Genomic DNA, 56,229 nt, shown 5'->3' with positions numbered 1-56,229 from the left:
CGTGAGCCGTTGACGCAGCGTCGTGACGGCGAGCTCGAGGACGAGCAGGGTCAGCGGCGCGACGCCGCGGTTGAGGGCTTGCTTGCTGAGGACGGTGCCGACACCCCAGCAGGCCGGTGGCGGCAACGAGCAGAAGGACATGGCGGTACGGCGCATAAGTGGGCATGACTGTGACTCCGGACGATGCGGAAAGGAATGAGGACGGCTAGAACCTGGCGCGTATTGGGTAGCGTCAGGTGTCAGCTGGCGTGGTCCTCGTCGTCACAGCGGGCGTAGCTGGGCAGCCGTACAGACCGGACGCTGCGTCCGATCGTGCGGGTGCTCCTGCACGGGCTGGCCATGTCAGCGATGGTATCTCGAAGCGGACTTGGTGGTCCCGGTCCAGTTCCAGGTAGCTGGAGGTGCTGCTTGTCTGTCGGCGGGGTGGCCACTGGCCGGGTGGTTTCGACCCTGGGTAGTAAGAGCGCGGCATGCTGCGCTGACTACATCAGGGGGTGCAGGGCCATGACCGCGGCGTCCGGGCGGGAAGCGATGCCACGCGCGTCGACACCCCCTGCGCGATCGAGTTCTCTCACGGTGGCTTCGCATGGACGAGTACGCGGAGACGGGCTCTGCGACGGCGGGCAGGCCAGGGTCCTCACGCCGGAGCAGGACGCACGGGCGGTGCGGGCGCTGGCCGTGTTCAAGGCGAAGCGCGATGCGTTCTTGGCAGGGATGTCGTTAGAGCAGCTCGACGCGGATGTCTGGGTTGTCGACGTAGATGCGATCCACGCCGAAGTCGCGTAGCAGTCTCTGCCGTAGAGCGACGGGTACTGATTCGTCTTCCAATCCTCGGGCCAGCTCGGCGAACCGCTCGGTTATCTCTCCAGCGAAGGGGAGAATCTCTATCTGCGCACTGTCGCCGAGATCTGCCAGCTCGGTCCGTGCTGCGCTGACGGCGTCGTTTGTCCGGCGCTTCGTTGACGCAAGGTCGTCGTCGTCGAGAAGGCCCTTGATGGCCAGTCGTTTGGCGTTCTTCCACTCAGCTTCAGACTCCGCGATGCGGGCTTCTAAGACGGCCCTCCGGCGGGCATGTTCGTCTTTGGAGACGCCGCGGCTGACTGTGACCTGGACCGTGGCGCCACCACGTATCGGCTGCGATCCGACACCCTTGACGATGCGGTCGGCCAACATGCTGTTCACGCGCATACAGGTGCCCGGATACCCCTCCTTGGCGACCATTCCAGGTCGGGTGCCTGGGCAGTAGAACCTGATGCGTATCTTCATGTTCGGATTGCCCGGATTGTCGACTCGGGCGTACATGCGGTGTCCGCAGCGGGCGCAGTAGACGAAGCGATCCAGAACGTGCTCGGGAACGGCGCGCTTCTTCATTCGGCGTTCGCCGCGTCGAGCCATGCGCTGGGTGTGCACGCGGTCCCAAAGGTCGGGATCCACGAGCGGACCGAGCGGGGACGCCCTCACGACACGTCCAGGGTCGTCCTCGTCGCGGGCTTCCAGGTAGGACTTGCCGTTCTCGTCTCGAAGGACCTGCCGTCGGCCCCACACCAGTTCACCCTTGTACAGCGGATTGTCGAGGATTCCGTTGATGGTGTTTCCGCCCCACCCGGACCTTCGTGTCTTGGTTGGCACCGCTTTCAAGTTCAGCCGTCGGGCGATTTCGTCGGACGGCACGCCCTCGTCGGCCCATGCGAAGATCTGCTTGAGCCAGGGGTACTCGTCCGGGTGCAATTCGAGTTCGCCTGAACGCACCTTGCGGCCTCCAACGAAGGCCGGCATCCCACTGGGAAGCTCGACGCCATCGACCACGAGCGGCTTCATACGTACGCCGTAAGCGGGGCGCATGGCGATCGTGGAGCCGGCCGCAACCTTGGCGCGAAGATTGCGACGAGTGCGGCGCCTGACCTTGAGTACCTCGCCCTTCGCGTTCACGGCGCGTACGTCGGCGTCGTACATCGCGTCCTCGTCGTGCGGATCGATCAGGCCGATGTCCTCAGTCACGAGCGTGATGCCAAGTCGCTTGCACAGGGTCGTGATCTGCTGGCGCTGCCCGATACCTGCGGTGAGCCGCTCGAGCTCGTTGACAACCAGGTAGTGCACGTCGCGGTTGGCTTCCAGGTAGTCGAAGAGTTCCTGGAGGCCGGGGCGGTCGGCGAGACTGCGAGATACACCTTCGTCGGCGAACGAGTGCATCAAGACGATGTCGTGTTCGGAGGCGACCGCGTCGTTGATCGCGCGCTGCTCGGCCGTCGAACCCTGCTCGTCGGTCGAGTAGCGCGTGTAGCCAACTCCGCGCCGCGTCTGCGGCCCGGCGTCGCGGCGCCGTGCCTTCACGGTTGCATGCTAGCGCGATTACGTACAACTAGAACCGATGTCGTCCCACTTCGGCTCGAACGCGTACCCGCCGTCGGTCGGCACGCCCTTCGCGGGCTTCGCGAGCATCGGCAGGATCGGCGGCATCACAGGAAGGTCCACATGCTCACCGTAGGCGATGGACGAGCCAGGCGCTGGTGGTCAGGCGCTGCGGGTCCGGAGCCAGGTGCGGTAGCGGCGCAGGGCGCGGCGCTGGAGGAAGGTCTCCTTGGCGAGAGCCAGCTTGGGGTCCAGGGCGGGGCGGGTGCGGCGGCCGGCGCCGAGGCGGCGCAGCTGCTGGCGTACGCGGGCCATGCTCGCGGCGGAGGCGACGGCCTTGTCCTCGATCCGGACCGGCGCCAGGTCGACCCGGGCATCCGCGTCGTGGCGCCACCGGTTCGGCAGGTCGGGGTCGACGGCGAGGGCGCTTCCCATCCCGACCAGGTCGACGCCGCCGGCCAGGACCTCCTCGGCGACGGGCCGCCGGACGATGCCGCCGGTGAGCATCAGGGGCAGCGGGCTGGTCCGAGCCAGGTCCTCGGCGAGCGTCAGGAAGTAGGCCTCGCGGGCCTGGGTGCGCTCGTCGGTGGCCTGCCCGGTCATGGCCGGGGCCTCGTAGCTGCCGCCGGAGAGCTCCACGACGTCGACACCCAGCGGCGCCAGCATCTCGATGACCGCCTTGGCGTCCGCGGCGTCGAAGCCGCCGCGCTGAAAGTCGGCGGAGTTGAGCTTGACGGCGACGGCGAAGCCGGGGGAGACCACGGCGCGTACGGCCCGGACGATGTCGAGCAGGAGCCGGGCACGGCCGGCCAGGTCGCCGCCCCACTCGTCGGTGCGCTGGTTGGCCAGGGGTGAGAGGAACTGGGAGAGCAGGTAGCCGTGGGCGGCGTGGATCTCGACGCCGTCGAAGCCGGCCTCCTCGGCCCGTCGGGCGGTCTCGGCGAACCGCGCGACGGTCTCCTCGATCTGGGTCGCGGTCATCTCGACCGGTTGGGCGAACCGCTTGGTGTTCTTGCCGACGTCGACCCGGATCGCCGAGGGTCCCCAGGCGACGCCGGGCATGTCGGCGCGGACCTGGCGGCCGGGGTGGTTGATCTGCATCCACACCTGTGAGCCGCCGCTCTTCGCGGCGCTCGCCCACTCACGGAACGGGGCGAGCGGCGACTCCGCGTCGAGAACGACACCACCCGGTCCGGTGAGCGCCTCCGCGTGGACCATGACGTTTCCGGTGATGATCAGACCGACCCCACCCTGGCTCCAGCGGCGGTAGAGCCGGACGAGGGAGGCGGCTGGGAGCTGGCCGGCCGCGGCCATGTTCTCCTCCATGGCCGCCTTGACCAGCCGGTTCGGGAGCACACTGCCGCTGGGGAGGGTGAACTGCTCGAATACGGATGACATGGACTGCTCCTGAGTACGGTATGTTTACGGTGCTCACATGAGCGTAGAAAGGGATGTAAGCAGTGTCAACTTCCGAGAAGAGTGGCTATCATCACGGCGACCTCCGGGCCTCGCTCCTGACTTCGGCGATGCGCATGCTCGAGGACGGCGAGCCGTTCTCCCTGCGCGCGCTGGCGCGCGAGGCCGGGGTCTCGCCGACGGCGCCCTATCGCCACTTCAAGGACCGTGACGCCCTGGAGTCCGCGCTGGCTGCCCAGGGTCTGCGCGACCTGAAGGCCGATCTGAGCGAGGGGCGTGATCTGCCGGAGTCTCCGGCCGATCTCGCCGAGTTCGCCGTTGCGTACGTCGAGTTCGCGCTGCGCCGCCCGGCGCTGTTCCGGGTGATGTTCGGCAATGCCTGCGACACCGGTAGCGAGGAGCGCGTCGAGGCTGCTGCGGAGATCCACGGCCTGCTGGCGCTGTCGATGACGAGGGTCTTCCCTGATGCTGACGCGGATGCCCTCGCCTCGGCCGGGTGGGCGTTCGCGCACGGGATGGCCTACCTCCATATGGATGGCAAGCTCCAGGTCGAGTCGATCGACGAGGTGGCCGACCGCGTGCGCACCGCGTTCGCCGCGATCCTTGCCGTGCGTGCCGGCTAGTCCGGAGCTCGCCGCCCGACTCAGTGTTGACACTGCTTACATTGCTCCGTAGGCTCTAGATGTAAGCATCGTTAACATTGAGGAGTCCTTCGATGGCTGCCACCGGACAACAGCCCCGACAAATGGTCACCGCCGAGCTGGGCGAGCGCACCGTGCAGGTCCCGCAGGGTGGGTTCTACGACCGCTTCCGAATGAACCCCGATCTCGACGAGGTCGCCGGCGACCCGCGGGTGAGCGGGGTCGACTTCTTCCGTCCCCTCGCCAAGACCCGCGTGGACTCGCCGATCGGCCCGACGTACACGCCCAACTTCTACTACCGGATGTCCTCGGCGCGGCTGACCATGCTGGCCCGGTCCTCGGCGATCCGGGCTCGCTTGCCGGAGGAGCTCGAGCCGCTCGAGCTCGTGCCTGGGGTCGGGCTCGCCTCGGTGATCTTCTTCCGCTACGACGTGTGCGACATCGACTTCTACACCGAGGCTGCGGTCGGCGTCGCGGTCCGGCCGGCGCGCCACGGCCGCCTCGGTCTCGTCGACCTGATCGCAGATCTGAAGAACGACCACCTGTATTCGTACGTCTTCTCGCTGCCGGTCAGCACCGAGATCGCGCAGGTCCGTGGCCACGACGGCTACGGCTTCCCGAAATGGGTAACCGAGCTCGACGTGGAGATCAACGCCTCGACCAGCACCGCACGGGTCGCCAACGACGCCGGCGGCGTCGACGTCGCCTTCTCCGCGCCGACCCCGGCGCAGACCGCGTTCCGGTCGGGCGAGCGGGTCTCGTCGCTGACCTCCTACACCAAGGTCGGCGAGCGGTGGCAGTCGACGCTCAACCAGACCAACGTCCTCGCCGCGGGCAGCTCGAGCCTGCCCCGAGGTGTCGAGCTCGAGCTCGGCGAAGGCCGCATGTCGGACGACATCCGGTCCCTCGAAACCATTCGTACGCTCCGCCTCGACGTCGCCACCGAGGCGCAGGCTGCGCTCCACATGCCGGTGCCGACCTCGGTCCGGCCCGCTGCCTAGCGCACTGATCACACGGAGATCCGACATGTCCATCGACCACACCGTCGCCCCGGGCCGCACCCGCGATTCCGGTCTTCCCGCCACGATCACGCCCGCGCTGCTGAGCCGGCTCGCCGGCCTCGTCACCGCCGCTCCCGGAGCGGCCATGGTCACCACCACCGCGCCCTACACGGGGAAGCCGCTCGCCGAGCTCCCTTCGTCTGCTGCACAGGACGTCGAGACCGCCTTCGAGCGGGCGCGATCCGCCCAGGGCGGTTGGGCTGCGACACCGATCGGCGACCGCAAGGCCATCCTGCTCCGGTTCCACGACCTCGTCCTCGAGCGTCAGGAGGAGGCACTCGACCTGATGCAGGCAGAGAACGGCAAGACTCGCCGGGATGCCTTCCTCGAGGTCACCGACATCGCGATCACGGCCCGCTACTACGCCCGCAGCGCCGGGCGTCTCCTCGCGCCGAAGCGCCGTCGTGGGGCGTTCCCGCTGCTCACCCACACCACCGAGCTGCACCATCCCAAGGGTGTGGTCGCCGTGATCTCGCCCTGGAACTACCCGCTCAGCATGGCCGCCGGCGACACCATCCCGGCGCTGCTGGCCGGCAACGCCGTCGTCCAGAAGCCCGACACCCAGACCGCGCTGACCGCGCTGTGGGCGCTCGACCTGATGAAGGAGGCGGGGCTCCCCGCGGACGTGTGGCAGATCGTCGTCGGGCGCGGCCGCGACATCGGTGACCCGCTGCTCGCCGGCGCCGACTACCTGATGTTCACCGGGTCCACCGCCAGCGGGCGGCAGCTGGCCCGTACGGCGGGCGAGCGGCTGATCGGCGCCTCGCTCGAGCTCGGCGGCAAGAACCCGATGATCGTCCTCCCCGATGCCGCCATCGATCGCACCGTGACGGGCGCGATCGCGGCGTCCTTCCCCTCTGCCGGCCAGCTGTGCGTGTCGGTCGAGCGGATGTACGTCGCCGACGAGATCTACGACGAGTTTGTCTCCACGTTCGCGGCGAGGACGAAGGAGCTCCGGATCGGTGCGGCGTACGACTACAGCATCGACGTGGGCAGCCTGACGACTGCCTCGCAGCTCGCGACCGTCACCGACCACGTCGAGGACGCCGTCGCCAAGGGCGCGACGCTGCTGGCGGGCGGCACGGCCCGTCCCGACCTCGGCCCGCTGTTCTACGAGCCGACGATCCTCGCCGACGTCACCCCCGAGATGACACTCTTCGAGCACGAGACCTTCGGCCCGGTCGTCTCCGTCTACCGCTACTCCGAGATCGACGACGCGGTCAGGATGGCCAACTCCACGGCGTACGGGCTCAATGCCAGTGTCTGGAGCCGCGACGGCGCCCACGGTCGAGCCGTCGCCGCGCGCATCCACGCCGGCACGGTCAACGTCAACGAGGCCTTCGCTGCGGCATGGGGCAGCATCGACGCACCGATGGGCGGGATGGGCGATTCCGGCCTCGGGCGCAGGCACGGCGCCGACGGGCTGCTTAAGTACACCGAGGCCCAGACCGTCGCCCACCAGCGCCTGCAGGGATTCACGCCGCCCAGCGCGATCAACCACGAACAGTGGTCCCGGATGCTTACGCTCGCGTTGAAGACCCTGCGAAGGGCCGGCGTCCGGTGATCCCGGGCCGCACGAAGGAGATCCAGGCATGACCAAGCGCATCCTGAACGTCGTCACCAACGTCGGTCACTACGACGACCCGTCCCACCCGACCGGCCTGTGGCTCTCCGAGCTGACCCACGCCTGGCACGTCTTCGAGGAGCACGGCTTCGAGCAGACCCTGGTCAGCCCGGCCGGGGGAGCGGTACCGCTCGAGCCGCGGGCGCTCAAGTTCCCGAGCTACGACAAGACCGCCAAGGCCTGGCGTGCCTCCGCGGAGCGGATGGCATTGCTGGAGAGCACGCTCAGTCCCGACGAGGTCGACTCCGCCGACTACGACGCCATCTACTTCACCGGTGGCCACGCGGTCATGTACGACTTCCCCGACAGCGAGGGCCTCCAGCGCATCACCCGCGAGATCTTCGAGCGTGGCGGCATCGTCTCCTCGGTCTGCCACGGCTACTGCGGTCTCCTCAACACCCGTCTGTCCGACGGCTCCTACCTCATCGCCGGCCGGAAGATGACCGGCTTCGCCTGGCAGGAGGAGGTCCTCGCCCGGGTCGACAAGCTCGTCCCGTACAACGCCGAGGAGGAGGCCAAGGCTCGCGGCGCTCTCTACGAGAAGGCCAAGCTGCCGTTCGTCTCGTACGCCGTGGTCGACGGCAACCTCGTCACCGGTCAGAATCCGGGGTCGGCCAAGGAGACGGCCGAGAAGGTCGCCGAGCTTCTCTGATCCCGATCTAGTTGTTCTGACCACGGACGTTAGGTACGGCGGGCCGACTGGACGATGACGAAGACCTCCGGGTGAGGTGTGGAGCTACCACGCACCCACATCCACCACGGAGGTCTTCGTGTCCCACGCTAACGCCACCCTCACACCAGCGGGACGTCTGCGCCTAGCCAAACTCGTCGTCGACAAGGGCTGGTCCTACGCCAGGGCCGCTGAGCGGTTCTCCGTCGGTGTCACGACCGCGCGGCGCTGGGCCCAGCGCTATCGCGAGCTCGGCAAGGCCGGGATGGTCGACCGATCCTCGCGTCCGCACCGCTGCCCGAACCGGCTGCCGCAGCGGACCGAGCGACGGATCGTGAAGCTGCGGGTGACGCGGCGCTGGGGACCAGCCCGGATCGCCTACCACCTCGGCCAGAACCCCTCCACCGTTCACCAGGTCCTTCGACGCAACGGCTGCCCGCGACTGAAGTGGACCGACCCGGCCACCGGCGCCCGGATCAAGACCTCCTCACGAGACAAGCACCGCTACGAACACCCAGCACCCGGCGACCTGATCCACGTCGACGTCAAGAAGCTCGGCAAGATCCCCGACGGCGGTGGGTGGAGGGTCTTCGGTCGGGACTCGGCACAGGCGCGAGCAACTCACGCGGCCCGCGACCGGGCAGGCCGAGCCGGTGCCGCGTCCTCGCGCGGCTACGTCTATCTGCACCACGCCGTCGACGACCATTCCCGGCTGGCCTACTCCGAGATCCTCAGTGACGAGCGTAAGGAGACCGCAGCAGCGTTCTGGAAGCGCGCCAAGAGGTTCTTCGCCGCCCACGGCATCACCGTCAAGGCCGTGCTCACCGACAACGGTTCCTGCTACCGCAGCCGGCTCTGGGCCAAAACGCTCGGCCGGCGGGTCAAGCACCGACGCACGCGGCCGTATCGACCACAGACCAACGGCAAGGTCGAACGGTTCAACCGGACACTGCTCGAAGAGTGGGCCTACGCCACGACCTACACCTCAGAAGCCGACCGAGCAGCCACATACCCCGCATGGCTGCATCACTACAATCACCACCGCGGCCACACCAGCCTCAAAGGCAAGTCACCAATCGACCGCGTACCCAACCTCCCCGGCCAGAACATCTAGTCAGCGTTCGAGTGGACTCGGGTTGAGCAGGGACACGTCCAGGTCGCTGTTGCGGAGGCGATAGACCTGAAGTCTCAGGTCGTAGTACTTCTCCGTCTCCCCGACCCAGTCCATGCCGATGCGGCGCGCGGCGCGGATTCCGTGCTCGTTCCGGGGTCGTACGACGGCGAAGACCTCCTCCTCGCCGTTGGCGAACGCGTAGTGGGCGAGGGCGTGTCCCGCCTCTGAGCCCAGTCCCCGCCCCCATGCCCAGGGGGCGAGTTGGTAGCCCACCTCCAGGTCCTCGCCTTCCGGAGGGAGGGGGAGGATCTGGGCCGATCCCGCGACACGGCCGCTCTCGATCTCTTCGACCGCCCATCGGCCGCTCGCTCGGCCTGCGGGTCCGGGAGGTGCCGCGAGCCAGCTGCTGATCGTCGCCCGCATGGAGTCGAGGTCGGTGACCTGCTCCATGGCCGGCGCCAGCCAGCGGGAGACCTCGGCGCTCCCGTAGATCTCGAGTGCCCCAGGAGCGTCGTCCTCGCGCCATGGTCGAAGCCGCACCCGCGCCGTACGAATGATCGAACCGTCGATCGTGACTTCATCAGCCAACGTGAGCTCCTCGAAGGGGTGCGCCGCGTCCGCCGATCGCGTCGAGGAGGCGGTGCGACACAGGAAGTGACTCGACGATAGCGCGCCCCGCCCAGTCCGGCGATGGATCGTGCTGAGTCAGTGCGGTGAGCGCAGCCTCGGCCGTCTACAGTTGTCCCGTGCGTTTCGGCGTACGTTCCCCGGTTGGTCTGCCGGCAGGGCCCGCCTGACTTTGAATCAGGACTAGCGACGTAGGTTCGACTCCTACCCGGGGAGCCATTCTTGAGCGTGAATCCGCCCATCTGGCGGGGGAGCGAGGAGCCCGAACCGGCCCGCTTGCTAACGCCGTTGCTAACACCCATCACTGATTCCCGTCCTCGCTGTCGTCCTCGTCGTCCTCGATGAAGATGTCTGCAAACGTCTGAGCAGCGCTCGCGCCCTGGTCGCTCAGAACGTGCGCGTAGACGCGAAGGGTCATCGAGGGGTCACGGTGGCCGAGGCGAGCAGCGACGACGTGAACCGGCACACCGGCTTTCAGTAGCAACGTCGCGTGGACGTGGCGGAGGTCGTGGAGGCGGATCGACGGCAGAGGGTTCTTCGAGGTGTGAAGGTCCTTGATGACCCGGCGCATGATCTCGCCGGGGAGGTCAGTCCTCAGGGGTGTACCCATCTCCATACGAAACACCCGATCGTTGTCTGGCCAGGACGCGCCGACCAGTTCGCGCTCCTTCTCCTGGCGCTCCTTGTGGGACCGGAGAATTGCCACGGTTCCGGCATCGATGCTGACCCGACGAGCCCGGCCGGTCTTGGTTCCTCCGTCGACCCGGTGGCCACGAACGATCGCCGTTGAGCCCCGGATCCAGATGTGCGGGTCCGGGCCGTCGAGGACGACGTTCGACCACTGGAGGTAGAAGAGCTCACCTCGTCGAGCGCCGGTGTAGGCAGCGACCCGGAAGAACGGCCCGAGCCGATCGGCCGCCACCGCGTCGAGGAACCGGGCTAGTTGCTTGGCGTCCCAGATGTCATGCACTGCGGTCACCCCTTGTGACTTGGGGCGCTTGGCTTTGAGCGCCGGATTGCTGGCCAGGATCTGGTCTGTGTTGACGGCATCGTTGAGTGCTTTCCGGAGGACCGAATGCACGTAGTTGACTGTCCGAGGAGACAGCGGGCCGCCGTCCTTTCCGCCCTCCCGCAGGAGGTAGGCGTAGAAGGTGCTCAAGGTCGCGGGCTTCACCGACTGGAGACGCATCTTGCCGAGGCGGGGAACGATGTAGCGCGCGATCATCAGCCGGTAGTCCTCAGCCGTCTTCGGTCGGATCTCCATCCGGTGAGCTTCGAGCCACTGAGCCAGGTACTCCGCAACGGTCGTCGACTTCCGGTGTACGAACTCACCACGACGAGCAGCAACGCGGGCCTCATCGCGAGCGTCCTTGGCCTCCTCGGCAGTGGCAAAGCCGCCCTTCCACTTGGGCTTGCTGACGCCGTTGGCATCCGTCACCCGGATGACGTACGACCACGTGTTTCCACGCTTGACGATGCCGTCCTTCACCTTGCCCATCAGGCGGCCCTCAGTCCCTCGACGTACTGCACCACGTCGGAGCCACGAACGCGCCGGATGCCGTCGATCTTCACCGAGGGCAGATGTCCGACCCGCACCAGCTCGTACGTCTTCGACCGGCTGAGGCTGAGGTAGAAAGCAACCTCGCTGATCCGGTAGAGCAACTTCTCATCCATCTCACTTCCCCTTCTCGTTGGTGGTGTTCTTGGTCTGGGCGCGCCACTGGTCGTACTCACGGGCACGGGCGGCAGCGGCGAGGGCGAGGGGTTCGTCGCCGGGGGAGGTCCAGCCGGTGCCTTCGAACTTCCAGGAGCCGACGACGAGGGTCGTTTCCTCATCAGCGAGGACCCAGGCCTCTAGTTCGTCGAGGTCGAGCAACACCGCGCGGGCTTCTTCGTTGTGCTCGGCAGCGGCGCGGAGTTCGGCGTAGCGAGCACGACCACGCCGAAGTCGACCGAGGGTGATCGAGTAGCGCCGAGACTTGGTGGAGAAGTGACCCCGGAACCCGAGCATGTGCGCCCACTTGCCCAGCAGGTCATACGGATTGACGGCCGACTTCTGGGGCTTCTGACCGGGGAGCCGGTTGGAGGCTTCGTTGATCCCGTAGTGCGCGATTGCGCGCATCGCGAGGCGGTGGCAGCGGCTGCCCATCGCTGCCAGGTGGGGACGCTGGGTCTCGGCCGAGCGGATCGAGTTGGCGTCCTTGGTGGCGTACTTGGCCAGGTATCCGGCGACCCGGCCAGGGGTCAGCACCCCATCGGGGTCGTCGGTGCGGTGACCGTCACGGACAACCCGCACATCGAGTTGCTTGCCCCAGCGCAGAATCCGTTCGGTGTTGTCGTCGGCATCGATCGGGGGAGCGGTGTAGGTGACGGTGCCGGCGGAGACTTCGATGAGCTGCGCCAGGTCGTGGCCGTCGATCGGTGCCGGCGAACCAGGACCGTCCGAGCCGTCGAGGCGGATGAGGGCGTGGAAGTGGACCAGACCCCGGGCTTGGTACTCGGCGACCTTGGCGAACTGGACCGTGGCGCAGTGGCGGAGATCCTTCTCCTTGACGCCGAGGTGGTCGGCCAGGGCGCGGCGAAGCGCGATGGTCGTACGCCGCCACAACTCGGGGGCGAACCACTGCCAGATGATCGCGGAGTCGATGTCATGGCACTCAGAGCACAGAGGAGCGCCCACGATCGCGTCATCCTCAGCGTGCCGGGCCATGCACGAGATCGGCCGTCCGTGGGGGCAGCGAGCGCCCTTGTCGCGGGAGCGGGGCCGACAGCGTGAGTCGTCCTTGTGGTGCCGGTGGGAGGGGCTGCCGAAGCCGGGGGCGGTGAAGGTGGCGAAGAGCAGCGGGTTGTCTGCCACCGTGGCGGGGATGGTCTTGCCGCCGACGAGACCGGCGTTGATCATGGCGAAGGTGTCGCGGGCGTACGTCCTCGAGCAGGACGGGCAGACGTCGGCGCGGCGGTTGCCGCAGGGGCGGTAGAGCACTCCGAGCGGGGCATTCGCGGACGTGAACGTGCCGACGAGCTCTCCGGTCTCGGCGTCGAAGGTCTCCGAATGGCCGGTCAGCCGGATGGGGTGGGCGCAGTTGCCCACGGACGCGAGGGTGTCGGCGAACTTGTCGAAGGTGCCGTCACGCCACCGGCTGACCAGGCTTGCCACCTGGTCGGAGCTGAGCCCGGACAGATCCAGCGGCGCATCCTCCCCGTACGGGTAGGCAACCGCCCCGCCCGTCGAGGACGATGCGTCACTGTGGATGCCCGGCGCATCCAGGGTCGGAGCAGTCACCACAACAGCCCCTGACCGTCAGCAGTCATGATGTGGCGGGTGGTGTGGTGCACGTTCTGGACCTGGAGCCACCACACATCGCAGTCGGGGCAGTGATGCCCGTGACGCGTCTCGTGGATCTCCGGCAGGTCGCAGGTGTGGTCGTGGTCGTCGGCGTGCTTGATCTCCTCGCAGCGGGTTGTCGTGCTCATGCCGCACCGTCCAGGAGCGAAGCCGCGGGGAGGGCGTCGAGCAGGTCGAGCAGGTCCTCAGGCGCGGGGGCCTGGTCGACGCCGCACCACCAGCCGCCCGTGACGCGGTTGCGGCTTGCGTAGGCCTGGCAGGCGAGCCGGACCGGGCAGCCGTCGCAGGTCTCCCGCATCAGGTCGACCAGGACCGTGGGGGTTGCGCTGGTGTCGGTGGTCCAGGGCAGGCCGCGCTTCTCCTTGGTGGTGCAGGCAGCGTGCTCCATCCAGGCCGGGGTACTCATGCCGCATCCCCGTCAGTGAGCGATAGAGGCATGCCCGGCAGCGAGCCCGGGGCCGCATCCGAGATCGTGACCAGATCCGGCGTTGCCGGGTAGAGCGACGCGATGCGGCGGATCAGGTCGTCGGACCAGTAGTCGGCCCGCACGCGGTCGGTGGAGCCGTCCTCGTCGATGATCCAGGCCGTGCCCTGAGCAGCCTTCAAGATCCGGTGTGCCGGGGCGAAGGGGGCCATGCCGTCCCCGAGGACCATGTTGGTCTCCGTAGCGGAGCGGAGTCGGAGAGCGATGGTCTGGGTGAACAGGCCACGCATGTCGATGACCTCCTTGCGGGGGTCCTGCACGAAGGCCACGACGACGACGCCGACAGCGCGACCGATGGAGAGCAGCCGCTTGAGGAGCCGTTCGCCTTCCTTCTTGACGCCCTGGTCGGCGTACGCCGTCAGGGAGGCCAACTCGTCGATGACGAGGAGGTAGAGCGGGTCACCGGGGCCGGGCTTGTGGTTGCGGGAGTAGCCCCGCATCTCCTCCGTGCGGGCATCCGCGATCGAGACGAACTCCTCCAGCATCTCCACGGCTTGCTCGCCCTTGACAGCGATCTTGGTGAACAGCGGGGCGCCCATGGTCAGTTCCATGCCGCCCTTGAGGTCGATCCCGTAGGCGCGTACGGCGTCGACGGCGATCGCCGGAGCCAGCGAGCCGACGATGCCCCACAGGAACGACCCCTTGCCCGCGCCGGAGGCACCGACAACCAGGGTGTGGCGCTGCTCGATCTGCAGCTCGAAGGGCTTGCCGGACTGGCGGCGGCCGAGGCGGACCGTTTCGGTCTGCATCCGGGGCTCGGGCATGGCGGCGACCGAGGGGGTCTTGATCAGGTCGCGCATGACGAGTTCGAACATCACCGTGGACCCGGTGCGCCGCTTGGGCGGGTAGACGCGGTAGGCGTCGGCTGAGTAGGTCGCGGCGAGTTTGGGGGCGAAGGCCTCCAGGTCGGCCAGGGCCTGACCACGGCGCGTCTTGACCCGCAGGGTCACCGAGTGAGCGGAGGTCTTCACCCTCTTGAGCCGGGGGTCGCGCCACTTCTCGATGGACTCCTCGCCCACGCCCATCTTCTTGACCCGCTTCGTGCGGCGCTTCGACAGGCCAGCCTCACGGGCCACGGGCTTCCAAGTGATCCGGAAGACCAGCCACCACCAGGCGCGGCGGGCGATGGAGGCCAGCCAGGCCAGGGCGGCCAGGGTGGCGGGTCGGGTCGGCTTGATCACGACCAGGGCGGCGACGGCCAGGGCGAGCAGTCCGCCGATGCTCATGTAGATCGTTTCGTTCATGACGTGCTCCGTTCTGAGAGTTGGAGACCCGCCAGCCGCCACGGCTTCCCTTCCGCGACGGCCAGCGGGCGAATGTGGGGTGTGCTCACAGGGCTGCCGCCTTGCCGCGACAGATGGAGCACACCGGGGTGGAGAGATCGGGGTAGTCCCAGGTCCAGGCCTGCCCGGCGTTGGGCTGCCCGCACAGGGTGAGATCGGCGTTGAGTCCGGCCAGGTGAGCCGGGTCGGACCCGTCGCCGATCCACACCAGGTAGAGGCTCACGCCGCGTCCTTGGAGGCCTCAGCGGCCGCGCTGTTCTGGCGGTGCCACGCCTCCAGGTCGTCGAGGCGAGCGGTCCAGGTCTCGGCGTCGATGCCCAGGGCGTCGAGGACCTTCTCGACCGGGAGACCCGCCAGCCGGATGTACATGTCAGCCCGCTTGGTCACCTTGTGCTGTGCCGACTTGGCGTGCAGTTCCGAGGTCATCAGGTCGACCCACATCTCGGCCTCGTCCTTGACCCGCTGGAGCGCCGGGGTGTCCATCACGCCGCCTTCGAGGAAGCAGCAGCACCGCCAGCAGCGGGCTTGCGAGCCGCACCCGGAGCGTCCATGCCGAGGGCCGAGAGCGACCACATCAACTTGGGGCGGTTGCCGGAGTCGTCGATCCAGGGGACCGCGACGAGTTCGGTGAACTCGACCGGGATAAACGGCAGGCCAGTGTCGTTGGCCGGCGGCACCGGCTGGTGCTTGGCCAGGATCTTGACGTTGACCGTCTTGTCGTTCTTGCCCGCCTCGGGGTCGGCGTCCAGGACCGGCACGGTCCAGATCGGGAGCCCGTGCTCCTTGTCGACCTTCTGCGGACGCAGCCCATCGGGGCCGGGAGCGAGGTCGTAGTCACGGACCGGCTCGACCTCGCCGACCACGAACGCACCGGCCGGGAAGACCTGGGCCTGGGTGAGGTTCATCCTCCGCTGAATCGCCATGTCTTGCATCTCCTTCGGTTTAGGGCCCTAAACACTCTGGCCCAAGAAAACCCCCCATCTGGTTTAGGGGGCTAAACAAGAAGGTACGGGATGCGCAAGGTGGAGTCAAGGGGTCTAAACTCGTCGGCGTGCCAGAGTCAGATTCAGATGAGTTCGAAGCCGTACGACGCGACCCCGACCCGCTGCGTCGTGGGCGGCGTGCGACCGAGCTCCTGACGCTCTACCAGCAGCGCTCCACAGAACTTGCGCGCCTGCGGAAGGCGGCGATCGAGGAAGCGCACCGCGAGCGCGAGATGACCTACACCGAGATCGCGAGCGCCCTCGGGATCACCAAGGGCCGGATCACTCAGATCCGGGGGAGCGCACCGAGCGCTGAGCGTGGATTCTTCGGGGTGGGGCCAGTCGCTGTGGGTGTGCCGTGGCGTTGGCAGACGACCGATCGGGAGCGGCCACTCATCGCCGCCGAGGATGCGAAGTCGGGCGACCTGACGGGCAAGCTCCTGGCGGATCTCGGCTTCACCGTCTCCACCTTCCAGGTGGGGCCTGAGACCGAGGCATTGCCTGAGGGTGACGTTGTTCTGATCTGCGGACCGATCTCGTCCCCGATCGCCTCCACCTACCTAGCCGACGATCCGCGCCTTCGGTTCATCGTGCCCGATAACCGCTGGTACATCGAGGAATCCGGAGGCGTACGCCACGGCTCACCCAGCGATGATGACCAGCCGACCAACTCAGACATCGCCTACCTCGCCCGTCACCGAATCGGAAGCCGCACCGTCGTGCACATCGCAGGCATCCACACGATGGGATCACTCGGCGCGGTCCACTACCTAACGAACCACCTTGGTGACCTCTACGCGACGACCAAGGACCAAGAGTTCTCGTGTGTCATCCAATGCGACTACGACCTTGCAAACGTCGAGGTCACCGGCAGCAGCCTTCTTGCCGGTCCGTTCATCTGGTAGCCGGCTATGCGCGTCACGCTTGCCCAGCACCCCGAACCGCCTGCCGGTGATGACCGCGCCTTCATCACATCGAACGCCGTTATCGTGCTCGACGGAGCGTCGGCCTTCGCAACTCGCGACGTGCCAGCATCGACGTACGCCGAACACCTTGGCTCAACGCTGGCCGGTCTCGTCGATGGAAGCGACGAGCCGCTTACTGCGCTCCTGGCCGACGCCATCAAGATCACAGTAGCCGCGCTCGATCTGACATCGGGTGGACGCGCCCCGTCGAGCACCGTTGCCGTTGTCCGTAGACGAGCCGACGCCACAGTTGACGTGCTGGTGTTGGGGGACAGCCAGGTTGTGATTCCCGGCGAGATCCTTCGAGACGATCGACTTGGACCGCTCGCGACTGAGCAGCGCACCGCCTACCGGGAGCGGCTCGCGAGTGGGCACGGATACGACGACGAGCACCGGCAGATCCTCGCAGCGCTCCAGGCCGAGCAACTCCGACACCGGAACAAGCCCGGCGGATACTGGATCGCCGAGGCCGACCCGACCGCCGCAGAGCATGCCCTCACCCGTCACCTGTCGCCCGATGAGGTCTCATGGTGCGTGCTCGCGACAGACGGCGCGTACAAACCGATGGAACATCTTGGCTTGGACGATTGGCCATCCGTCTCGGCTGCGAGTCACGATGACCTCGTCGACCTTCTTCAGCGTTGCCAGGGTTGGGAAAAGACTGATCCGCGAGGACAACGGCTCCCGCGAGCGAAACGGCATGATGACAAGACGCTGGTTGCGGTCAAACCGCAGTTCGCATGTAGCTAGATCGATAGGCTGATCCAGTGGCGATTGAACCGACCCTACCGGACACCGCGAGTCCCGCGTGGCAGAGCGCCTTAACTCAACACTTGGGCCTCGTCGTTAGTGCGCTGGCATTCGGTCTGGTTTCAATCCGCGTTCTCGGAGTGGCGAATTTCGATGTCGTGACCGCCCTCGCGATCGTGCAGGCCGGTGGCGCCGTCAATGTTGCAATTGGCAGCGTCCTTGCGAGTGTCTCGATGATCGCGCTCGTTGTGATCGGGGTGGTCGGCAACAGTCTCGCTACCCAGCTTGCCGACCGATTCGAGTTCACCAACTTAGTCTTACTGAAGCTTTCCGTCTGTATCTTCGTATCGCTGTTTGCGTTTTGGTGGATCGCTGCAGTGGCGACGACAGTGTTCCTGGCACTCGGGCTGATTACTTGGCTGCTGCGGGTGCGTAGAAAGCGCCGTCTGTCCAAACTTGAGGCGATAAACGTGGCCCTCAATGAGTTGGATTCAGAGGACGAACGCCTAAGAGTCGAATTCGCGGACGTGGAGGAGAAACGTTCCCTGGTCACTGCGACGCTTGATCGGATTAAACGTGAAGGCCGCAAAATGTCCTCGGAAGAATCGGAGCAAGTGAGCTCAGATTATCAAGAATACAAGCAGGCTTACGAACGCGTGCTGCCCAAGATTGAGCAGCATATCAAGTCGAGCGAGAACGTAAAACTCAAGTATCTGTGGATAACATCAAAGCGTGCGTGGATTGGGTCAAAGTTCTCCTCGTTCAAGGCGAAGTTTCAGAGCGGCACGGATGACAGTCAGCGTCAGGCCGGCGAAGCCCAAAGGGCCGAGCGAGAATCTACGCAAGTCGAGGCAGGCGATCAGGTGCAACCAGCTGGCGTACAACTGGTTGACGATCAAGAGCAAAGGACTGAGTCGGACCTTGAACAGGTCGGGGTCGCACTTCAGGAGCAGACGGCAGACGTCCAACAGCATCAGCTCGAGGTTCAGCAATCCCGGCCAGCCACGTGGCCATCGATCGTCTTCTGGGTCCTCGCTGTGGTCCCGCAGGTGATACTGGCCTCGACTCTTTCCTGGTTGCCTGTTGAGGTGATCACGGTGAAAAAAGAGCCGTCCTTCGCTGCCTACGTATTGTCGCAATCTGACCGAGAGGTGGTCTTCCTTCGAGAGGACCGCGGAACGGTAGAGCGTGTCCCCACAGGAGATCTCATGGATCGTCAGATCTGTCGATCGGTCAAAGGTCTATGGGCCAAGTCGACGATCGGGCTCATGACACAGACTCCCAGCTACCCCGGCTGCCCACCTGGAACCGATGGTTGGTGAGAACTTTCTCTACTGACTCAAGGCGGCCTCCGGCCGCGAGCGCGGCCTCCGGGGGCGTGCGGCCTGGCGGCCGGTCCCCCTACGTGCCGCGCAAATGAAGAAGAGCGCCCAGTCCGTAGACCAAGCGCTCACTCTCCAACCGACGCAGCTCGCAATGCCGGATCAACCATTCCCGCCGTCCCGAGCCCTATTGACCGCTAACCTCCTCGCTCATGTACAACCCGCTCGTCGACCTGATCTCCGACCCTCTCGGCCTGGCCGGCGTCGCTGCCCTCGGGTTCGCCCTCCTCTACGTCGGCATCCACTACGAAGGACTCCGCGACAAGGGGCGCAAGTTCATCGAACGGCGCAAACAGCGGAAGTCCTAGCGTCGTCGTCAGCACGAACCAGCCCGCTCCAGGACCTCGGCCGATGACGAGGGGGAGGTGGGCGCGGCTGCCGGTGGGGACACTCCCCGCGTCGCTACGACGATGGATGGTGTTGGGCAGCGTGGGGGCAAGCCCCCAGACCCCCGCCAAGGGGGCCAGGTGCCGGAATGGGCAACGCTCCGCCCCCGCGATACAGGCCGACGCTGTGATGGGGATGTTGCTAACGCCGGTTGCTAACCGTGAGGTGGATTCGGCCGGACGAAACACCATCTCGGCCCGCTCAAATCGGGGGTCGACGAGGCGATCTGAACGCCCTGAACACTGACACGAGTCCTTTGAATCAGGACTAGCGACGTAGGTTCGACTCCTACCCGGGGAGCAGGGAACGGCCCGAGGTCAGATGACCTCGGGCCGTTCGGTCTCTACAGATCTATGGGGAACCAGATGGAGGCCAAGCCGCATCGGTTTGCAGTGCGCTTGCCTTCCTCGAGCTTCGCGTAGAGTCGGCTGATCGACACCTTGTATCGACCAGGCGCAGCCGACTTGAAGTGTTGGCCGTCCATGTCGCGGTCGTACGGGAAAATCTCCACGTACTCATCGAAATCGTCGTCCGCGTGACTAACGAGACACAACAGATGCCAGTCGGCATCCTCGGGAGCGGCCGTGCCCTCCACCCAGCCCTCAGCAGAGGGGAAACGTTCGCGATAGAAATCCAAGAGGTCCGCCTCTTGGGCGCTCCCCATATCGATCACGACCTCCCGGCCCCGCATGGGGTCGTCGTCGTCCCAGCCCTTCGCTTCCGCAACGACCGTCCCCTCAGGCGGGACTGGCGGCTCGTTCGGGTAATCGAAACCCACACCGAAGATGGGACCGCAGGCGGTCAGAGCGGTCACGGCGACGACGCAAGCAGTCAGGACAAGCGCGCGCAGCGGTTGACGGCCTTTCACGCGGTCACCCAATCAGCCGGACGCCAACTGCGCAGTCGAATGCCCCAAACGCGCGAGCCCGTGCTGGGATGGCTGGTGTGCGGTGCTGGCGGTGTGACTTGGATAGTTCGACGTGCCCGAAATGCGGCGAATTCAACTCTCCGCCATGCCACGGATACCCCGTGCCGCATGGGACGATGAGGGGATGACCTGGACGGCCTGGATAGCTATACCTCGTTGCCGAGGAGCTTGTCGCACGCGGCCAAGAATCGGTTTTCAAAGTCAGCATCGTTGAGCCCGACGACCTCGACCTTTCCCTGCTCGGATAGCTGCCGTAGGTAATCTCTGGACGCCATACTCAATGTCGACAGATGCGAAACCACGAGGATTACTGGCGTAGCGCGCGACTTGACCTGGTGTCGTTGGAACCACTCGAAGAAGTCCGACTCGGTCCGGGCAAGTTTGAACTCCACTCCCACGGACCGGCCCTGGGGATCTTGCACGGTTCCATCAAGGCTCGCATAGTCATCCCCGCGTTCACTCGTCGAGGCAAAGACCCAATTACGTCTGGACGTCACCGCTGCGGTCACGCTTTCCATCGCGCTCGTTTCGAAGGCAACCCAGTTCTGCAAGGCGAACGACGCGGAGGTTCCCCGAGTGGCGTCGGATTGCCAAAGCCGATCCGCGACGGCTTTGGTTGCCGTCGGGCTTAGCTCGCTTGCCACCACTTCCGTTATGACTTGAGCGGCCTCAACTTCTTTGGTCATGTCGAACTCGTTGCCGCCGATCACCCACCGAAGCGGAACCCGCCCAACGATCGCGAGAAGCATCGCCACTGCTCCCACGACCAGCAGCCCGACCGTGCCTGCCTGATTACTCGACGTGAATACGGCCAGGCCCCCGGCGGCTAGCCCGCAAAGCCCGGTAAGTAGCACCACTGCGCGCAGGAGTCCGCTCAACTCGTGCACAGTGGCTGCCTTAGAACGCTGGTCCTCGATCGACCCCATGCCGCGATGTTTGCAGTTCGGACTCGTGTGCCGCCGACACGAGCTGCCAGCGAGTCCCCAATCCTTGGTACGCATGCGCCTCGGCATGTGAGTTACTGGCTCAAAGGACCGCTCCGCGTGAGGGTGCCGTCCGCCCAGGCCCACCTGAGAGCCGCGTGGCCGGACGGCACACAGGAGGCACACCAACCAGGGCGAATTCGGCGCCACTCAGTGGCACTCGCTCACGCTCAGGCGCGGGCGAGAGCGTGCCTTGAATCAGGACTAGCGACGTAGGTTCGGCTCCTACCCGGGGAGCCACTCCTGAGCATGAATCCGCCCATCTGGCGGGCGAGCGAGGAGCCGGAACCGGCCTGCCGGCTAACGCCGGGCATGGGTTACGACGAGCGCCGGAGATCCTCGCAGTGCTCCGGACCGAGCAGTTGAGTCACCGCAACGTGCCCGGCGGGTATGGGCTCCATGGTGTGTGCTTGCGACGGATGGGCGTACAAGCCCGACCTCGTAGCGCTCCGGCCTTACCCGCTCAGTGCAGGACTCGCCGATCTGCGAAACTGCGCGACATGGCACTCTTCCGCCGAGCCCGCGCTACGACGCCGGCGACGCCCGACGATTCCAACCTCAGCACGCTGCTCCTCGAAGGCGAAGACATGATCGAGCAGCTCGCCGCTGCTCACGCCTCCTGGGGACTCGGCACCGCGGACCGATGGGGACTCGATCAACAGACCGGCATCATCACCTGGACCTTCCCCGACAAGACCGCAACCGCACCCGCGCAGATCATCGGCACATACAAAGCCGACGCCGCGTCTTGGATGTGGGCATGGGCCAACGACAGCATCCTGCCTGCCATGCGCACCGACGCCGAAGCGATCCGCTCCTGGGCCAGCGACACCGGCAACGCCAACCTGACCGTCCCCAAGCTCGACGCCGACGACGAACTGGCAGCGACCTTGGCGGCACTCGCGGTCCGTATCACCCGAGCAACGGGCTTCTACCGAAGCGGGGGTGCAGCCAGCGTCTACATCACCTTTGGGCCGGTGACCATCACGCCAGTCGACGGAGAGCCTTCAACCTTCAGCATCAACATCGGGGATTGAAACCCAGCGCCGTGCGCCTCCGGCCCCCGTCCCGATCACAGGGGCTTGTACGCCGCCACCTGGCATCAAGGGCGCAGGAGTGACCTTAGCTCTGGCAGCTCGAGGCGGGCCTTGTCATTTCGGATGGCACACGGCGGCTCGGAAATGGCCCCGGTTGCTCGCCCTGGCCGACTCCAACCTGTCGAACTGCAAGAAAGCTTGGTGATCGGGCCGCAGCGTACGGGATCGTGATGTCTGTGGAGGAGGAGGACTTGATCGACTGGCTCATGTCCAGCGTCATCGAACCAATGCTGAGCAGCGTGTTCAGCTCGGCAGAGCGGCAAGGGTTGAAGGTCTCGACGATGCTGGGTACTGAACTCGATCCGACCCGTGAGTATGGAGGACCCGGTCCAGAACTCGAGGACTACGTCTGGCTGTCGCTGAAGGTCCGTTCCACTGGTGACACGGGAAGGTGGCGGATATGCCAGGTCATCGAGATTGCCGACGTCGACGAGATCTCCAACCGGGCGTTCGAGTTCGGTTGGCACCTGGAGCAGTGGATCGCTGAGTCGTCGACGTGGTGGGGGCAGGAGCGACATGTTCACGTCCCGGAACTGGGTGCTCCCTGAGGTTCGACATGTGCGACGCCGTCGCGGCGCGACAGGACCCGACAGCTCACCTCGGGTCTATCGAGCTCGCGACCGTCGCGCCGTCTTGTACGCCGGCGCTCGGAGGCGGCGGTGCCATTCGTAGATCTCGAGCCCGGGTGGTGTCGAGCGGGTCGGGTCGAAGGAGAGCATGGAGTCGTGGTCGGACTCGGCGGTCAGCTCGAGCGTCGCAAACCACGTCCAGTCCGTGCCGGGTCGTGCCCACGCCAGCTGCCACGTGGACTCGCCGACGAACTGCGCTCCGAGCCAGACCGGCCCGGTGGGCGTGCGGTACGGGAGCAGCGTGCTGAAGAAACCGTGGGACAGCCGGGTCCGGGGAGCCAGCAGGAAGCGGGTCCAACGACCGTGGCCGGTGGTCGCGAACAGGAGGTCGGCGTGTTTGCCAGGAGTGATGGGTACGCGCAGGGCGAGCCCGTTCACATCGGGAACCGGCTCGGGCAGACCCACCGCGCGGGAGAGTCGTACCACCACCTCGTCCGATCCGCTCTCGTCGAGGAACGCCGCGCCCGTGGTTTCTCCGGGGCGCCGCCGGAGCACGGCCAGGTGCACCGTGCCCTGCGGGTGCAGGGGCTTGTCGGCGGGTCGCAGGTGGGCGAGTACGCCGACACCGGCCTGCAGCACGCGGCCGGCCGTTCGCGCGACCGAGCCGGTGACGGCGGGGGCCAGTCCGTGCCTGCTCGGACGGTCGTCAGCAGGAACCACAACATCAGCTGGATTCACGCGGTTGGCCTTCCTGAGGAGGCGTGGTCACCTCGAGCGGCACGCAGGATGAACGTCGATGCTCGGATCGGTACCCGTGAACGACGACGTCATGTGCGGCGGAGGAAGAAGCGGAGGATGTCGTTGAACGCCTGAGGGGCCTCGAGGTTGCTGACGTGGCCGCAGCCGGGGATGACGGCGAGGTCCGCGCCCGGGATGAGGCGCTCGAACTCGTGGGCGACGGAGAGGGGCGAGCGGGCGTCGAGGGCACCCCAGACGAGCTGGGTGGGCACCCGGATCGTGGCGAGCACGTCGGTCAGGTCGGCGTGGGCCATCGCGGTCAGGGCGGTGAGCATGCTGTGGCGGCGTACGTCGGCCGACATCGCCTCCATCAGCGGCACGAACTCCGCCGGCGGAGCGCCGGCGAAGAGGTTCGGGAGGGTCGGGTCGAAGGAGCCCTCCGGCTGGTCGCGCAGGCCGGCAAGGCGGGCGTCGGCCTCCGCGGCGCCGAGCGAGCCGCGCCAGCCGGCGTAGCCGTCCGCGAGGACGAGGTTGCGGACGACGCCGGGGTGGCGCCGGTACAGCTCGAGGATGACGGTGACTCCCCAGGAGATCCCGGCGACGGTGCAGGGAGAGACGTCGAGCGCGCGGATCAGTCCGGCCAGGCAGTCGCAGTAGTCGCTCAGCCCGAACCCGTCGGGTACGTCGGAGGAGCCGCCGGCGCCCGGCTCGTCCCACGCGATGACGGTGAACTCGTCAGCCAGGGCGTCGAGCTGCGGCATCCAGGTGCGGCCGTCCTCGGCGCCGCCGTGGACGAAGACGACCGCAGGGCCGTTGCCGGCCCGGCGGAAGGCGAGGTTCAGTCCGTCGATCTCGACGACATCCATGGTTCGACGCTAGCTCAGCGGGCCCGATTCGTCTTGACACATCGGGCAACAATGGCCACGCGCTGTTCATCTTCGTGTAAGGTCGCCGGGCTTCCTGTGCGTGTCCGCGTGTCGCGTTGCTGATTGCGGAGATGCGCAGGGTGGTATGGATACTGGCCTCATATCGAGGTCGTGGGGGAGCAGGGTGTAAAGTCGCCCAAACTAATCGACAAACACTTGGAGGAAGCGTGGGCATGGGACCGATCATCGGTTACGTACCTGGCGTGTTCGATCTCTTCCACATCGGTCACCTCAACATGCTGCGTCAGGCGCGTGAGCGCTGCGACACGTTGATCGCAGGTGTGGTCTCCGACGAGGTCTGCGAGACGACGAAGGGAATCATCCCGACCGTCCCGCTCGTCGAGAGGCTGGAGATCGTCGAGGCGATCGGGATCGTGGACGCGGTCTACGCCGAGCGCACCACCGACAAGGTCGACTCCTGGCGCGAGGTCGGGTTCACCCACCTCTTCAAGGGCGATGACTGGAAGGGCACCGAGAAGGGCGACGCGCTCGAGAAGAAGATGGCGTCGGTCGGTGTCGAGGTCGTCTACTTCCCCTACACGCTCCAGACCAGCAGCACCGCCCTGCGCAAGGCGATCGCGCGAGAAGGTGCCCAGGTCTCGTGACCGTCGGCACCTCCACATCGGACGGACAGTTCGAGATCTCCGACGAAGGGGTCCTCGTCCGAGACTCCTCGACACAGGTCCTGATTCTCTCCGTCGACGGTCAGTACGTCTGGTCCCTCACGCCCGACCGCGACGGCCACCCGGCCGACAAGGGCACCATGGTGCCGTGGCCGAACGTGCTCACCCGGTTCCTGAACGGCTCCGCGACGATCACCATCGCCGACTACGACGGTGAGGTGCTCTTCGAGGAGAAGGTCTCCCTCGGCACGGGCGAGGGCGCGATCTCGATCGTCGACGGCAGCGGCCACCCGCTCAGCGTCGACAAGGTCGGCCACCTGACCCGCTCGTTCGAGGCCACCGACGAAAGCATCCGTGCGGAGATCCTCGAGGGCACCCAGCGCGTCCTCTCCGACCTCCGTGACGTCGTCGGCGTCGAGGCCTACCTCAACTACGGCGCGCTCCTCGGCGCGATCCGCGAGGGCCGGATGCTCGGGCACGACTCCGACACCGACGTCTGCTACCTCTCCAAGCACACCGTCCCCGCCGAGATCATCACCGAGTCGTACGCCATCGAGCGCACCATGCGCGAGCGCGGCTGGAGCATCCTGCGGATGTCCGGCGGCGACATCAAGGTGCTGCTCCCGGTCTCCGACGGGCGCAAGGTGCACATCGACATCTTCGTGGCGTTCTACGTGCCCGACAAGGACGGCGAGCCGGTCTTCTACCAGCTCGGCAACCGCTCCGGCCGGCTGCGCCGCGAGGCGATCGTGCCGGTCTCCACGATCAACCTGCACGGCTACGACTTCCCGGCTCCCGCCGAGCCCGAGGAGATGCTGGCCTTCATCTACGGCCCGAAGTGGCGCACCCCGGACCCGTCGTTCAAGTACGCGGACCCGCCCGCCGGCGTACGTCGCCTGGACGGCTGGCTGCGTGGGTTCCGCACCGACATGGGGTTCTGGACCGAGTTCCACAACACCCACGGCAGCGAGCTGGAGACCAAGCAGTCTCCCTTCGCGTCCTGGGTGATCAAGCAGCTGCCCGAGGACGCCAAGGTGGTCGACATCGGCTCCGGCTCCGTCGGGCGTGACGGTCGCTTCTTCGCCCGCAACGGGCACCAGGTGCGCTCGGTGGACTTCTCCCGCGCCGCGGTCGCCGCCGTACGCCGCCGGGCCGAGCGCCACAAGCTCTCCCTGGTCTCCGACCAGCTCATCCTCGGCGAGCTCCGCTCGACGCTGACGCTGGGTGCGCGGCTGGCCCGCGACCCGCACCACCTCTACGCCCGTGACCTGATCGGCTGCCTCGACAAGGCGGCCCGGCATCAGCTCTGGACGCTGGCGAAGATGGCGCTGCGTCCCGGCGGCGGCAAGCTCTTCCTCGAGTTCGCGGCCAGCGGTGAGAACCTCCCCGAGCCGAAGCCCGAAGGCCTCGTACGCCGCGTCGACCCCGCCCTGGTCCAGGCCGAGATCGAGGCGGCCGGCGGTGTCGTCGAGCACCTCGAGATCGTCGACGGCCGGGACATGCTCGAGGACCCGCTGCCGCGGGTCGCGCGGCTGCGTGCCTCCTGGCCCTCCCTCAAGTCTGCAGAAGGAAACTGACATGTCCGACGAATCCGGCATCAAGAACATCGCCCGCGGTGCCCGCGACGCGGCCCGTACGCGTGCTTCGCTGGTCCGCCGCATCGAGGCGCTCGAGGCCGAGGTGCAGGAGCAGCGTCAGCTCAACCGTCGCGTCGCCGAGCTGACCGACGTGGTCGCCGAGCTGCTCATCCCGCTGCAGGACGCCGACAAGGAGAAGGCGGAGAAGATCCTCGCCGAGTACCGCGCGAAGATCTGACCCGGGCTGATCACTCCAGCGCTTCGAGGGCTTGCTTGAGGTCGTCGATCCGCTGGCCCAGCCGACGGCGGGCGTCGCCACCGGGGCCCATGTCGGCCCCGACGTCCAGGTCGGCGACCGCCTCCTCCACGCCCGCGAGCCGGGAACGGAGATCGGCGACGACATCGACGTCGACCCGGCCGGGCACCGAGGACCGGCGCTCGTCCAGTGACCGCCGCAGCAGGTCGGCCTGGGTGCTGAGCTTGCGGCTGGCGTGCCACAGGTCGACGAAGACCTGCACCTTCGCGCGCAGCAGCCACGGGTCGAACGGCTTGGCGAGGAAGTCGGCGGCGCCGGTCGCGTAGCCGCGATAGGCGAGATGGGTGTCGAAGTCGTTCGCGGTCAGGAAGATGATCGGGACGTCCTTGGTGCGCTCCCGGGCCTTGATCCGGGTGGCGGTCTCGAAGCCGTCCATCCCGGGCATCTGCGCATCGAGCAGGATCAGCGCGAAGTCGTCGTGGAGCAGGGCGCGTAGCGCGTCCTCGCCGGAGCCGGCGCGGACGAGGGTCTGGTTGAGCGAGCCGAGGATGGCCTCGAGCGCGACCAGGTTGGCCGCCCGGTCGTCGACCAGCAGGATCTTAGCGCGCGTGCTCGTGGCGACGCCCATCGGGGCCGCGGTGGTCTCCTTCACGCCGTCGCCTCCGTCGTGAGACGCGGAGAACACGGAAGCGGCGGCCTGAATCCTGTTGTCCCTCGCCGGCGCTCACTCATGGAAGCCACACCCGGAACAGCGAGAGCAGGTCGGCGACGTCGACGGGCTTGGTGATGTACTCCGAGGCACCGGCGGCGAGGCTGTCCTCGCGGTCGCCCGTCATCGCCTTGGCGGTGAGCGCGATCATCGGCAGGCTCTTGAACTGCGGGATGTCGCGGATGAGGCGCATCGCGGTCAGACCGTCCATGCCCGGCATCATGATGTCCATCAGGACGAGGTCGACACCCGGCTCCCGCTGCAGCGCCTCGATCCCGGCCTCGCCGGACTCGGCGTAGAGGACGTCGATGCCGTGCTGCTCGAGCGCGCTGGTGAGCGCGAAGACGTTGCGTACGTCGTCGTCGACGATGAGGATCCGCCGGCCCACGAACTGGCCGGTGGTGTCCGTCGGCTCGGTGACGTACGCCCGGGGGAGCTGCATCCCGGTGCGACCCAGCAGCACGCTCACGTCGTCGATGGCCTCCTCGGTGGTCGCCGGGGTCTTCAGGGTCATCGCCTCGGCGTATCTGTCCAGCCGGTTCTGCTGAGCCTTGGTCACCTCGCCGACCCTACTCAGCACGACCGGGATGTCCTTGGAGCGCTTGTGGGTGCGCATCCAGCGGAGCACGTCGAAGCCACCCTCGGCCAGGGGAAGGTCGAGCACCACACAGTCGACCTCGCGGTCGGCCAGGACCGCCTGGGCCTCCTCGGGGGAGGACCCGAAGACGGTCTCGACCTCGTCGACCGACCCGAACAGGGCCTCCACCACGGCGCTGGTGCCGGGGCCGGACTCGTCGCTGCCGCCGCTGAGGACCAGCAGGAGCTGGTCTGCTCTCCGGCCAGGCGTCTCCAGCTGGAGCTGACTCCGAGACGACGAGTCCTGGTCGCCGAGGGCGGTCGCGGGCTGGGCGTCGATCAGGTCGGAGCTGATCCTCGGGACGTACAGCGTGAACGAGCTGCCGTGGCCGGGCTCGCTCTTGACCTGGATCTCACCGCCGATGAGGTGGGCGACCTCGCGGCTGATCGACAGCCCCAGGCCGGTGCCGCCGAACTTGCGGCTGATGGTGCCGTCGGCCTGCTGGAACGCCTCGAAGATGACCTTCAGCTTCTCCGGCGGGATGCCGATGCCGGTGTCGATCACCGAGAAGGCGAGCACCGCGTCGGCCTGCTGCAGGCTGCGCGTCGAGAAGCGCTCGCCCGAGGCGTTGCGGATCAGCAGGCGTACGCCGCCGCTGTCGGTGAACTTCACCGCGTTGGAGAGCAGGTTGCGCAGCACCTGCTGCAGACGGTGCTGGTCCGAGCGCAGCAGGCGGGGCACGTCGGGGTCGACGCTGACGATGAAGTCGAGGTCCTTCTCGGCGGTCAGCGGCCGGAAGGTCGCCTCGACGTACTCGACCACCGAGGTCACGTCCACGTCGGTGACGTGGACGTCCATCTTGCCGGCCTCGACCTTGGACAGGTCGAGGATGTCGTTGATCAGCTGGAGGAGGTCGGTGCCGGCGCCGTGGATGGTGCGCGAGTACTCCACCTGGCGGGCGTTGAGGTTGCCGTCGACGTTGTCGGAGAGCAACCGGGCCAGGATGAGCAGCGAGTTGAGCGGCGTACGCAGCTCGTGCGACATGTTGGCCAGGAACTCCGACTTGTAGCGCGAGGAGAGGGCGAGCTGCTCGGCGCGCTCCTCCAGGCCGCGCCGGGCCTCCTCGATCTCGAGGTTCTTGATCTCGATCGCCTGGTTCTGGTCGGCGAGCTGGCGGGCCTTCTCCTCGAGCGCGGCGTTGGTCTGCTGCAGCTCCACCTGCTGGCGTTCGCCCTCGTCCTGCTTGTCCTGGAGCTCGGCGGCGAGGCGCTGTGACTCGACCAGCAGCTCCTCGGTGCGGGAGCTGGCCATGATCGCGTTGAGCGAGACCCCGATCGACTCGGCGAGCTGCTCGAGGAACTGCATGTGGACGGCGCTGAACGGCCGGAAGGAGGCCAGCTCGACGACGCCGATCACCTTCTCCTCGAAGACCACCGGAAGCACCACGATCGAGGTCGGGGCCGCCGACCCGTGGCCGGAGGAGATCCGCAGGAAGCCGGCCGGGACGTCGCGCACGATGATCGGCTGGCGGTCGTAGGCCGCCTGGCCGACCAGGCCCTCGCCGACGGCGAAGACGTCGGGGACGTCGGGGCTAGGCTGATAGCCGTAGGCGGCGATCCGGCGCAGTACCTTCGGGCCGCTCTGCTCGGGCGTCTGGTCGGTGAGGAAGATCGAGCCGTGCTGGGCGCCGACCAGCGGGGTGAGCTCGGAGACGATCAGCCGGGCGACCTCGAGCAGGTCGCGACCGCCCTGCATGTGGCCGGTGAACCGGGCCAGGTTGGTCTTGAGCCAGTCCTGGTCCTCGTTGGCCCTGGTCGTCTCGCGGAGCGAGTCGATCATCTCGTTGAGGTTGTCCTTCAGCTCGGCGACCTCGCCCTCGGCGCCGACAGTGATCTGCCGGCTGAGGTCGCCCTGGGTCACCGCGGCGGAGACCTCGGCGATCGCGCGGAGCTGGGTGGTCAGCGTCGAGGCGAGCTGGTTGACGTTCTCCGTCAGGCCGCGCCAGGTGCCGGAGACGTCGGCGACCTCCGCCTGGCCGCCGAGCTTGCCCTCGGTGCCGACCTCACGGGCGACGCGGGTGACCTCGTCGGCGAAGGAGGAGAGCTGGTCGACCATGGTGTTGACCGTGGACTTGAGCTCGAGGATCTCGCCTCGGGCGTCGACGGTGATCTTCTGGGTCAGGTCGCCGCGGGCGACGGCGGTGGTGACCTGGGCGATGTTGCGGACCTGGGAGGTCAGGTTGGACGCCATCGAGTTGACCGAGTCGGTGAGGTCCTTCCAGGTGCCGGCCACGCCGCGTACGTGGGCCTGGCCGCCCAGCGATCCCTCGGTGCCGACCTCGCGGGCGACACGGGTGACCTCGTCGGCGAAGGTACGCAGCGTGTCGACCATCGCGTTGAGGGTGCCGGCCAGGGCGGCGACCTCGCCGCGGGCCTCGATGGAGATCTTCTGCGACAGGTCGCCCTGCGAGACCGCCTTGGCGACCTGGGCGATGCTGCGGACCTGGTTGGTCAGGTTGGAGGCCATCGAGTTCACCGAGACGGTCAGGTCGCGCCAGGTGCCGGCGACGCCGGGCACCTGGGCCTGGCCGCCGAGGGCACCCTCGGTGCCGACCTCCCGGGCCACACGGGTGACCTCGTCGGCGAAGGACCCGAGCTGGTCGACCATGGTGTTGATGGTCGACTTGAGCTCGAGGATCTCGCCGCGGGCGTCGACGGTGATCTTCTGGGTCAGGTCGCCGCGGGCGACGGCGGTGGTGACCTGGGCGATGTTGCGGACCTGGGAGGTCAGGTTGGAGGCCATCGAGTTGACGGAGTCGGTCAGGTCCTTCCAGGTGCCCGAGACGTCGTGGACGTCGGCCTGGCCGCCGAGGCGGCCCTCGGTGCCGACCTCGCGGGCGACGCGGGTGACCTCGTCGGCGAAGGAGGAGAGCTGGTCGACCATGGTGTTGATGGTCGACTTGAGCTCGAGGATCTCGCCGCGCGCGTCGACGGTGATCTGCCGGCTCAGGTCGCCGCGGGCGACCGCGGTGGTGACCTGGGCGATGTTGCGGACCTGGGCGGTCAGCGTGCCGGCCATGAAGTTCACCGAGTCGGTCAGGTCGCGCCAGGTGCCGGAGACACCGGGCACCGCTGCCTGGCCGCCGAGCTGACCCTCGCCACCGACCTCACGGGCGACACGGGTGACCTCGTCGGCGAAGGCGGAGAGCTGGTCGACCATGGTGTTGACGGTGGTCTTGAGCTCGGCGAGCTCGCCGCGTACGTCGACGGTGATCTTCTGTGAGAGGTCGCCGCCCGCGACGGCGGTGGTGACCTGGGCGATGTTGCGGACCTGGTTGGTCAGGTTGGTCGCCATCGAGTTGACCGAGTCGGTGAGGTCCTTCCACCGGCCGCCGACGCCCGGCACCTCGGCCTGGCCGCCCAGCATGCCCTCGGTGCCGACCTCGCGGGCCACACGCGTCACCTCGTCGGCGAAGGCGGAAAGCTGGTCGACCATGGTGTTGACGGTGGTCTTGAGCTCGGCCAGCTCGCCGCGTACGTCGACGGTGATCTTCTGTGAGAGGTCGCCGCCCGCGACGGCGGTGGTGACCTGGGCGATGTCGCGGACCTGGTTGGTCAGGTTGGAGGCCATCGAGTTCACCGAGTCGGTGAGGTCCTTCCACCGGCCGGCGACGCCGGGGACCTCGGCCTGACCGCCCAGCCGGCCCTCGGTGCCGACCTCACGGGCGACGCGGGTGACCTCGTCGGCGAAGGTCTGCAGGGTGGCGGTCATCGAGTTGAGCGTCTCGGCGAGCTCGGCGACCTCACCACGCGCGGTGACCGTGATCTGCTGCGAGAGGTCGCCACGGGCGACGGCCTTGGCGACCGAGGAGATCCCGCGCACCTGGGAGGTCAGGTTGGAGGCCATCGTGTTGACCGAGTCGGTCAGGTCGCGCCAGGTGCCGGAGACCCCGCGTACGTCGGCCTGACCGCCCAGCCGGCCCTCGGTGCCGACCTCGCGGGCGACGCGGGTGACCTCGGCGGCGAACGAGGACAGCTGGCCGACCATCCGGTCGACGGTGTCCTTGAGCTGCGCCATCTCGCCGGAGACCTCGATGGTCACCGTGCGGGACAGGTCGCCGTTGGCGACCGCGGTGGTGACCTCTGCGATGTCACGGACCTGGGCGGTCAGCCGCGAGGACATCGTGTTGACCGCGTCGATGAGGTCGCGCCACGTGCCGGTGGCGTTGCGCACCCGCGCGCGGCCACCGAGCTTGCCCTCGGTGCCGACCTCGCGGGTGACCCGGGCGATCTCCTCGGTGATCGTGGCGAGCTGGGCGACCAGGCCGTTCACGCTCTTGGCGACCAGCAGCGGGTCGCCCTTGAGGGCGCGGCTGCCGTTGCGTACGTCCATCGTCTGGGTGAGGTCGCCGGCGGAGACTGCGGCGACGACCCGGGCGACGTCGGCGGTGGGGCGGGCCAGGTCGGCGACCAGGTTGTTGGCGTCCTCGACCGCCCCGGCCCAGGCGCCGCCGCCGATGCTCGGCCGGAGCCGCTCGTCGTGATGGCCGTCGCGGCCCGCCTCGCGGCGCACGCGCGCCAGCTCGCCGGTCAGGTGGCTCAGCCGCTCGGCGATCTCGTTGTGGAGCGAGGTGAGGTCACCGAGCGGGCCGTCGACAGGCTCGAGGCGTCCGGTGAAGATGCCGTCGCGCACCGCGGTCATGGCGTCCTTGAGCTGGCGCAGCACGACCGGGTCGACCGGCACCTGCGCGGGGCGCGTGGTGTCGGTCGGTGCATCCGCCGACGTGTCCGGCGATGAGGGCATCTCGCCTCCTCTCGCGCTGAAATCGCGCGTCTGCTGCAGTGTCGCATCCCGCGGCCCGTCATGACTGACAAATGCCCGTTCACCACCGATTCTGGTAATTCCTTGACATGCGTTCCGTTACCTTGGCCTGATCAGTCCCTTTCTGGGGGCAAACGGGTGCAGAATCGGCGTTGACCATGAGCACCGGAGTCAAGACGCTCTCGCGTACCTTCGAACCGGCACCTACGTCGGTCTCCGAAGCGCGCCGTTTCGCGCGGGCGGTGCTGGCCGAATGGGGTCTCGACGACCTCCTCGAGGACGCTGTCCTGCTGACCAGCGAGCTGGTCACCAACGCGGTGACCCATGCCGGCACCCCGATGACGGTGGCGGTCGTACGCGAGGTCGACCGGCTCCGCATCGACGTGTTCGACCAGCACCCCACCCGAGTGCTCCCGGTCGGCGCCAACGCCCGGCCTGGGACGGGCGAGCACGGTCGTGGGCTGCTCATCACCTCGGCGCTGTCGACGGCCTGGGGAGTGGAGTACCGCAAGGACCACAAGCGGGTGTGGGCGGCGTTCGCGCTGGTCACGGAGCCTATCGCCGCCGAAGCCCCTGCGGGTGACGGCCCGGAGGACGAGGCCGTACGCCGCCGCGGAGCCGCCGCGGGCGCCGGCCAGGATCCGTTGGGGCTGAGCGGGCTGGCCCTCAACCAGCTCCCGCTCGCGGACATGCTCGAGCTGGTCGTGGAGCAGACCATGGAGCGCTTCGGTGCGGATGCGGCGTACCTCCTGCTCGAGGACGAGATGGAGGACCGGTTCGTGGTGGCCGCCACGAGCGGGTCGGCGGCTCCCATCGAGGGGCGGAGCGTACGTCGTGGCGAGGCCGGAGCGCCCACCCTCAAGGCGTCGTTCCGGCCGTTGTCGATCGGCGACCTCCGCGCCACCCCGGTCGAGCTGCTCCGAGACCTCGAGCTGCGCTCGCTGGTGACCGCGCCGGTGGCCTTCGACGGACGGGTGATCGGCACGTTGGCGGTCGGCCGGGCCGAGCCGGGCAGCTTCACGACCGAGGACGGCGCGCAGCTGCAGCGGGTCGCGGACTGGGCCGCGCCCAGCGTCGACCGGGCCTCCACCCGGGCCGCGGACAGCGAGCGTCGCGCCTGGCTCGCGTTCCAGGGGGAGGCCAGCGTGATGCTGGCCTCGTCGCTGGACCTGGAGGCGACGACGGCGATGACCGGGCAGATCATCGTGCCCCGGCTGGCGACGTGGTGCGGCATCTATCTCAACGATGCCCGCGAGCAGCCCTGCCTCCAGTTCGCCTGGCACGCCGACGAGCACCAGCTCGACGCGCTGCAGAAGGCCTTGGAGGACGCGGCGCCGGACGGTCGCGAGGCCCCCGCCGAGCCGGACTTTCCCGGTGAGGTGGCGATCCTCCCGTTGGAGGCGCGCAACCGGATCATCGGCTGGCTCACCCTCGGCAGGCCCGAGGGCCAGCCGCTGCGCCGCGAGCGACTGCTGGTCGCGCAGTCGGTGTCCCGCCGGGCGGCGCTGGCCATCGACAACGCCCGAGCCCACACCGAGCTCCAGGACATCGGTCAGTCGCTGCAGCGCAGCCTGCTGCCGGCGGTCCTGCCGGAGATCCCCGGAGTCGACATCGGGGTGGGCTACGAGCCGACTGGGGAGTTCAACGACGCCGGCGGCGACTTCTACGACATCTTCACGCTCGGCTCCGGCCGTTGGGGCTTCATGATGGGCGACGTGTGCGGTGTCGGGCCGGAGGCCGCGGCGGTCGCGGCGATGTCGAGGCACACGGTTCGAGCGCTGATGCGGGCCGGCATCCCCATCGCGCCGACCCTGGAACGGCTCAACTCCGCGATCTGCGACGAGGGACCGCGGGGCCGGTTCGTCACGATGGTGTGCGGGACGATCGAGGTCACCGCGGCCTCCCGGTTCCGGGTGCGGCTCGTCTGTGCGGGCCACCCGCCGCCGTTCCTGGTCACCCGCGCCCGGCCCGGCGTCCCGGCGCGCCGCATCGGCCGCCCGCAGGCGCTCCTCGGGGTGCTCGACGCGGTCGACTACATCGAGGAGGAGGTGACGGTGGCCCGCGGCGACCGGCTCGTCGTCGTCACCGACGGTGTCCTCGAACGGCGTGCGGGGGAGCCGATGTTCGAGGAGGCCGGGGTCGAGGCCGTCCTCGCCGCCGGCATCGGCGCCGGCGCCCAGGCCGTCGCGGACCGCCTGCTGCGCGCGGTCACCGACTTCTCCAGCACGCCGCCCTCCGACGACATGGCCGTCCTCGTCCTCGATCTCGGCAATGGCGGCGCCTCCTAGCCCGTCTTCTAGCTCGGGCTGAACTCCTCGTGGCCGAGCACCGCGAGCAGCCGGATCTTCTCCTCCGCCTCGCTGCCCGGCACGGGGGTCAGCACCAGCAGCGCCTGGCCCATGTCCTGGGTGGTCAGCACCTGGCAGTCGACGTCGATCCGGCCGACCTGTGGGTGCAGCAGCGTCTTGTGGTCCTCGAAGCGGTAGGTGACCTCGTGCCGTTCCCACAGCTCGCGGAACTCCTCGGAGCGGGTCTCCAGGAGGCGTACGAGGTCGCCGGCGCGGGATCGCTCACCCATGGCTCCGTAGGCCACCCGCAGGGTCGCCACCAGACCGTGGCCGTGCCGGTCGTGGAGCTCGGGCGGGTAGACGTCCCGCGTCGAGGGGTCGGTGAACCAGCGGTACGCCTCGAACCGGTCCCAGCCGGTCAGCGCCGGGCGGTCGCCGAAGATCGAGACCGCGAGCCGGTTCGCGACCAGCGTCTCGCCGAGCGCGGACATGATCATCGCCGGGGTGTCCTCGAGCCGGTCGAGCACACGCAGCAGCGCCGGGGCGACGTGGCCGTCGTCGAACGTACGCCGCGGGGCGTTGTGCCCGGCCAGCCGGTAGAGGTGGTCGCGCTCGTCGATGCTCAGGCGCAGCGCCCGGGCGAGCGCCGACAGCATCTGGTCGGAGGGCTGCGGGCCGCGCTGCTGCTCGAGGCGGACGTAGTAGTCGGTCGACATCCCGGTCAGCGCCGCGACCTCCTCGCGGCGCAGGCCGGGCGTACGCCGACGAGGCCCGGCGACCAGGCCGACGTCCTGCGGGCGAAGGGCCTCACGGCGGCGGCGGAGGAAGTCGGCGAGCGAGGCGCGGTCCATGGCGACCATCATGCGGTGCACGCTCGCGCGCAGCCAGGGATCGCCGATCCCTGGCACCCGCTGACCCCGGCTCGGCTCCGGGAACCCGCGCCCTAGACTGAGCCAACATGAGCGAGCTCACCGTGATCGTGCTGGCCGCCGGTGGCGGCACCCGGATGAAGTCCAAGACTCCCAAGATGCTCCACCAGATCGCGGGCCGGAGTCTCGTGGGCCATGTCCTGGCCGCGGTCTCGGAGGCCGGGGCGTCCCGCGTCGTCGCGGTCGTGGGCCACCAGCGCGAGCTGGTCGAGCCCCACATCGCCGAGATCCTCCCCGAGGCTGTGATCGCCGTCCAGACCGAGCAGCTCGGCACCGCCCACGCGGTGCGGGTCGCGGTCGAGGCCGGCGCGGTCTCCGGCGGGACCGTCCTGGTGACCTATGGCGACACCCCTCTGCTGCGCGGTGAGTCGCTGCGCGCGCTCGTGGCCGACCACGAGTCCGCCGGCCGGGCCGCGACGATCCTGAGCGGGATCGTCCCGGAGCCCTTCGGCTACGGCCGGATCCTGCGCGGTGACGGCGGCGTCAGCGGGATCGTCGAGGAGAAGGACGCGACCGACGAGGAGCGGGCGATCACCGAGATCAACTCGGGGATCATCGCCTTCGACGGGGCCTTCCTCGCCGGCGTACTGCCCCGGATCGGCAACGACAACGCCAAGAAGGAGTTCTACCTCACCGACGCGATCGCGCTGGCGGTCTCCGACGGGCTGGCGGTGGACGCGTTCGTCCTCGACGACGTCACCGAGGCCGAGGGCGCCAACGACCGGGCCCAGCTCGCCGCGCTCGGGAAGATCCTCAACGACCGGATCGTGACCCGGTGGATGAAGGACGGGGTCACGGTCATGGACCCGGCCACGACCTGGATCGACGCCGACGTCGAGCTCGCCCCCGACGTCACCATCCTGCCCGGCACCCAGCTCATCGGTGCCACCCGGATCGACGAGGACGCGGTGGTCGGTCCGGACTGCACGCTGAAGGACACCGAGGTCGGCCACGGCGCCCGGGTGGTGCGTACGCAGGCCGAGCTCGCCGTCGTCGGACCGGGTGCCAACGTGGGGCCGTTCTCCTACCTGCGCCCCGGCACGGTGCTCGGCGAGGAGGGGAAGATCGGCGGGTTCGTCGAGGTCAAGAACTCCACCATCGGCCCCGGCGCCAAGGTGCCGCACCTGTCCTACGTCGGCGACGCGACGATCGGGGAGGGCTCCAACATCGGGGCCGGCACGATCTTCGCCAACTACGACGGGGTCAACAAGCACAAGACCCGGATCGGGCGCCACGTGAAGTCCGGATCCGGTGTGACCTTTGTCGCGCCGGTGGTCGTCGGAGACGGTGCGACGACCGGTGGCGAGGCCCTCATCCGGGAGGACGTTCCGCCCGGTGCGCTGGCCGTCTCCGCAGGTCAGCAGCGGATCATCGAGGGATGGGCACTGGCGAAGAGGGCAGGCACGCCGCAGGCGGCGGCGGCCGAGGAGGCGCTCGAGGCGGGCGTACCGATCCTCGGTGAACCCTCGGCGACCGGCGAGTAACCGCCGGGGTTGGGCGCGGCGGCGATGTTGATGGACAATCCAAGTGCAGTGACCCCGGGGGTAGGAGCCAGCACATGACCAAGCGCACCACCGAGAAGCAGTTGATGCTCTTCAGCGGCCGGGCTCACCCGGTCCTCGCCGAGGAGGTCGCCGACCTTTTGGGTACGAAGCTGACGCCGACCTCGGCCTACGACTTCGCCAACTCCGAGATCTACGTCCGCTACGAGGAGTCGGTGCGCGGCTCGGACGCGTTCGTGATCCAGTCGCACACGGCGCCGATCAACCAGTGGCTCATGGAGCACCTGATCATGGTCGACGCGCTCAAACGCGCCTCGGCCAAGCGGATCACCGTCGTGATGCCGTTCTGGGGCTACTCCCGCCAGGACAAGAAGCACCGCGGTCGCGAGCCGATCTCGGCCCGTCTGGTCGCCGACATGTTCAAGACCGCGGGTGCGGACCGGATCATCTCCGTCGACCTCCACGCCGACCAGCTCCAGGGCTACTTCGACGGCCCGGTCGACCACCTGATGGCGCTGCCGCTGCTGACCGACTACATCAAGGACAAGTACGGCAACCAGCCGCTCGCGGTCGTCTCTCCCGACGCCGGCCGGATCAAGGTCGCCGAGCGCTGGGCCGCGCGGCTCGGTGGGGCGCCGCTGGCGTTCATCCACAAGACCCGTGACATCAACCGGCCCAACGAGACCGTCGCCAACCGCGTCGTCGGTGAGGTCAAGGACCGCATCTGCATCCTCACCGACGACATGATCGACACCGGTGGCACGATCGTGAAGGCCGCCGACGCGCTGATGGCCGACGGTGCGGCCGGCGTGATCATCTGCGCCACCCACGCGATCCTCTCCGACCCGGCCGTCGACCGGCTGAAGAACTCCACCGCCACCGAGGTCGTCATCACCAACACCCTCCCGGTGCCGGAGGAGAAGCAGTTCGACAAGCTCACCACGCTCTCCATCGCCCCGATGGTCGCGCGTGCGATCCGCGAGGTCTTCGAGGACGGCTCGGTGACCTCGATGTTCGACGGTCACGCCTGAGGCTTCTTCGGGGTTGGTGAGTGTTCCGCGGTGAACGAAAATTCGTTCGCCGCCGAGAACACCCTCCAAACAAGGGTCGGCGGCAAACAGTCCCAACCAACGACGGCCCGTCAGCTAACTGTCCGCCCCGTCAAGACCTCAGGGTTCGAGTCCAGCCAACCTGACACCTCATCCTCCCGCACCGCGGTCCAGAGCTTCCGCCCCTTGCGGGCGTCGAGATAGACCACGCTCTGCTTCCCCTCCCGTCCCAGCCCTGAAACGGGCGCGGTGAAGAAGGTCAGGTCCGAGGATGGCATCCGGGCGAGATCGAGGGCCAGGCCGCGGAGGTCGCCGCCGGAGAAGCCGGAGTCGACGGTGAGGTGGCGGGTGATGATGTCGAGGAGGTCGTAGGCCTTCTTGGGGTCCTTCGGGTCGACGCTCTGCCGCAGGCCGCGGAGGATGGAGCGCAGGACGTACTGCTGGCGCTTCACCCGATCGAGGTCGCCGCCGGGGAGGCCGTAGCGCTGGCGTACGTAGAGCAGGGCCTCCTCGCCGGTGAGCAGGTGCTTGCCCTTGGTCCAGGTGCGGTGGCGCGCGGAGTCGTGGACGGTCTCGGGGATGTAGACCTCGACGCCGCCGAGGAGGTCGCCGATCTCCTCGAAGCCGGCCCAGTCGACCCAGGCGACATGGTCGATGCGTACGCCGGTGAGCTTCTCGACCGTCTGCACGCTGAGTCGTGGCCCACCCTGGGAGAAGGCGGCGTTGACCTTGGCCTTGCCGTGGCCGGGGATCCGCACCCAGGCGTCGCGCGGGATCGAGACGACCGAGGCCGAGCGGCGGTCCGCGCTGAGGTGGAGCAGCATCATCGTGTCGGCACGCTGCTCACCGGGGGTCCACGACGCGGTGGCCTCGCTGCCGGTGGTGGCCTCGCCGCCGGTGCGACCGTCGGTGCCGAGCAGCAGGATGTTCATCGCGCCCGCGGCGTCGGTGGCGGGCTCCGGACGCTCCTCGAGCCCGCCGAAGACGTCGACGGTCCGGACCTGGTCGTCGAGGCGGTGGGCGAGGTACCAGCCGGTGCCGGTGACGGCGCCGACGAGAACGACGAACGCGATCCCGACGCCGAGCCAGATGCGCGACTTCTTCATGGCCGTCCTCAGGTGTGGGGGTCGAGGGCGCCTAGAGGCTAGTGGTCGCTACTCGCGGTCGTCGAAGTGGTCCTCCCAGGAACGCCGCAGGATCGTCGGTACGCCGTCGGCCAGCGCTGCTCGCAGCGCATCGAGCTGGCCGGCGTCGAGAGCGATCCGCGGGAAGGCGCGGCCGACCTCGAGGGCGAAGGCCTGGCCACGGGTGGCCAGCTTCGGCGCCTCGGCGAGATAGGCGGCGACGTAGGGACGCAGCAGGTGGGCCTGCTCCGCGATCCACATCCCCGACGCCAGCGCACCGAAGCGGCGGTTGTCGACCCCGGGGGCGAGCATCGCCTCCCAGGCGGCGTCCTTCGCGATCGTCGAAGGTCGCGCGGCGAGGGCGCGAAGCGCCCCGAGGTCTCCCTCGACGGTGCCGTCGCGGTCGCGCTCGGCGGCGATGAAGCGCGCGTCGGCCTCACCGAGCGCGGCGAGGCGCGCGACCGCCTCCCAGCGGGTGGTCGGCAGCAGCGCGATCCCGGTGGCGACCTTGTCGGCGTCGAGCCAGCCGCGCAGCAACCCGGCGTCGGCGCTGGTCGCGGCCAGCGCGGTGGCCCAGGCCAGGGCGCGCTGCTCGTCGTCCTCGGAGGCCTTCAGGCCCGCGGCGGCCGCGGTGGCGACCCGCGCCACCGCACCGGCGGCGCGCGAGGCAGGCACCCGATGCGGGATCACCACGGACCTGGCCTCCGAGAGCACGCCCTCGATGATGTCCGCTCGGCTCTCTGCGGGCAGATGGGTCTCGACCAGGTCGAGGAACTCGTCGGCGGAGAGGTCGCGCGAGCGCACCTGGAGAGCGGCGGAGGACCAGAGCACGGCGCGCACGAGCGGGTCCTCGACCCGGGACAGCCCGTCGGAGAGCGCCTCCCACGACTCCGGGTCGAGCCGGAGCGCGGCGAAGGTCTCGCCACCGGCGTTGGGCACGACGACATGGCCGGCGAGCTCCGGCAGCGGCATCGGGTCGGCACCGAGCTCCACCCGCCGGCGTCCGACGAGCCGGAGCGAGGAGTCGTAGCCGGCGACCGTGAACGCGTGCGGCCTGTTTCCCTCGCGCACCAGGACCGGTACGTCGCCGTCGCGCCGCACCGACACGGTGTCGAAGCCCGGCTGCCGCAGCCAGGCCTCCACCCAGCCGCGTATGTCCTTCGACGAGGTCTCCGCGAGCGACTCGACGAAGTCGGCCAGGGTGGCGTTGGCGAAGCGGAAGCGGGTCAGGTGACGGTTGACCCCGGCCATGAACTCCTCGTCGCCGAGCCAGAACGCGAGCTGCACGAGGCAGGCGCCGCCCTTGGCGTAGGAGATCCCGTCGAAGATGGTGGCGGCGGTGTCCACGTCCGGTACGTCCTCGGCCAGCGGGGCCACCGGATGGGTGGAGCGGCGCGCGTCGGAGCGGTAGCCCCACGGCTTGCTGCGGATCTCCACCTCGACCCGTAGGTCCGAGAAGCCGGCACCCGCCTCGGCGACCCGGTAGCCCATGTAGTCGGCGAACGACTCCTGCAGCCAGGTGTCCTCCCACCAGGTCATCGTCATCGAGTCGCCGAACCACATGTGGGACATCTCGTGGGCGATGATCACCGCGCGGATCGCGCGCTGGGCGTCGGTGATCGCGCCGCGCGGCAGCAGCTCGTCGCGGTAGGTCACGCACCCCGGCATCTCCTGCGCACCCCAGTTGAGCCCGGGCACGAAGACCTGGTCGTAGGAGTCGAAGGGGTAGGGCTCGTCGATGAGATCGGCGTAGTGGGCGTAGCACGCCTCGGTCGTACGCCGCAGCTCCTCCGCGTCCCGGTCGAGCTCGGTCGCCAGCGACCGCCGGGCGTGCCAGCCGAAGTCGAGCCCCGCGTGTGACCAGCGCACCGAGTGCCACGGGCCGGCGGCGACCACCAGCAGCGCCGGCGGGATCGGGGGAGTGGCCGCGAAGACCCAGCGGCCGGCGTCGTGCGAGACGACGGCCCCGTTGGCGAGGACGGTGTCGGCCGGGTCGGCGGTGACCGCGACCGAGAACGACGCCTTGAGATCGTTCTGGTCGAAGCAGGCGAAGACCTTCGAGGCGTTGTCCATGCCCAGGTAGGCCGACACGTAGCGCGACCCGTCGACGGGATCGGTGAACGTGTGCATCCCGTCGCCGTCGGTCGTGAACGGCAGCGTCGCGGTCACCTCCACCTCGTTGACCGCCTCCTCGGACAGCCCGGTCAGACCCACCCGCGCACCGTCGTACGCAGCCTCGACCGCCTCCCCGTTGACGACCAGCGACACCGAGAGCGCGCCCTTCAGGTCCAGGAACGTCTCGGTCGCCGTGGAGGCGAACCGGACCCGGCTGTGGCTCCGAAAGGTCTCGAGGCCGGTGAGGTCGAGATCGAGGGTGTAGGAGACGGAGCTGATCACGCCGGCCCGCGCGCGGGCCTCGTCGAGTGTGAGGGACACGACCTCCAACGTACGTCCTCGCAGGTCAGCACGCGCGCGCATTTCGCTGTGAGCGTGATCCGGGGATAGTCTGTGGCAGTTGCCTCGGCGAGGGAGCGCCTCGCGCTCCGTGATCGACAAGGTGGACGTCTCCTCAAAGGGACGCCGTGCCTTCGTCGCACGGCCTTCGTTGGACCAGCCGGGCGCCATTGACGTCAGCACCACTCATCGAGGAGTTCAACGCATGTCCAGCGAGAAGATCGTCGCCGAGAAGCGCACCGAGTTCGGCAAGGGTGCCGCTCGCCGCATCCGCCGTGAGAACAAGATTCCGGCGGTCGTCTACGGCCACGGCGCCGACCCGATCCACCTGACCCTGCCGGGCCACGCCACCATGATGGCGCTCAAGCACCACGGTGCCAACGCGCTGCTGGAGCTGGACATCGACGGCAAGAAGCAGCTCGCCCTGACCAAGCAGGTCCAGGTCGACGACGTCCGCCGTGTCATCGAGCACGTCGACTTCGTCGCCGTCCGCGCGGGCGAGAAGGTCACCGTCGACATCGTCGTCAACGTCGTGGGCGACGCCGCCTCCGGCACCATGGTCGTCACCGACGCCAACACCCTGACCGTCGAGGCCGAGGCCACCCACGTGCCGGAGAGCCTCGAGATCAGCATCGAGGGCCTCGAGATCGGCACCCAGATCCTGGCCGGCCAGGTCGAGCTGCCCAAGGGCACCACCCTGGTGACCGACCCGGAGACCCTGGTCGTCAACATCACCGAGGCCCGCACCATCGAGGAGCCCGTCGCCGACGAGGCCGCCGAGGGTGAGACCGCTGAGGCCGCCGAGGCCGCTGAGGCCGCCGACGCCGAGTGACCTCGGACTTGATGACCGACGGCGTCTGGCTGGTCGTCGGCCTGGGCAACCCTGGGCCGACGTACGCCGGACACCGTCACAACATCGGCTACCTCGTCACCGACGAGCTGGCCAACCGGCTGGGCAGCAAGTGGCGTGCCCACAAGTCCGGCCGTGCTGACGTCGTGGAAGGGCGCCTCCGGGGTACGACCCCGGGGGTGCCCGGCCCGCGCGTCGTGCTCGCCCGTTCCCGGACCTACATGAACGAGTCCGGCGGGCCGGTCAAGGCGCTGGCGACCTTCTACAAGGTCCAGCCCGACCACGTGATCGCCATCCATGACGAGCTCGACATCGCCTTCGACACGATGCGGGTCAAGCTGGGCGGCGGCGACAACGGCCACAACGGCCTCAAGTCGATGCGGTCCTCTCTCGGGACCGGCGACTTCCACCGGGTGCGCGTCGGCATCGGCCGCCCGCCCGGGCGTCAGGAGGTGCACGACTTCGTGCTCTCCAACTTCTCCACCACCGAGCGCAAGGTGCTGCCGTTCGTGGTCGACACGGCCGCCGACGCCATCGAGACGCTGATCACCGAGGGCCTGGAGAAGACCCAGCAGCGGTTCAACTCCTAGGGTCAGCTCCTGGGCGGCCGCAGAAACCGGTCGTACGCCGCGACCGCGGCCAGTTGCGAGCCGACGCCGAACTTGCGCAGGATCGACTTCACCTGGGTCCGCACCGTCGTCTGTGCCACCCCGAAGCGGTCCGCGATCTGGGCGACGGGCGTGCCGGCGTAGAGCAGCTCGAGCACCTCGTGCTCGCGTGCGGTCAGCGAGCCGACGAGGCGGCGCATCCGTGCCAGCCCGTCCCGCATCAGGTGCCACTGCGCGACCAGACCCTCGACCTCCGCCGGGGAGTGCCCCTGGCGGCCTTCCGCGGCGTCGCGCAGGGAGTCCTCGATCCTGTCCGAGTCGGTGTCGGCGGGCAGCACCTCCACCGCGCCGGCCTCGATCAGCGCACCCCACAGCCCGCCGCGCGGAGCGGTGGTGAGCGCGACCCCCGGCAGGCGTACGCCACGCACGAGCGCGCACACCCGGTCGAGCTGCGCCCACTCGTCGATGTCGGTGACCACCAGCCAGGCGGCGGGGTCACCGACGAGGAGCTCGGCCGGGTCGGCGTCGGTGGCAGCGGTCGCCGTCACGATGATGCCGCGCTCGTCGAGCGTGACCCTCACCGCGTCGATGGTCATCGTCTCGTCGGCCGAGACGGCGACCCTGAGTCGTACGGTCGAGCCTGCCATGTCTGGTGCGCCGTTCGGTCGTCTCGGGGGCCCTGCCAGATATCCCTGGGGGTATCAGTAGTCTGGTGGGTCACAGCCAGGGATCAGAAACCTGTTCTACAGTGCCCCAAGTTTGGGGATGACCTGGGACAACGCTTCCCGCACTGTAGATTGCGGACGACCTCGGAAATCTTTGACTCCTCAATTCTCGGTATTGCCCCGAAATGCGGTCGCGCGGCGATAACGTGCTGATTACGTTTCCTTCAGCGAAGGAATCGGTCACAACATTCAAATTGGGACGGCCCGACAACTCGGGCTGGGGGAGAAGGGCCCGACAACGGCCCGCTTCGGGGACTCACACCTCACTGGCCGACCCGTCATGGGGAGCAGTATGTCTACGTCCATTTTCAAGCGGATCAACTCGGGCTGGCTAGGCACCGCCTACGCAACCACGACTGCCGTCTTCATCGGCGTCCAGAGCTTTCTCATCGCCGTCCTCCAGGGCCCCTGGGTCTCCTTCCACTCCCACGGAGCGGTCCTCTGGATCCTCCTCACGGTGATCGTCGTCGCCACCTCGCTGGCGGCATCCGCGGGCCTGGTGCACGGCGCCGTACGCATCTACCGGCGCGTGTGCGCTGCGGAGGCGAAGGCGGCCGACGAGATCTACCTCGACCTGCTCAGCGCGCGGGAGACGCAGCGTCTCCAGCGGGCCCGGATGCACGAGGTGACCTCGACCCTCGCCGGCGTCCGCTCGGCCAGCGAGCTGCTGTGCAACTCCGAGACGCTCGACCCCGAGCGCCGGGTAGCGATGCTGACCATGATGGGCAGCGAGCTCAGGCGTCTGGAGCGTCTCGTCCGGGCACAGCGCGGCGGCGCCGACACGATGCCGGTCGACAACGGCGTGATCGACGTCGACGCGGTGATCCACAACCTCGCCCTGGCCCACGAGGCCAGTGGCACCACGGTCGTCCACCATCGCAGCAACGCGCTCGCCACCGGCAGCTCGGACGCGGCGGCGGAGATCGTCAACATTCTTCTCGACAACGCGGCCAAGCACGGCTCCGGCGCTGTCGAGGTCGTGGTCCGGCACGAGCCGGGCGAGTCGGGCCAGATGGTCGTGATCGAGGTCTCCGACGACGGTGCCGGGGTGGCCCCCGAGGTGCGCGACCGGATCTTCGAGTGGGGTGTCCGTGGCCCGGACTCGGCCGGCCAGGGGATCGGGCTCAACGAAGCCTGCACCCTCGCCGAGCGGATGGGCGGATCGCTCCGCCTCGCCGCCTCGGACCGTACGACCTTCGTGGTCACCCTTCCCAGTGCAGTGATCGAACGCTCCGAGGTCGGAGCAGAGAACGAAGGTGCCTCCGATGGCGTTGTCGCCGCGTAGCCAGTACCGAGTCGTCATCGTCGAGGACCACGTCCTCTTCGCCGAGTCGCTCGAGCTCGCCGTCTCGATGGAGGGTTACGACGTACGCCGCATCCCGATGCCCAGCGAGCCCGTCTCCACCGCCACGATGGTCTCCGTCGTGCTCCGCAACAAGCCGAAGGTCGTGCTCCTCGACCTCGACCTCGGGCGCTACGGCGACGGCGTACGCCTCATCGAGCCGCTCGCCAAGGCCGGCGTCGACGTGGTCGTCGTGACGGGCGCGATCGAGGAGGCGCGCTGGGGGCAGGCGCTGCGCAACGGTGCCCGCACGGTGCTGTCCAAGTCCCGCCCGCTCGGCGAGATCCTGGGCACCGTCAGGCGGCTCTACCAGGGCGCCTGCGTGCTCGCGGTCAGCGACCGCGAGCGGCTGATCAGGATCTGGTTCGAGCGCCAGCACGAGGTCGCCGAGCTGAGCCGCCGCATCGAGCTGCTCACCAAGCGTGAGTCGCAGGTGCTCGGCCACCTGATGCTCGGCCGCACCGTCCACGAGATCGCCGTCATCGGCGTCGTCTCCGAGGCGACCGTGCGTACGCAGGTGAAGTCGATCCTGGCCAAGCTCCAGGTGACCTCCCAGATCGCCGCGGTCGGTCTCGCGCACCGTCTCGGCTGGCGATCGCCGCAGTCGCTGGAGTGACTCAACTGGTCTGGACCAGTGGGTTCCGGTTCCCTCATTTGGTCTAACCGGACCCCCATCGGCCCCCAACGATCGCTTCCGTCCCGCATTGTTCTGGCATGAAGTAGCGTTCGGGCGCCCAGCAGCCATGGGGGAGATGAATGACGATAGAGCTGGCGTCGGTGGAGACAGTAGTCCCGCTCGACATCAACCGCCGGAGGGTGTCCGCCAAGGCACCCTCCCTTCGGTTGCAGGCCTCGATGCTCGACGGGCTGGCATTGATGGTCCTGGCGCCGCTTCTCGTGGGACAGGAGATCGCCAACGCGCTGGCGTGGGGGCTGGTCTGGGGTCTGGCCACCAGGATCACCGCGCCGAAGATCCTGCCCGGTGCTGAGCGCCTGCGGGCGACGGTCTCGGGGGTCTTCAAGGCGTTCATGGCGATGAGCATGGCCACCTGGCTGCTGGGTGCGGTGGTCGAGCTGCCGCAGGCGCAGCTGGTCGTGCAGACGATCCTCGGGCTGGTGACCGCGCTCGCGTTCCGGGTGGTCGGCTACATCTTCAGCTCCCGGCCGCGCAACCCGCTGCGGGTCGTCGTGGTCGAGGCCGCCCATGACCACGGGGCGATCCCGGAGTGGACCCACCGGCTCAGCGGCGGCCTGATGGAGGCGGCGGCGGTCTGCCGCGCCGACGGGCTCTCCGGCGCGATCGCTTCGGTCGCACCCGATGCCGTGCTGGTCGTTCCCGGGCCCGACCTCGCCGGCCGCGAGATCCAGCGGCTGGCCTGGACGAGCGAGTCCTTCGGGCTCCCGCTGCTGGTCAGCACCCGGATGCAGGACGTCACCCCGCAGCGTACGGCCTCGATGCGGCTCGGCTCGATGACCCTTCTCTACGTCGACGAGGCCCTGCGGGCCCGGCTGACCCGGGTCGCCAAGTACGTGTGGGAGTGGCTGGCCGCGGTGGCCGCCGTCGCCGTGCTCCTCCCGGTGTTCCTGGTCATGGCGGTCGTGATCAAGCTCGACTCGCAGGGGCCGGTCTTCTTCCGGCAGGTGCGCGTGGGCCGCAACGGCAAGCAGTTCCGGATCTGGAAGTTCCGCACCATGGTCGTCGACGCGGAGTCGCTGCTGCGCACCCTCGACCACCGGCCGGGACACGTGCTCTTCAAGCTCCGCGCGGACCCGCGGGTGACCCGGGTGGGTCGGGTGCTGCGGAAGTACTCCCTCGACGAGCTGCCCCAGCTGTTCAACATCGTGCTGGGCCAGATGTCGCTGGTGGGGCCGAGGCCTGGACTGCCCAGCGAGGTGGCGATGTACGATCGGGACTCTCATCGCCGACTCGCGGTTGCTCCCGGTCTGACCGGGCTGTGGCAGGTCTCGGGGCGTTCGGACCTCTCCTGGGAGGACACGGTCAGGCTCGACCTGGACTACGTCGACAACTGGACACTTCTGCGGGACTTCGGGATCGTCGTTCGTACGGTTAAAGCCGTTGTGCGTGGCTCTGGCGCCTACTAGTGAGTGTCCCCTAAACTCCCAGGCCGTTGTGTGAGCAACCCAACACGAATGAACAACTGGATCCTCGACGGGAACGTCCCCCATGCAAACCTCCCCCCACCCCAAGATTGCCGGCCGTTATGAGCTGCACCGCCTGATCGGGCGAGGCGGTATGGGCGAGGTATGGCAGGCCATGGACCTCACCCTGCAACGGTGGGTCGCGGTCAAGGTCGTGAGGACGTCGGCCGACCCGACCATGATCGAGCGGTTCCGTCGGGAGTCGCTCTCGACCGCGGCCGCCAGCCACCCCGGGACCGTGCAGGTCCACGACGCCGGGATCGAGCGCACCGGCAACGGGCCGATGGCCTTCCTCGTCATGGAGCTCCTGACCGGTCCCGACCTCGGCGAACGCCTGCGCTCGCACGGCCCGCTGGTCGCCCGGGAGGCCGGCGAGGTCATCGTCCAGGCCGCGCGTACGCTCGCCGCCGTCCACGGCCAGGGGATCGTCCACCGCGACATCAAGCCGTCCAACCTCGTCTACGACAGCGACCGCCGGATCCGGATCGTCGACTTCGGGATCGCCCAGCTCGCTCGGCTGGGCGACCAGCGGCTGACCTCCACCCACGACGTCGTCGGGAGCCTCGGCTACCTCTCGCCCGAGCGCGGCTCGGGTGGCGAGGTCGGTCCGCCGAGCGACATCTACTCGCTGGGCTGTGTCTTCTACGAGATGCTCACCGGGCGCACCCCCTACTCCGGCGGCGCCCCGGCGACGATGGTCTACCAGCACGCCACCGCGCCCATCCCGCGGGTCAGCGACACCGTCCAGGTGCCGGGGATCATCGACGACCTGGTCGCGATGATGATGGCCAAGGAGCCCGAGCGCCGGCCGAGGGCGCAGGACGTCGTCGCGGTACTCACCGGCTCGGGTCCGCTGCCGGTCTTCGACGCGCAGGCGCCCAGGTCGCGCGCGACCCACGCCTCCGGCCCGATCAGCACCTCCGGTGCCTTCGAGGCGTACGCCGGCAGCGGCTCGTTCCCGGCCGCGGGCGCCACCGGGTCGACCGGTGGGTTCGCGAAGATCGGCGCGAGCGGTCCGATCCCGACCGGCGGGGTCCGGGCGGCGCAGCGCTCCGGCGGTGGTCGCCGGGTGCTGAGCATCCTGCTGGCGGTCGCCCTCGTCGGTGTGGCCGTCGGCGGCTGGGCGACGTTCGCCGCCTTCCAGAACACCTCGGAGACGGGCCGGGCGGCCGCGCTCAGCGAGTCGCTCCCGGAGACCATCGAGCTCGCCGTCGACGTGATCTTCGAGCGGGACGCGCTGCAGCCGGTCGCACAGGCGCCGGTCAACGTACGCTCCACCTACCTGCACACCACCGACGTCGCGGTCGAGGAGTGGCAGACCGCCTCGGCCGAGATCGACGTCGACGGCGACGCCGAGCTGCGCGCGCTCCACCACGACATCACCGAGGTGCTCGACGACTTCGAGCTCTACCGGGTCGAGATGCAGGAGGGCGACAAGGCCAGCCAGGACGCCGCCCGCGAGGTCTACACCGGGCTGGCGAGCAACCTGCTCATGCTCGCGGCGCAGCTGCCGGAGCTGGAGGACGACGAGACCGCCGACCAGATCCGCAACCTCAGCAACCTGACGGCAGCAGCCGAGGCGTTCAGCATCGAGCGCGAGCTCATGGTCGTGGCGCTCTCGGAGAACGAGATCAGCACCAAGTCGGTCAAGGACCTCACCGACGCCGAGGCCGCGTGGGTGAAGGCCTCCTCGGCGTTCTACTCGGGCGCCTCGCCCGAGCTGCAGGCCGAGCTCGACCGGGTCTCCGACGGCACCTTCGACAAGGGCTCGGGCGCGATGATGGCGCAGCGTACGGTCCGCGACGTCGCCGCCAAGGGCACCATCGAGGGGGTCGCCAAGGAGATGCGGGCGGCGTCGAAGGGGGAGCCGATCGTACGCACCTGGTCCGACGGCGCCGTGGAATACATCCAGAGCCTTCGCGAGGTCATCGTGAAGGCGACCGAGACCATGGCCGACGCGGTCACCGACGAGCACGAGCAGGCCAAGACCGGGCTGATCGTGCGCTCGGTGCTGACCGGGGTGGCGCTGGTCGCCGCGATCGGGCTCGGGTTGGTCCTATATCGGGCTCAGTACAGGTCCGGGCGCCGGTCTCGCTAGAGTGCCGCGGGTGACCTTCGAAGCTGGTGTGCCCACTCCCGAGACCCTCGCCTCCGACCACCTGCTGGCCGCCTGGCTGGCCGAGACCGCCGGCCGCCGGCTGCTCGAGGTGCGTGCCACCTCCGGGCTCGAGGGCAAGGAGCTCAAGGACGCCGGTGACCTCGCCGCCCACGAGCTGCTGATGGAGCTCGTCGCCGAATACCGTCCGGAGGACGCGGTCCTGTCCGAGGAGGGCAAGGACTCCAAGGAGCGGCTCACCAAGGACCGGGTGTGGATCATCGACCCGCTCGACGGGACCCGTGAGTTCTCCGAGCCGCCGCGCGACGACTGGGCCGTGCACGTGGCGCTGTGGGGCTCCTCCAACGGCGGTGAGCTGATCGCGGGTGCGGTCGCACAGCCGGCGCTCGCGGACGCGTCCTTGCAGAGCACCTTCCACACCGGTGCCGCTCCGGTCGTCCCGCCGTCGACCGCGACCCGCCCCCGGATCGCCGTCTCCCGCAGCCGCCCGCCGGCGTTCGTCGAGGCGCTGGCCGAGGAGCTCGGCGCCGAGCTGGTGCCGATGGGATCCGCCGGTGTGAAGATGATGTCGGTCGTGCGCGACATCTCCGATGCGTACGTCCACGCGGGTGGGCAGTACGAGTGGGACTCCGCTGCCCCTGTGGCCGTCGCCGCCGCTGCCGGGCTGTTCACGTCTCGGATCGACGGCTCGCCGTTGCGCTACAACCAGGACGACGTCTACCTGCCTGATGTCATCGTGTGCCGGCCTGAGCTCTCCGAGCAGATTCTTTCGTTCATCAAGCGGCACGGGGTGGAGTGACGCGGCTTCGGCCGTCTTGGTTCGCCGCGGGTTCGCGACTGTGTTTTTCGTCGGCCGTGGGCCGCCGACCCGTTCTCGAGGGTCTTCTCGACCTGGCCCGGAGTAAAGGACGGCCTTCGGCCGCCGGCTTCGCCGGTCGCCTTCGGCGATCCTTGACACCGGGCCAGGTCGAGAAAAGATTTGGCTGGCTATCGGGGCGGCGGCCCCAGTGTGGCCGCGGGACAGTCGCCCTCGGGAGGTAGACGCTCCACGGTGAACGAAAATTCGTTCACCCCCACCAATCCGCTCAGCCTCCTCCGGGTGAAAGAGAATTTTCTTTCACGGACCGAGCCACCCTTGGCCCGGTCGCAACGCAGTGAACGAAAATTCGTTCACCTCGGATCCCAAGCCCCTGCTCAACCCACATCACCGCGGCAAACACCAACCACAAAACACACCAACCCGCCGGCGTGCCAATCAAGAGCCAAGCAAAGCTCAGGCGCCGACCAACAGCTCCTCGAGCGCCTCCAGACTCTGCCGCGCGTACCCCTTCCACATCCACCCGAACACGGGCATCGCGAGCGAGGCGGCGGACGAGGTGGGGGTGACGTCCCAGGACCAGGTGACCCGGGTGCCGGTGCCGGCCGGGGCGAAGGACCAGCGGCCGGCGACGTGGCCGACCAGCAGCTTGAGCGGGCCCGAGAGCGGCGTGATCTCGTAGGTGAACGACGACGGGGCGTCGATGCCGGTCAGGGTCTCGCGCATCGTCGCGCCGTCGGAGAGGACGATGGTGCGGGTCTCGCCGACGGAGTCCCAACCGCCGGCCTGGTCACGGACCTCGGCGATCGGGCCGATCGCGGCGTACCGGTGGCCGAAGATCTGGGGCAGCGGGGCGGGGAGGACGCGGGCGAGGGCGGTCTCGTAGGCGACCGGGACCGCTCGGGAGGACTCGAGGTGCAGCGCATCAAGGTGCTGGGTCATGACTACGAGCATGGCAGTAGCGTGATCGGCGTGGTTGAACAGATCGAGATCCAGACGCCCGACGGCACCGCCGAGGCCTACCTTGCCCGGCACGGGAGCGCACCGAAGGGTGGCGTGCTCGTCTACATGGACGCCATCGGCCTGCGGCCGCGGCTGGCCGAGATGATCGAGCGGGTCGCGTCCTGGGGCTACGTCGTGCTCGCGCCCCACGTGTTCTACCGCGACGGCGGCGTGGCCGAGCTGGCGCCGACCGCCGACCTCCGCGACCCGGCGGCGCGGGACGCGTTCTTCGCGAACGGTGCGATGGCCCGGGTGCGGGGCCTCACCGTGGACCGGCTGGAGGTCGACATCCCGGCGTACGTCCGGACCCTCCAGACGTACGTCACCGGCCCGCTCGCGACGCACGGCTACTGCATGGGGGCGCGGATCGCGGTGCGGACCGCGGGGCGCTTCCCCGACGAGTTCGTCGCCGTCGGCGGGTTCCACGGCGGTGGGCTGGTGACCGCGGACGAGGAGTCACCGCACACCTGCATCGCCGGGACGCAGGCGGAGTACTACTTCGGGCACGCCGACCACGACCGCTCGATGACACCGGAGAACGTCGCCGATCTCGGCCGGGCGCTCGAGGACGCCGGGGTGGCCCACACCAACCTCATCTACCCCGACGCTCCGCACGGCTACACGATGGCGGACACGTCCTCCTACCAGGAGGCGGGGACGCAGCGGCACTTCACCGACCTCGAGCTCCTCTACGCCCGTACGATGGCCTGATGGCGAAACCGGTGCTGGTCGTGATGGGTGTCTCGGGTTCGGGGAAGTCGACCATCGGCGCGGCGATCGCGGGCAGGCTGCGGGTGCCGTTCGAGGACGCCGACGACCTGCATCCGCCGGCGAACATCGAGAAGATGACCGCCGGGGTGCCGCTGGACGACGACGACCGCTACCCGTGGCTGGAGGCCGTGGGGGAGTGGCTCGCCAGGCACGAGGAGCGTGGCGGTGTGATGAGCTGCTCGGCGCTGAAGCGGAAGTACCGCGACCAGCTCCGCAGGCACAGCCCGGAGGTGACCTTCCTCCACCTGGAGGGCACCCGCGAGGTGATCGCGCGGCGCCAGGCGAGCCGGCCGGGCCACTTCATGCCGGCCTCGCTCCTGGACAGCCAGTTCCGCACGCTGGAGCCGCTCGGGCCCGACGAGGCCGGGATCGCCATCGACGTCGACCAGCCGGTCGACGCGATCGTCGAGGAGTACGCACGTCGGGTCGGCGCCTAGCACCGAGAGGCGGCCGACACGCGCCCATCTCGGGTTAGGCGTTGCGTGCCGGCCGCGGCCACACCCGGGTGAGGGACCAGCGGGCGGGCCCACTTTCGACGGTAACGCAGGATCCCCCGGCACAACAGGGGGTTCGCGGCTATCGCTGCAGGTCAGAGCGTAAAAAGACGTCCGGGACCTCGGAGGCTTTCGCGGTGAACTCGGGGGCTCGCTTCTCCAGGAATGCCGCGACCCCCTCCTTGCCGTCGCCGATCGAGGCGTAGAACATCGCCAGGGAGTCGCTCAGGTGCGCCTCGAGCGGGTGACGCGCGGAGGCGTTGCGGGTGATCAGCTGGCGCACGAGCGCGGTGCCGACCGGCGACCGGTTCTGGGTGAACCTCCGGGCCAGCTCGAAGGCGGCGGGCAGCAGCTCGTCGGGCAGGTGGATGCTGCGGACCAGGCCACCGTCGAGGGCCTGGTCGGGATCGAGGATCTCCGCGGTGTAGAGCCATTCCAGGGCCCGGGGCACGCCCACCACGCGCGGCAGGAAGTAGGACGAGCAGGCCTCGGGGACGATGCCGAGCTTGCCGAAGACGAAGCCGATCTTCGCCTTGGAGGAGGCCAGGCGCGCGTCCATCGCGCACAGCATCGTGGCGCCGATCCCGACCGCCGGGCCGTTGACCGCGGCGATCACCGGCTTGGGGAGCGCGTGGATGGCCAGGGTGACCTTGCCGCCGGTGTCGCGTACGCCCTCGGCGTACTCGGGGTGCTTGGCCGGGTCGGCGAGGTGCTCGGCGAGCTTCTCGGGCGTCGGGTGCAGCGACTCGTCGAGGCCGAAGACGTTGCCCTCGGCCGAGAGATCCATCCCCGCGCAGAACGCCCGTCCCGCGCCGGTCACGATCACCGCGCGCACCTCGTCGGCCATCGCGTCGGTGGTGAACACCTCCTCCAGCTCGCGCGCCATCGTCACCGTGAACGAGTTGAGGGCGTCCGGTCGGTTCAGAGTCAGGAGCGCGATGCCGTCGGCGTCCACGTCGAAGGTCAGGGTCTCGTAAGCCATGGGTCACAGTCTGCACCGGTGGTCGAGCTTGTCGAGACCCCCTGCCCGGGGATTGGTTCTGTTCGACCGCGGACGGGTCGGGTTCACCTACTGTCGAAAGTCGGTACAGCCCGAGCAGGGCGGCAACTACCGTGGGGAGCGTGAGTCTGCTGCGCCGGCCCCGGGTCTGGGAGTCGATCCTTTCGGGACTGCTGGTCGTCGCGGTCGCCGCCGAGCACCTCTACATGAGCGGCGCCGGCCATCCGCAGTGGTCGGGCTGGTCGGCCGTGGCAGGCGTCGTCGGTGTCGCGCTCGCGATGTGGCTGCGACGCAGGCACCCAGCGGTCGCGGTGGCGCTGGTGTGCGTCCTGGTCGGCGGCACGGTGGTGGCCAACGACGGCTGGATCCTGATCAGCTACGTCGCGTTCGCCGCCCTGGTGAGCTTCCTCGTCGGCAGATGGGCCGACCGAGCCTGGCCGTCGGTGGCCGTGGTGGGCGTCGCCGTGGTGACGCTGACCGTGCTCGACGCCGCCGTCAACGGCGGTGGTGTGCAGGTGGCGATGGCCGGCAACATGATCATCTTCATGGCGCTGCCGTGGCTCAGCGGCCGCTACCTGCGCCAGGTCGCCCGCCACCACTCGACCGAGATCGAGCAGGCTCAGCTCACCGAGCGGGCCCGGATCGCCCAGGAGATGCACGACTCCCTGGGCCACGAGCTCAGCCTGATCGCGCTGCGCGCCGGGGCGCTCGAGGTGGCGCCGGGACTCTCCCCGGCCCACCAGAAGGCGGCCGGCGACATCCGGGAGGCCGCCGCCGGGGCCACCGAGCGGCTCGGTGAGATCGTCGGCGTCCTCCGTCCTGCCGCCGAGGAGGCTCCGCTGACCCCCGCCGCGACCGGGATCGCCGGCCTGGTCGAGCGCGCTCGTGAGTCGGGGATGGACGTACGCCTGGTGGGCTCGCTCACCGAGGGCGCCGCCCCGGTGCGGGACGCCGCTGCGCACCGGATCGTGCAGGAGGCGCTCACCAACGCCGCCCGGCACGCTCCGGGGTCGTCGGTGACGGTCTCGGTGGAGGAGCGTGAACCCGATGGCGTACGTCTCTCGGTGAGCAACGGCCGCGCGACCCTACCGCCGCGAGCCGGCACGACGACCGGGCTGGGCCTGGCCGGGCTTGAGGAGGCGGCCCGCGCCGCCGGCGGCACGCTGCGTCACGGCCCCACGACGGGCGGAGGATTCGAGGTGGTCGCCGACCTGCCGGCTCGCCACCGGTCTGAGGTCGTCCTGTGATCCGGGTGCTGCTCGCCGACGACGAGGCGATGGTGAGAGCCGGCGTACGCGCGATCCTGGAGACCGACGAAGCGATCGAGGTGGTCGCCGAGGCGGCCGACGGGCGCGAGGCGGTCGAGGCCGCCCAGCGCCACCGGCCCGACGTGGTGCTGCTCGACGTCAGGATGCCGCGGATGGACGGGCTGGCAGCCGCGGCCGAGATCGCCCGGACCGCCCCGGAGACCGCGCGGGTCATGCTGACCACCTTCTCCGAGGACGCCTACATCGCCCGGGCGCTGGGCGACGGTGCGAGCGGGTTCCTGCTCAAGTCGGGAGACCCGCGCGAGCTGCTCGCGGGCGTGCACGCGGTCGCCGACGGCGCCGCCTTCCTCTCCCCGCGGGTGGCCCAGCGGGTCATCGCCGAGCTCGGCGCGGGGGCCGGCGACCGGATGTCGCGGGCAGCCGACGCGCGGGCCAAGGTCGCCGCCCTCACCGACCGCGAGCGCGACGTGATGGCGCTGGTCGGCGCCGGGCTCTCCAACGCCGAGATCGGCCGCCGGCTTCATCTCGTGGAGGGCACCGTGAAGGCCTATCTGAGCAGCGCCTTCGGTCGTCTCGGCGTACGCAACCGGGTGCAGGCAGCGGTCCTCGCCCACGAGGCAGGGCTCGTGAGCGAGGACCAAGCGCGCCGGTGATCGAGCTTGTCGAGATTCAGGCGTCGCGCCGGCGGAACACCAGGTGACCGGCCAGCAGCGTGACCACCGACCACGCGGCGAGGAGACCCAGGCCGCCGTCGCCGTCGTAGGGGAGCCCGTCGTCGAGGCCGAAGAGGGTCGCGATCCCGATCCCGAGATACTCCGTGCCGGCGGTGCCCGGCAGGTAGTAC

General features: G+C 68.6%; 54 protein-coding genes and 1 tRNA gene (2 of these 55 running past the window's edge). 29 read left to right on the top strand and 26 right to left on the bottom strand.

Features of this window, described 5'->3' with window-relative positions:
- From ACWZJV_RS09135 to ACWZJV_RS09125, 3 genes are all read right to left on the bottom strand, one after another.
- Positions 1–156 carry the 5' portion of a hypothetical protein gene (locus tag ACWZJV_RS09135; protein ID WP_457181220.1) on the bottom strand. 144 nt of this gene lie to the left of the window's left edge, so the window shows 156 of its 300 coding nt (coding positions 1–156); its start codon is at positions 154–156; its stop codon lies beyond the left edge, outside the window.
- Between the two features lie 564 nt (positions 157–720).
- Entirely contained in the window at positions 721–2,331 is a 1,611-nt protein-coding gene (locus tag ACWZJV_RS09130; RefSeq protein ID WP_457181219.1) for a recombinase family protein, read from the bottom strand.
- Between the two features lie 180 nt (positions 2,332–2,511).
- Complete coding sequence (locus tag ACWZJV_RS09125; protein ID WP_457181218.1) at positions 2,512–3,747, bottom strand: NADH:flavin oxidoreductase/NADH oxidase family protein; 1,236 nt, start codon at positions 3,745–3,747, stop codon at positions 2,512–2,514.
- A 128-nt stretch (positions 3,748–3,875) separates the two neighbouring features.
- On the opposite strand from ACWZJV_RS09125, the gene ACWZJV_RS09120 reads away from it, so the two are divergent.
- The 5 genes from ACWZJV_RS09120 (at position 3,876) to ACWZJV_RS09100 (ending at position 8,875) form a co-directional block, all read left to right on the top strand.
- Positions 3,876–4,388, top strand: coding sequence for a TetR/AcrR family transcriptional regulator (locus tag ACWZJV_RS09120; protein WP_457181217.1), 513 nt, complete (start codon positions 3,876–3,878; stop codon positions 4,386–4,388).
- Between the two features lie 122 nt (positions 4,389–4,510).
- Entirely contained in the window at positions 4,511–5,407 is an 897-nt protein-coding gene (locus tag ACWZJV_RS09115) for an acetoacetate decarboxylase family protein (RefSeq protein ID WP_457181216.1), read from the top strand.
- A 25-nt stretch (positions 5,408–5,432) separates the two neighbouring features.
- The gene (locus tag ACWZJV_RS09110; RefSeq protein ID WP_457181215.1) at positions 5,433–7,031 is read left to right on the top strand and encodes a succinic semialdehyde dehydrogenase; all 1,599 of its coding nucleotides are present in this window, start codon (positions 5,433–5,435) and stop codon (positions 7,029–7,031) included.
- 28 nt (positions 7,032–7,059) lie between these two features.
- Positions 7,060–7,743, top strand: coding sequence for a type 1 glutamine amidotransferase domain-containing protein (locus tag ACWZJV_RS09105; RefSeq protein WP_457181214.1), 684 nt, complete (start codon positions 7,060–7,062; stop codon positions 7,741–7,743).
- 118 nt (positions 7,744–7,861) lie between these two features.
- Positions 7,862–8,875: an IS481 family transposase gene (locus ACWZJV_RS09100; RefSeq protein ID WP_457181213.1), complete on the top strand. Its 1,014-nt coding sequence runs from the start codon at positions 7,862–7,864 to the stop codon at positions 8,873–8,875.
- On the opposite strand, the gene ACWZJV_RS09095 is transcribed toward ACWZJV_RS09100, so the two are convergent.
- Positions 8,876–9,463 carry a GNAT family N-acetyltransferase gene (locus tag ACWZJV_RS09095; RefSeq protein WP_457181212.1) on the bottom strand — a complete coding sequence of 196 codons (588 nt, stop codon included), beginning with the start codon at positions 9,461–9,463 and terminating at the stop codon, positions 8,876–8,878.
- A gap of 176 nt (positions 9,464–9,639) precedes the next feature.
- Here ACWZJV_RS09095 and ACWZJV_RS09090 point away from each other — a divergent pair.
- Positions 9,640–9,721: transfer RNA gene (locus ACWZJV_RS09090), tRNA-Gln, on the top strand.
- An 82-nt stretch (positions 9,722–9,803) separates the two neighbouring features.
- Here the strand turns inward: ACWZJV_RS09090 and ACWZJV_RS09085 are convergent.
- From ACWZJV_RS09085 to ACWZJV_RS09045, 9 genes are all read right to left on the bottom strand, one after another.
- Positions 9,804–11,000, bottom strand: coding sequence for a tyrosine-type recombinase/integrase (locus ACWZJV_RS09085; RefSeq protein ID WP_457181211.1), 1,197 nt, complete (start codon positions 10,998–11,000; stop codon positions 9,804–9,806).
- Positions 11,000–11,176, bottom strand: a complete 177-nt coding sequence (locus tag ACWZJV_RS09080; RefSeq protein WP_189120686.1) for a helix-turn-helix domain-containing protein — start codon at positions 11,174–11,176, stop codon at positions 11,000–11,002. The genes ACWZJV_RS09085 and ACWZJV_RS09080 overlap by 1 nt, the downstream gene beginning before the upstream one ends.
- Position 11,177: 1 nt before the next feature.
- A complete protein-coding gene (locus ACWZJV_RS09075; RefSeq protein ID WP_457181210.1) occupies positions 11,178–12,785 on the bottom strand; it encodes a replication initiator in 1,608 nt (535 codons plus the stop codon).
- Positions 12,782–12,976 carry a hypothetical protein gene (locus ACWZJV_RS09070; protein ID WP_457181209.1) on the bottom strand — a complete coding sequence of 65 codons (195 nt, stop codon included), beginning with the start codon at positions 12,974–12,976 and terminating at the stop codon, positions 12,782–12,784. The genes ACWZJV_RS09075 and ACWZJV_RS09070 overlap by 4 nt, the downstream gene beginning before the upstream one ends.
- Entirely contained in the window at positions 12,973–13,254 is a 282-nt protein-coding gene (locus tag ACWZJV_RS09065; RefSeq protein ID WP_457181208.1) for a WhiB family transcriptional regulator, read from the bottom strand. Before ACWZJV_RS09065 ends, ACWZJV_RS09070 begins: the two co-directional genes overlap by 4 nt.
- Complete coding sequence (locus ACWZJV_RS09060) at positions 13,251–14,576, bottom strand: FtsK/SpoIIIE domain-containing protein (protein ID WP_457181207.1); 1,326 nt, start codon at positions 14,574–14,576, stop codon at positions 13,251–13,253. The genes ACWZJV_RS09065 and ACWZJV_RS09060 overlap by 4 nt, the downstream gene beginning before the upstream one ends.
- An 85-nt stretch (positions 14,577–14,661) precedes the next feature.
- Complete coding sequence (locus tag ACWZJV_RS09055; protein WP_457181206.1) at positions 14,662–14,838, bottom strand: hypothetical protein; 177 nt, start codon at positions 14,836–14,838, stop codon at positions 14,662–14,664.
- A complete protein-coding gene (locus tag ACWZJV_RS09050; protein ID WP_457181205.1) occupies positions 14,835–15,098 on the bottom strand; it encodes a hypothetical protein in 264 nt (87 codons plus the stop codon). The genes ACWZJV_RS09055 and ACWZJV_RS09050 overlap by 4 nt, the downstream gene beginning before the upstream one ends.
- Positions 15,098–15,538, bottom strand: coding sequence for a plasmid replication, integration and excision activator (locus tag ACWZJV_RS09045; protein ID WP_457181204.1), 441 nt, complete (start codon positions 15,536–15,538; stop codon positions 15,098–15,100). The genes ACWZJV_RS09050 and ACWZJV_RS09045 overlap by 1 nt, the downstream gene beginning before the upstream one ends.
- 293 nt (positions 15,539–15,831) lie before the next feature.
- Between ACWZJV_RS09045 and ACWZJV_RS09040 the strand changes: the two genes are divergently transcribed.
- From ACWZJV_RS09040 to ACWZJV_RS09025, 4 genes are all read left to right on the top strand, one after another.
- Entirely contained in the window at positions 15,832–16,503 is a 672-nt protein-coding gene (locus tag ACWZJV_RS09040; protein ID WP_457181203.1) for a hypothetical protein, read from the top strand.
- A 6-nt stretch (positions 16,504–16,509) separates the two neighbouring features.
- Positions 16,510–17,313: a hypothetical protein gene (locus ACWZJV_RS09035; RefSeq protein ID WP_457181202.1), complete on the top strand. Its 804-nt coding sequence runs from the start codon at positions 16,510–16,512 to the stop codon at positions 17,311–17,313.
- A gap of 17 nt (positions 17,314–17,330) precedes the next feature.
- Positions 17,331–18,635 (top strand): hypothetical protein, encoded by a 1,305-nt coding sequence (locus tag ACWZJV_RS09030; RefSeq protein ID WP_457181201.1) that lies wholly within the window; start codon positions 17,331–17,333, stop codon positions 18,633–18,635.
- A 212-nt stretch (positions 18,636–18,847) separates the two neighbouring features.
- Positions 18,848–19,003 (top strand): hypothetical protein, encoded by a 156-nt coding sequence (locus tag ACWZJV_RS09025; RefSeq protein WP_457181200.1) that lies wholly within the window; start codon positions 18,848–18,850, stop codon positions 19,001–19,003.
- Positions 19,004–19,425: 422 nt separating this feature from the next.
- Here ACWZJV_RS09025 and ACWZJV_RS09020 read toward each other — a convergent pair whose 3' ends face one another.
- Positions 19,426–19,896: a hypothetical protein gene (locus ACWZJV_RS09020; protein WP_457181199.1), complete on the bottom strand. Its 471-nt coding sequence runs from the start codon at positions 19,894–19,896 to the stop codon at positions 19,426–19,428.
- 260 nt (positions 19,897–20,156) lie between these two features.
- A complete protein-coding gene (locus ACWZJV_RS09015; RefSeq protein WP_457181198.1) occupies positions 20,157–20,936 on the bottom strand; it encodes a hypothetical protein in 780 nt (259 codons plus the stop codon).
- Between the two features lie 557 nt (positions 20,937–21,493).
- On the opposite strand from ACWZJV_RS09015, the gene ACWZJV_RS09010 reads away from it, so the two are divergent.
- Positions 21,494–22,030 carry a DUF6882 domain-containing protein gene (locus tag ACWZJV_RS09010; RefSeq protein ID WP_457181197.1) on the top strand — a complete coding sequence of 179 codons (537 nt, stop codon included), beginning with the start codon at positions 21,494–21,496 and terminating at the stop codon, positions 22,028–22,030.
- Positions 22,031–22,281: 251 nt separating this feature from the next.
- On the top strand, positions 22,282–22,638 hold the full coding sequence (locus ACWZJV_RS09005; protein WP_457181196.1) for a hypothetical protein: 357 nt from the start codon (positions 22,282–22,284) through the stop codon (positions 22,636–22,638).
- Between the two features lie 57 nt (positions 22,639–22,695).
- Here ACWZJV_RS09005 and ACWZJV_RS09000 read toward each other — a convergent pair whose 3' ends face one another.
- Positions 22,696–23,397 (bottom strand): hypothetical protein, encoded by a 702-nt coding sequence (locus tag ACWZJV_RS09000; RefSeq protein WP_457181195.1) that lies wholly within the window; start codon positions 23,395–23,397, stop codon positions 22,696–22,698.
- Positions 23,398–23,486: 89 nt separating this feature from the next.
- Positions 23,487–24,263 carry an alpha/beta fold hydrolase gene (locus ACWZJV_RS08995; protein ID WP_457181194.1) on the bottom strand — a complete coding sequence of 259 codons (777 nt, stop codon included), beginning with the start codon at positions 24,261–24,263 and terminating at the stop codon, positions 23,487–23,489.
- Positions 24,264–24,496: 233 nt separating this feature from the next.
- On the opposite strand from ACWZJV_RS08995, the gene ACWZJV_RS08990 reads away from it, so the two are divergent.
- Genes ACWZJV_RS08990 through ACWZJV_RS08980 form a run of 3 tightly spaced genes read left to right on the top strand, consistent with a single transcriptional unit; the run spans position 24,497 to position 26,761 of the window.
- Positions 24,497–24,928 carry an adenylyltransferase/cytidyltransferase family protein gene (locus ACWZJV_RS08990; protein ID WP_457181193.1) on the top strand — a complete coding sequence of 144 codons (432 nt, stop codon included), beginning with the start codon at positions 24,497–24,499 and terminating at the stop codon, positions 24,926–24,928.
- The gene (locus tag ACWZJV_RS08985; RefSeq protein ID WP_457181192.1) at positions 24,925–26,523 is read left to right on the top strand and encodes a class I SAM-dependent methyltransferase; all 1,599 of its coding nucleotides are present in this window, start codon (positions 24,925–24,927) and stop codon (positions 26,521–26,523) included. Before ACWZJV_RS08990 ends, ACWZJV_RS08985 begins: the two co-directional genes overlap by 4 nt.
- 1 nt (position 26,524) lies before the next feature.
- The gene (locus ACWZJV_RS08980) at positions 26,525–26,761 is read left to right on the top strand and encodes a DUF6752 domain-containing protein (RefSeq protein ID WP_040756014.1); all 237 of its coding nucleotides are present in this window, start codon (positions 26,525–26,527) and stop codon (positions 26,759–26,761) included.
- A gap of 10 nt (positions 26,762–26,771) precedes the next feature.
- Here ACWZJV_RS08980 and ACWZJV_RS08975 read toward each other — a convergent pair whose 3' ends face one another.
- Positions 26,772–27,431: a response regulator gene (locus ACWZJV_RS08975; protein WP_008361176.1), complete on the bottom strand. Its 660-nt coding sequence runs from the start codon at positions 27,429–27,431 to the stop codon at positions 26,772–26,774.
- Between the two features lie 76 nt (positions 27,432–27,507).
- Complete coding sequence (locus tag ACWZJV_RS08970; protein WP_457181191.1) at positions 27,508–32,868, bottom strand: HAMP domain-containing protein; 5,361 nt, start codon at positions 32,866–32,868, stop codon at positions 27,508–27,510.
- Positions 32,869–33,044: 176 nt separating this feature from the next.
- Here ACWZJV_RS08970 and ACWZJV_RS08965 point away from each other — a divergent pair, with 176 nt between their 5' ends.
- Positions 33,045–35,174, top strand: a complete 2,130-nt coding sequence (locus tag ACWZJV_RS08965) for a SpoIIE family protein phosphatase (protein ID WP_457181190.1) — start codon at positions 33,045–33,047, stop codon at positions 35,172–35,174.
- An 8-nt stretch (positions 35,175–35,182) separates the two neighbouring features.
- Here the strand turns inward: ACWZJV_RS08965 and ACWZJV_RS08960 are convergent, their stop codons facing one another.
- Complete coding sequence (locus ACWZJV_RS08960; RefSeq protein WP_457181189.1) at positions 35,183–36,037, bottom strand: helix-turn-helix transcriptional regulator; 855 nt, start codon at positions 36,035–36,037, stop codon at positions 35,183–35,185.
- A gap of 95 nt (positions 36,038–36,132) precedes the next feature.
- Between ACWZJV_RS08960 and glmU the strand changes: the two genes are divergently transcribed.
- Together glmU and ACWZJV_RS08950 are read left to right on the top strand one after the other, a co-directional pair.
- Entirely contained in the window at positions 36,133–37,587 is a 1,455-nt protein-coding gene (glmU, locus tag ACWZJV_RS08955) for a bifunctional UDP-N-acetylglucosamine diphosphorylase/glucosamine-1-phosphate N-acetyltransferase GlmU (protein ID WP_008361182.1), read from the top strand.
- Positions 37,588–37,661: 74 nt separating this feature from the next.
- On the top strand, positions 37,662–38,636 hold the full coding sequence (locus ACWZJV_RS08950; protein ID WP_008361184.1) for a ribose-phosphate diphosphokinase: 975 nt from the start codon (positions 37,662–37,664) through the stop codon (positions 38,634–38,636).
- Positions 38,637–38,746: 110 nt separating this feature from the next.
- On the opposite strand, the gene ACWZJV_RS08945 is transcribed toward ACWZJV_RS08950, so the two are convergent.
- Both ACWZJV_RS08945 and pepN read right to left on the bottom strand, forming a co-directional pair.
- Positions 38,747–39,760 (bottom strand): LCP family protein, encoded by a 1,014-nt coding sequence (locus ACWZJV_RS08945; RefSeq protein ID WP_457181188.1) that lies wholly within the window; start codon positions 39,758–39,760, stop codon positions 38,747–38,749.
- A gap of 48 nt (positions 39,761–39,808) precedes the next feature.
- Positions 39,809–42,214 (bottom strand): aminopeptidase N, encoded by a 2,406-nt coding sequence (gene pepN / locus ACWZJV_RS08940; protein WP_196872881.1) that lies wholly within the window; start codon positions 42,212–42,214, stop codon positions 39,809–39,811.
- Between the two features lie 223 nt (positions 42,215–42,437).
- On the opposite strand from pepN, the gene ACWZJV_RS08935 reads away from it, so the two are divergent.
- Both ACWZJV_RS08935 and pth read left to right on the top strand, forming a co-directional pair.
- A complete protein-coding gene (locus ACWZJV_RS08935; protein WP_008361191.1) occupies positions 42,438–43,064 on the top strand; it encodes a 50S ribosomal protein L25/general stress protein Ctc in 627 nt (208 codons plus the stop codon).
- 11 nt (positions 43,065–43,075) lie between these two features.
- Complete coding sequence (gene pth, locus ACWZJV_RS08930) at positions 43,076–43,672, top strand: aminoacyl-tRNA hydrolase (RefSeq protein ID WP_040756195.1); 597 nt, start codon at positions 43,076–43,078, stop codon at positions 43,670–43,672.
- A gap of 2 nt (positions 43,673–43,674) precedes the next feature.
- Here the strand turns inward: pth and ACWZJV_RS08925 are convergent, their stop codons facing one another.
- Positions 43,675–44,337: a helix-turn-helix transcriptional regulator gene (locus tag ACWZJV_RS08925; RefSeq protein ID WP_008361193.1), complete on the bottom strand. Its 663-nt coding sequence runs from the start codon at positions 44,335–44,337 to the stop codon at positions 43,675–43,677.
- A 370-nt stretch (positions 44,338–44,707) separates the two neighbouring features.
- Between ACWZJV_RS08925 and ACWZJV_RS08920 the strand changes: the two genes are divergently transcribed.
- The 5 genes from ACWZJV_RS08920 to ACWZJV_RS08900 all read left to right on the top strand — a co-directional run bounded on the left by ACWZJV_RS08920 (position 44,708) and on the right by ACWZJV_RS08900 (position 50,832).
- Positions 44,708–45,700 (top strand): sensor histidine kinase, encoded by a 993-nt coding sequence (locus ACWZJV_RS08920; protein WP_040756018.1) that lies wholly within the window; start codon positions 44,708–44,710, stop codon positions 45,698–45,700.
- Positions 45,681–46,373, top strand: a complete 693-nt coding sequence (locus ACWZJV_RS08915; RefSeq protein WP_008361195.1) for a response regulator — start codon at positions 45,681–45,683, stop codon at positions 46,371–46,373. Before ACWZJV_RS08920 ends, ACWZJV_RS08915 begins: the two co-directional genes overlap by 20 nt.
- Positions 46,374–46,534: 161 nt before the next feature.
- The gene (locus ACWZJV_RS08910; protein ID WP_457181187.1) at positions 46,535–47,860 is read left to right on the top strand and encodes an exopolysaccharide biosynthesis polyprenyl glycosylphosphotransferase; all 1,326 of its coding nucleotides are present in this window, start codon (positions 46,535–46,537) and stop codon (positions 47,858–47,860) included.
- Between the two features lie 82 nt (positions 47,861–47,942).
- Entirely contained in the window at positions 47,943–50,015 is a 2,073-nt protein-coding gene (locus ACWZJV_RS08905) for a protein kinase domain-containing protein (RefSeq protein WP_457181186.1), read from the top strand.
- 10 nt (positions 50,016–50,025) lie between these two features.
- Positions 50,026–50,832 carry a 3'(2'),5'-bisphosphate nucleotidase CysQ gene (locus ACWZJV_RS08900; RefSeq protein WP_457181185.1) on the top strand — a complete coding sequence of 269 codons (807 nt, stop codon included), beginning with the start codon at positions 50,026–50,028 and terminating at the stop codon, positions 50,830–50,832.
- A gap of 474 nt (positions 50,833–51,306) precedes the next feature.
- Here the strand turns inward: ACWZJV_RS08900 and ACWZJV_RS08895 are convergent, their stop codons facing one another.
- Complete coding sequence (locus tag ACWZJV_RS08895; RefSeq protein ID WP_008361205.1) at positions 51,307–51,792, bottom strand: SRPBCC family protein; 486 nt, start codon at positions 51,790–51,792, stop codon at positions 51,307–51,309.
- A 30-nt stretch (positions 51,793–51,822) separates the two neighbouring features.
- On the opposite strand from ACWZJV_RS08895, the gene ACWZJV_RS08890 reads away from it, so the two are divergent.
- Both ACWZJV_RS08890 and ACWZJV_RS08885 read left to right on the top strand, forming a co-directional pair.
- Complete coding sequence (locus ACWZJV_RS08890) at positions 51,823–52,563, top strand: dienelactone hydrolase family protein (RefSeq protein ID WP_457181184.1); 741 nt, start codon at positions 51,823–51,825, stop codon at positions 52,561–52,563.
- Entirely contained in the window at positions 52,563–53,060 is a 498-nt protein-coding gene (locus tag ACWZJV_RS08885) for a gluconokinase (protein WP_457181183.1), read from the top strand. The genes ACWZJV_RS08890 and ACWZJV_RS08885 overlap by 1 nt, the downstream gene beginning before the upstream one ends.
- A 139-nt stretch (positions 53,061–53,199) precedes the next feature.
- Here ACWZJV_RS08885 and ACWZJV_RS08880 read toward each other — a convergent pair whose 3' ends face one another.
- On the bottom strand, positions 53,200–54,099 hold the full coding sequence (locus tag ACWZJV_RS08880; RefSeq protein WP_008361211.1) for a crotonase/enoyl-CoA hydratase family protein: 900 nt from the start codon (positions 54,097–54,099) through the stop codon (positions 53,200–53,202).
- Positions 54,100–54,239: 140 nt separating this feature from the next.
- On the opposite strand from ACWZJV_RS08880, the gene ACWZJV_RS08875 reads away from it, so the two are divergent.
- A complete protein-coding gene (locus ACWZJV_RS08875) occupies positions 54,240–55,364 on the top strand; it encodes a sensor histidine kinase (RefSeq protein ID WP_457181182.1) in 1,125 nt (374 codons plus the stop codon).
- On the top strand, positions 55,361–56,038 hold the full coding sequence (locus ACWZJV_RS08870) for a response regulator (protein ID WP_457181181.1): 678 nt from the start codon (positions 55,361–55,363) through the stop codon (positions 56,036–56,038). Before ACWZJV_RS08875 ends, ACWZJV_RS08870 begins: the two co-directional genes overlap by 4 nt.
- Positions 56,039–56,054: 16 nt before the next feature.
- Here ACWZJV_RS08870 and ACWZJV_RS08865 read toward each other — a convergent pair whose 3' ends face one another.
- Positions 56,055–56,229: the 3' portion of an ABC transporter permease subunit gene (locus tag ACWZJV_RS08865; protein WP_457181180.1), read on the bottom strand. It continues 602 nt past the right edge of the window; the window shows 175 of its 777 coding nt (coding positions 603–777); its start codon lies beyond the right edge, outside the window; it ends in the stop codon at positions 56,055–56,057.

The sequence above is a fragment of the Nocardioides sp. WG-D5 genome, assembly GCF_054031175.1.
This window is presented reverse-complemented; position numbering and strand designations above follow the sequence as displayed.

Coding starts and splice junctions, on each gene's coding strand:
- ACWZJV_RS08935 (WP_008361191.1), top strand. CDS start 42,438: ATGTCCAGCGAGAAGATCGTCGCCGAGAAGCGCACCGAGTTCGGCAAG.
- ACWZJV_RS09065 (WP_457181208.1), bottom strand. CDS start 13,254: ATGAGTACCCCGGCCTGGATGGAGCACGCTGCCTGCACCACCAAGGAG.
- ACWZJV_RS09050 (WP_457181205.1), bottom strand. CDS start 15,098: ATGGACACCCCGGCGCTCCAGCGGGTCAAGGACGAGGCCGAGATGTGG.
- ACWZJV_RS08915 (WP_008361195.1), top strand. CDS start 45,681: ATGGCGTTGTCGCCGCGTAGCCAGTACCGAGTCGTCATCGTCGAGGAC.
- ACWZJV_RS08970 (WP_457181191.1), bottom strand. CDS start 32,868: ATGCCCTCATCGCCGGACACGTCGGCGGATGCACCGACCGACACCACG.
- ACWZJV_RS09045 (WP_457181204.1), bottom strand. CDS start 15,538: ATGGCGATTCAGCGGAGGATGAACCTCACCCAGGCCCAGGTCTTCCCG.
- ACWZJV_RS08945 (WP_457181188.1), bottom strand. CDS start 39,760: ATGAAGAAGTCGCGCATCTGGCTCGGCGTCGGGATCGCGTTCGTCGTT.
- ACWZJV_RS09085 (WP_457181211.1), bottom strand. CDS start 11,000: ATGGGCAAGGTGAAGGACGGCATCGTCAAGCGTGGAAACACGTGGTCG.
- ACWZJV_RS09015 (WP_457181198.1), bottom strand. CDS start 20,936: ATGGGGTCGATCGAGGACCAGCGTTCTAAGGCAGCCACTGTGCACGAG.
- ACWZJV_RS09035 (WP_457181202.1), top strand. CDS start 16,510: ATGCGCGTCACGCTTGCCCAGCACCCCGAACCGCCTGCCGGTGATGAC.
- ACWZJV_RS09105 (WP_457181214.1), top strand. CDS start 7,060: ATGACCAAGCGCATCCTGAACGTCGTCACCAACGTCGGTCACTACGAC.
- ACWZJV_RS08950 (WP_008361184.1), top strand. CDS start 37,662: ATGACCAAGCGCACCACCGAGAAGCAGTTGATGCTCTTCAGCGGCCGG.
- ACWZJV_RS09060 (WP_457181207.1), bottom strand. CDS start 14,576: ATGAACGAAACGATCTACATGAGCATCGGCGGACTGCTCGCCCTGGCC.
- ACWZJV_RS08925 (WP_008361193.1), bottom strand. CDS start 44,337: ATGGCAGGCTCGACCGTACGACTCAGGGTCGCCGTCTCGGCCGACGAG.
- ACWZJV_RS08895 (WP_008361205.1), bottom strand. CDS start 51,792: ATGACCCAGCACCTTGATGCGCTGCACCTCGAGTCCTCCCGAGCGGTC.
- ACWZJV_RS08995 (WP_457181194.1), bottom strand. CDS start 24,263: ATGGATGTCGTCGAGATCGACGGACTGAACCTCGCCTTCCGCCGGGCC.
- ACWZJV_RS08920 (WP_040756018.1), top strand. CDS start 44,708: ATGTCTACGTCCATTTTCAAGCGGATCAACTCGGGCTGGCTAGGCACC.
- ACWZJV_RS08990 (WP_457181193.1), top strand. CDS start 24,497: ATGGGACCGATCATCGGTTACGTACCTGGCGTGTTCGATCTCTTCCAC.
- ACWZJV_RS09080 (WP_189120686.1), bottom strand. CDS start 11,176: ATGGATGAGAAGTTGCTCTACCGGATCAGCGAGGTTGCTTTCTACCTC.
- ACWZJV_RS08960 (WP_457181189.1), bottom strand. CDS start 36,037: ATGATGGTCGCCATGGACCGCGCCTCGCTCGCCGACTTCCTCCGCCGC.
- ACWZJV_RS08980 (WP_040756014.1), top strand. CDS start 26,525: ATGTCCGACGAATCCGGCATCAAGAACATCGCCCGCGGTGCCCGCGAC.
- glmU (WP_008361182.1), top strand. CDS start 36,133: ATGAGCGAGCTCACCGTGATCGTGCTGGCCGCCGGTGGCGGCACCCGG.
- ACWZJV_RS08880 (WP_008361211.1), bottom strand. CDS start 54,099: ATGGCTTACGAGACCCTGACCTTCGACGTGGACGCCGACGGCATCGCG.
- ACWZJV_RS08885 (WP_457181183.1), top strand. CDS start 52,563: ATGGCGAAACCGGTGCTGGTCGTGATGGGTGTCTCGGGTTCGGGGAAG.
- ACWZJV_RS08905 (WP_457181186.1), top strand. CDS start 47,943: ATGCAAACCTCCCCCCACCCCAAGATTGCCGGCCGTTATGAGCTGCAC.
- ACWZJV_RS09070 (WP_457181209.1), bottom strand. CDS start 12,976: ATGAGCACGACAACCCGCTGCGAGGAGATCAAGCACGCCGACGACCAC.
- ACWZJV_RS09110 (WP_457181215.1), top strand. CDS start 5,433: ATGTCCATCGACCACACCGTCGCCCCGGGCCGCACCCGCGATTCCGGT.
- ACWZJV_RS08965 (WP_457181190.1), top strand. CDS start 33,045: ATGAGCACCGGAGTCAAGACGCTCTCGCGTACCTTCGAACCGGCACCT.
- ACWZJV_RS09125 (WP_457181218.1), bottom strand. CDS start 3,747: ATGTCATCCGTATTCGAGCAGTTCACCCTCCCCAGCGGCAGTGTGCTC.
- ACWZJV_RS09115 (WP_457181216.1), top strand. CDS start 4,511: ATGGTCACCGCCGAGCTGGGCGAGCGCACCGTGCAGGTCCCGCAGGGT.
- ACWZJV_RS09040 (WP_457181203.1), top strand. CDS start 15,832: ATGACCTACACCGAGATCGCGAGCGCCCTCGGGATCACCAAGGGCCGG.
- ACWZJV_RS09010 (WP_457181197.1), top strand. CDS start 21,494: ATGGCACTCTTCCGCCGAGCCCGCGCTACGACGCCGGCGACGCCCGAC.
- ACWZJV_RS09025 (WP_457181200.1), top strand. CDS start 18,848: ATGTACAACCCGCTCGTCGACCTGATCTCCGACCCTCTCGGCCTGGCC.
- ACWZJV_RS09120 (WP_457181217.1), top strand. CDS start 3,876: ATGCGCATGCTCGAGGACGGCGAGCCGTTCTCCCTGCGCGCGCTGGCG.
- pth (WP_040756195.1), top strand. CDS start 43,076: ATGACCGACGGCGTCTGGCTGGTCGTCGGCCTGGGCAACCCTGGGCCG.